The sequence below is a fragment of the Thermomicrobiales bacterium genome, from assembly GCA_041390825.1.
Lineage (GTDB): Bacteria > Chloroflexota > Chloroflexia > Thermomicrobiales > UBA6265 > JAMLHN01.
On the sequence record JAWKPF010000035.1, the window covers coordinates 1 to 43,523 of the forward strand.

Annotated in this window: 46 protein-coding genes; 24 read left to right on the forward strand and 22 right to left on the reverse strand. The window is 61.4% G+C overall.

Annotated elements, in window-relative coordinates:
- Nucleotides 1-30: 30 nt before the first annotated feature.
- Genes R2855_16360 through R2855_16370 form a run of 3 tightly spaced genes read right to left on the reverse strand, consistent with a single transcriptional unit; the run spans nucleotide 31 to nucleotide 1,695 of the window.
- Nucleotides 31-453 (reverse strand): RidA family protein, encoded by a 423-nt coding sequence (locus tag R2855_16360; GenBank protein ID MEZ4532567.1) that lies wholly within the window; start codon nucleotides 451-453, stop codon nucleotides 31-33.
- A 37-nt stretch (nucleotides 454-490) separates the two neighbouring features.
- Complete coding sequence (locus R2855_16365) at nucleotides 491-922, reverse strand: Rid family hydrolase (protein ID MEZ4532568.1); 432 nt, start codon at nucleotides 920-922, stop codon at nucleotides 491-493.
- Complete coding sequence (locus R2855_16370) at nucleotides 919-1,695, reverse strand: VOC family protein (GenBank protein MEZ4532569.1); 777 nt, start codon at nucleotides 1,693-1,695, stop codon at nucleotides 919-921. Before R2855_16370 ends, R2855_16365 begins: the two co-directional genes overlap by 4 nt.
- 631 nt (nucleotides 1,696-2,326) lie before the next feature.
- On the opposite strand from R2855_16370, the gene R2855_16375 reads away from it, so the two are divergent.
- Nucleotides 2,327-2,464, forward strand: coding sequence for a hypothetical protein (locus tag R2855_16375; protein MEZ4532570.1), 138 nt, complete (start codon nucleotides 2,327-2,329; stop codon nucleotides 2,462-2,464).
- Between the two features lie 383 nt (nucleotides 2,465-2,847).
- Here R2855_16375 and R2855_16380 read toward each other — a convergent pair whose 3' ends face one another.
- Nucleotides 2,848-3,189: a hypothetical protein gene (locus tag R2855_16380; protein ID MEZ4532571.1), complete on the reverse strand. Its 342-nt coding sequence runs from the start codon at nucleotides 3,187-3,189 to the stop codon at nucleotides 2,848-2,850.
- 1,360 nt (nucleotides 3,190-4,549) lie between these two features.
- On the opposite strand from R2855_16380, the gene R2855_16385 reads away from it, so the two are divergent.
- Both R2855_16385 and R2855_16390 read left to right on the forward strand, forming a co-directional pair.
- On the forward strand, nucleotides 4,550-4,705 hold the full coding sequence (locus tag R2855_16385; protein ID MEZ4532572.1) for a hypothetical protein: 156 nt from the start codon (nucleotides 4,550-4,552) through the stop codon (nucleotides 4,703-4,705).
- A gap of 394 nt (nucleotides 4,706-5,099) precedes the next feature.
- A complete protein-coding gene (locus R2855_16390; protein ID MEZ4532573.1) occupies nucleotides 5,100-5,357 on the forward strand; it encodes a hypothetical protein in 258 nt (85 codons plus the stop codon).
- A gap of 232 nt (nucleotides 5,358-5,589) precedes the next feature.
- On the opposite strand, the gene R2855_16395 is transcribed toward R2855_16390, so the two are convergent.
- The gene (locus R2855_16395; protein ID MEZ4532574.1) at nucleotides 5,590-5,802 is read right to left on the reverse strand and encodes a hypothetical protein; all 213 of its coding nucleotides are present in this window, start codon (nucleotides 5,800-5,802) and stop codon (nucleotides 5,590-5,592) included.
- A gap of 1,295 nt (nucleotides 5,803-7,097) precedes the next feature.
- On the opposite strand from R2855_16395, the gene R2855_16400 reads away from it, so the two are divergent.
- The 6 genes from R2855_16400 (at nucleotide 7,098) to R2855_16425 (ending at nucleotide 9,277) form a co-directional block, all read left to right on the forward strand.
- Nucleotides 7,098-7,238: a hypothetical protein gene (locus R2855_16400; GenBank protein MEZ4532575.1), complete on the forward strand. Its 141-nt coding sequence runs from the start codon at nucleotides 7,098-7,100 to the stop codon at nucleotides 7,236-7,238.
- A 48-nt stretch (nucleotides 7,239-7,286) separates the two neighbouring features.
- Nucleotides 7,287-7,481 carry a hypothetical protein gene (locus R2855_16405; protein MEZ4532576.1) on the forward strand — a complete coding sequence of 65 codons (195 nt, stop codon included), beginning with the start codon at nucleotides 7,287-7,289 and terminating at the stop codon, nucleotides 7,479-7,481.
- A 177-nt stretch (nucleotides 7,482-7,658) separates the two neighbouring features.
- Nucleotides 7,659-7,799: a hypothetical protein gene (locus tag R2855_16410; GenBank protein ID MEZ4532577.1), complete on the forward strand. Its 141-nt coding sequence runs from the start codon at nucleotides 7,659-7,661 to the stop codon at nucleotides 7,797-7,799.
- Nucleotides 7,800-8,027: 228 nt separating this feature from the next.
- Nucleotides 8,028-8,207, forward strand: a complete 180-nt coding sequence (locus tag R2855_16415) for a hypothetical protein (protein ID MEZ4532578.1) — start codon at nucleotides 8,028-8,030, stop codon at nucleotides 8,205-8,207.
- 73 nt (nucleotides 8,208-8,280) lie between these two features.
- A complete protein-coding gene (locus R2855_16420) occupies nucleotides 8,281-8,748 on the forward strand; it encodes a hypothetical protein (GenBank protein MEZ4532579.1) in 468 nt (155 codons plus the stop codon).
- 349 nt (nucleotides 8,749-9,097) lie between these two features.
- Entirely contained in the window at nucleotides 9,098-9,277 is a 180-nt protein-coding gene (locus R2855_16425; protein MEZ4532580.1) for a hypothetical protein, read from the forward strand.
- 61 nt (nucleotides 9,278-9,338) lie between these two features.
- Here R2855_16425 and R2855_16430 read toward each other — a convergent pair whose 3' ends face one another.
- A complete protein-coding gene (locus R2855_16430) occupies nucleotides 9,339-9,944 on the reverse strand; it encodes a thiamine pyrophosphate-dependent enzyme (protein MEZ4532581.1) in 606 nt (201 codons plus the stop codon).
- Between the two features lie 1,200 nt (nucleotides 9,945-11,144).
- On the opposite strand from R2855_16430, the gene R2855_16435 reads away from it, so the two are divergent.
- Nucleotides 11,145-11,561, forward strand: coding sequence for a hypothetical protein (locus R2855_16435; protein ID MEZ4532582.1), 417 nt, complete (start codon nucleotides 11,145-11,147; stop codon nucleotides 11,559-11,561).
- A 4-nt stretch (nucleotides 11,562-11,565) separates the two neighbouring features.
- On the opposite strand, the gene R2855_16440 is transcribed toward R2855_16435, so the two are convergent.
- Together R2855_16440 and R2855_16445 are read right to left on the reverse strand one after the other, a co-directional pair.
- Nucleotides 11,566-12,948, reverse strand: a complete 1,383-nt coding sequence (locus R2855_16440) for an MFS transporter (GenBank protein ID MEZ4532583.1) — start codon at nucleotides 12,946-12,948, stop codon at nucleotides 11,566-11,568.
- A gap of 831 nt (nucleotides 12,949-13,779) precedes the next feature.
- The gene (locus R2855_16445; GenBank protein ID MEZ4532584.1) at nucleotides 13,780-14,031 is read right to left on the reverse strand and encodes a hypothetical protein; all 252 of its coding nucleotides are present in this window, start codon (nucleotides 14,029-14,031) and stop codon (nucleotides 13,780-13,782) included.
- Between the two features lie 62 nt (nucleotides 14,032-14,093).
- Between R2855_16445 and R2855_16450 the strand changes: the two genes are divergently transcribed.
- From R2855_16450 to R2855_16460, 3 genes are all read left to right on the forward strand, one after another.
- Nucleotides 14,094-14,270: a 2Fe-2S iron-sulfur cluster-binding protein gene (locus R2855_16450; GenBank protein ID MEZ4532585.1), complete on the forward strand. Its 177-nt coding sequence runs from the start codon at nucleotides 14,094-14,096 to the stop codon at nucleotides 14,268-14,270.
- A gap of 460 nt (nucleotides 14,271-14,730) precedes the next feature.
- Nucleotides 14,731-16,743: a molybdopterin cofactor-binding domain-containing protein gene (locus R2855_16455; GenBank protein MEZ4532586.1), complete on the forward strand. Its 2,013-nt coding sequence runs from the start codon at nucleotides 14,731-14,733 to the stop codon at nucleotides 16,741-16,743.
- A gap of 61 nt (nucleotides 16,744-16,804) precedes the next feature.
- A complete protein-coding gene (locus R2855_16460; GenBank protein ID MEZ4532587.1) occupies nucleotides 16,805-17,656 on the forward strand; it encodes a xanthine dehydrogenase family protein subunit M in 852 nt (283 codons plus the stop codon).
- A 90-nt stretch (nucleotides 17,657-17,746) separates the two neighbouring features.
- On the opposite strand, the gene R2855_16465 is transcribed toward R2855_16460, so the two are convergent.
- From R2855_16465 to R2855_16475, 3 genes are all read right to left on the reverse strand, one after another.
- Entirely contained in the window at nucleotides 17,747-18,172 is a 426-nt protein-coding gene (locus R2855_16465; GenBank protein ID MEZ4532588.1) for a VOC family protein, read from the reverse strand.
- A gap of 119 nt (nucleotides 18,173-18,291) precedes the next feature.
- A complete protein-coding gene (locus tag R2855_16470) occupies nucleotides 18,292-18,984 on the reverse strand; it encodes a TetR/AcrR family transcriptional regulator (protein MEZ4532589.1) in 693 nt (230 codons plus the stop codon).
- Between the two features lie 116 nt (nucleotides 18,985-19,100).
- Nucleotides 19,101-19,763: a glycerophosphodiester phosphodiesterase family protein gene (locus tag R2855_16475; protein MEZ4532590.1), complete on the reverse strand. Its 663-nt coding sequence runs from the start codon at nucleotides 19,761-19,763 to the stop codon at nucleotides 19,101-19,103.
- Between the two features lie 88 nt (nucleotides 19,764-19,851).
- On the opposite strand from R2855_16475, the gene R2855_16480 reads away from it, so the two are divergent.
- The 8 genes from R2855_16480 to R2855_16515 all read left to right on the forward strand — a co-directional run bounded on the left by R2855_16480 (nucleotide 19,852) and on the right by R2855_16515 (nucleotide 30,510).
- Nucleotides 19,852-20,214: a MerR family transcriptional regulator gene (locus tag R2855_16480; GenBank protein ID MEZ4532591.1), complete on the forward strand. Its 363-nt coding sequence runs from the start codon at nucleotides 19,852-19,854 to the stop codon at nucleotides 20,212-20,214.
- A gap of 72 nt (nucleotides 20,215-20,286) precedes the next feature.
- Nucleotides 20,287-22,893 carry an ATP-dependent chaperone ClpB gene (gene clpB / locus R2855_16485; GenBank protein MEZ4532592.1) on the forward strand — a complete coding sequence of 869 codons (2,607 nt, stop codon included), beginning with the start codon at nucleotides 20,287-20,289 and terminating at the stop codon, nucleotides 22,891-22,893.
- Between the two features lie 125 nt (nucleotides 22,894-23,018).
- Nucleotides 23,019-23,153: a hypothetical protein gene (locus tag R2855_16490; GenBank protein ID MEZ4532593.1), complete on the forward strand. Its 135-nt coding sequence runs from the start codon at nucleotides 23,019-23,021 to the stop codon at nucleotides 23,151-23,153.
- 55 nt (nucleotides 23,154-23,208) lie between these two features.
- Nucleotides 23,209-25,113: a DUF3352 domain-containing protein gene (locus R2855_16495; GenBank protein MEZ4532594.1), complete on the forward strand. Its 1,905-nt coding sequence runs from the start codon at nucleotides 23,209-23,211 to the stop codon at nucleotides 25,111-25,113.
- A 45-nt stretch (nucleotides 25,114-25,158) separates the two neighbouring features.
- Entirely contained in the window at nucleotides 25,159-26,217 is a 1,059-nt protein-coding gene (locus R2855_16500; GenBank protein MEZ4532595.1) for a M20/M25/M40 family metallo-hydrolase, read from the forward strand.
- A 182-nt stretch (nucleotides 26,218-26,399) separates the two neighbouring features.
- On the forward strand, nucleotides 26,400-28,040 hold the full coding sequence (locus R2855_16505) for an ABC transporter substrate-binding protein (GenBank protein MEZ4532596.1): 1,641 nt from the start codon (nucleotides 26,400-26,402) through the stop codon (nucleotides 28,038-28,040).
- Nucleotides 28,041-28,394: 354 nt separating this feature from the next.
- A complete protein-coding gene (locus tag R2855_16510) occupies nucleotides 28,395-29,285 on the forward strand; it encodes a zinc ribbon domain-containing protein (protein ID MEZ4532597.1) in 891 nt (296 codons plus the stop codon).
- A gap of 10 nt (nucleotides 29,286-29,295) precedes the next feature.
- Nucleotides 29,296-30,510, forward strand: coding sequence for a M20 family metallopeptidase (locus R2855_16515; GenBank protein ID MEZ4532598.1), 1,215 nt, complete (start codon nucleotides 29,296-29,298; stop codon nucleotides 30,508-30,510).
- Between the two features lie 3 nt (nucleotides 30,511-30,513).
- On the opposite strand, the gene R2855_16520 is transcribed toward R2855_16515, so the two are convergent.
- The 6 genes from R2855_16520 to selD form a co-directional block, all read right to left on the reverse strand.
- A complete protein-coding gene (locus R2855_16520) occupies nucleotides 30,514-31,362 on the reverse strand; it encodes a hypothetical protein (protein MEZ4532599.1) in 849 nt (282 codons plus the stop codon).
- A gap of 48 nt (nucleotides 31,363-31,410) precedes the next feature.
- Nucleotides 31,411-32,448 carry a protein kinase gene (locus R2855_16525; protein ID MEZ4532600.1) on the reverse strand — a complete coding sequence of 346 codons (1,038 nt, stop codon included), beginning with the start codon at nucleotides 32,446-32,448 and terminating at the stop codon, nucleotides 31,411-31,413.
- Nucleotides 32,449-32,517: 69 nt separating this feature from the next.
- Nucleotides 32,518-33,408 carry a 4-(cytidine 5'-diphospho)-2-C-methyl-D-erythritol kinase gene (gene ispE, locus R2855_16530; protein ID MEZ4532601.1) on the reverse strand — a complete coding sequence of 297 codons (891 nt, stop codon included), beginning with the start codon at nucleotides 33,406-33,408 and terminating at the stop codon, nucleotides 32,518-32,520.
- Nucleotides 33,405-34,238 (reverse strand): 16S rRNA (adenine(1518)-N(6)/adenine(1519)-N(6))-dimethyltransferase RsmA, encoded by an 834-nt coding sequence (gene rsmA, locus R2855_16535; protein MEZ4532602.1) that lies wholly within the window; start codon nucleotides 34,236-34,238, stop codon nucleotides 33,405-33,407. Before rsmA ends, ispE begins: the two co-directional genes overlap by 4 nt.
- On the reverse strand, nucleotides 34,235-35,137 hold the full coding sequence (locus R2855_16540; GenBank protein ID MEZ4532603.1) for a diacylglycerol kinase family lipid kinase: 903 nt from the start codon (nucleotides 35,135-35,137) through the stop codon (nucleotides 34,235-34,237). Before R2855_16540 ends, rsmA begins: the two co-directional genes overlap by 4 nt.
- 19 nt (nucleotides 35,138-35,156) lie before the next feature.
- Complete coding sequence (gene selD / locus R2855_16545) at nucleotides 35,157-36,200, reverse strand: selenide, water dikinase SelD (GenBank protein MEZ4532604.1); 1,044 nt, start codon at nucleotides 36,198-36,200, stop codon at nucleotides 35,157-35,159.
- Between the two features lie 119 nt (nucleotides 36,201-36,319).
- Here selD and R2855_16550 point away from each other — a divergent pair, with 119 nt between their 5' ends.
- From R2855_16550 to mutM, 3 genes are all read left to right on the forward strand, one after another.
- Entirely contained in the window at nucleotides 36,320-36,703 is a 384-nt protein-coding gene (locus R2855_16550; protein ID MEZ4532605.1) for a DUF952 domain-containing protein, read from the forward strand.
- Nucleotides 36,704-36,974: 271 nt separating this feature from the next.
- Nucleotides 36,975-37,241 (forward strand): hypothetical protein, encoded by a 267-nt coding sequence (locus R2855_16555; protein ID MEZ4532606.1) that lies wholly within the window; start codon nucleotides 36,975-36,977, stop codon nucleotides 37,239-37,241.
- 13 nt (nucleotides 37,242-37,254) lie between these two features.
- Nucleotides 37,255-38,142, forward strand: a complete 888-nt coding sequence (gene mutM / locus R2855_16560; protein MEZ4532607.1) for a bifunctional DNA-formamidopyrimidine glycosylase/DNA-(apurinic or apyrimidinic site) lyase — start codon at nucleotides 37,255-37,257, stop codon at nucleotides 38,140-38,142.
- Here the strand turns inward: mutM and R2855_16565 are convergent.
- The 5 genes from R2855_16565 to R2855_16585 form a co-directional block, all read right to left on the reverse strand.
- The gene (locus tag R2855_16565; protein ID MEZ4532608.1) at nucleotides 38,132-39,190 is read right to left on the reverse strand and encodes a M42 family metallopeptidase; all 1,059 of its coding nucleotides are present in this window, start codon (nucleotides 39,188-39,190) and stop codon (nucleotides 38,132-38,134) included. The genes mutM and R2855_16565 overlap by 11 nt on opposite strands.
- Nucleotides 39,191-39,236: 46 nt before the next feature.
- Entirely contained in the window at nucleotides 39,237-40,007 is a 771-nt protein-coding gene (locus tag R2855_16570; GenBank protein MEZ4532609.1) for a class I SAM-dependent methyltransferase, read from the reverse strand.
- Between the two features lie 5 nt (nucleotides 40,008-40,012).
- Nucleotides 40,013-40,882, reverse strand: a complete 870-nt coding sequence (locus tag R2855_16575) for a hydroxymethylglutaryl-CoA lyase (GenBank protein MEZ4532610.1) — start codon at nucleotides 40,880-40,882, stop codon at nucleotides 40,013-40,015.
- Nucleotides 40,866-42,494, reverse strand: a complete 1,629-nt coding sequence (locus tag R2855_16580; protein ID MEZ4532611.1) for a hydantoinase B/oxoprolinase family protein — start codon at nucleotides 42,492-42,494, stop codon at nucleotides 40,866-40,868. Before R2855_16580 ends, R2855_16575 begins: the two co-directional genes overlap by 17 nt.
- Nucleotides 42,495-42,631: 137 nt before the next feature.
- The coding region (locus R2855_16585) for a hypothetical protein (protein MEZ4532612.1) at nucleotides 42,632-43,523 on the reverse strand (892 nt) is incomplete at its 5' end.

Sequence of the window (43,523 nt, forward strand, 5' to 3'; positions counted from 1 at the left end):
GCTCCGTTCCTGGAGCCGGCGTTTCTTCTGTCATGCGTGGTGATGAGGCTCGTCGTCCGGGTTGGAGGCGGTGCCGCAGATTGCGTCGACCTCGATCTCGATGAGCATGTCAGGTGAGATCAGCGCCGCCACCGCCACAAGTGTGCCGGCAGGGCGGACAGCACCAAAGTACTCACCCAGAAGTGGAACGACCTTCGCGCTGTCGTCGATGTTGGTCAGGTAGACGCGATAGCGGACGACATCGCCGATCGAGGCTCCCGCTTCGTGCAGGGCGTTCACGATCGTCGACATTGTTTGCCGAGTCTGCGCGATGACATCGCCCGGTCCGACCAACTTCCCATCCTTCATGGCGGTCGTTCCCGCCACGTAGAGATGCTCGCCGACGCGAACGGCGCGTGAATAACCGCCCTTTGCTTCCCAGGGTCCCCCGGACGAGATCAATTGGCGTTTCATGGTTTCTCCATTCCAGCTGCGACGTTTTGTATCGGGCTCATGCCGATCGAGACTGGCTCTCGGAAGGGATCCCGCTCCCGATGATTGCGTCGACATCGATTTCGATTCTCAGATCGGGATGAATCAGCCCCGCCACTGCCACCAGGGTGCCGGCTGGCCGTATGGCGCCAAAGGACGGCGCGAGTTCCTCACGCACCGCGGAGAGATCTGCCATGTCGGTGAGATAGATGCGATAGCGAACGATATCGTTCATCTTCGCCCCCGCGCGTTCGAGAGCGGCTTCGATGTTGGAGAGCACCTGTCGCGTCTGGGCGCGCACATCGTCCTTGCCGATCACCTGTCCGTCCAGCAGAGAAATCATGCCGGAGACAAAGACACTCGTCCCGACGCGAACCGCCGGGGAATAGTTTCCCGCGGGTGGCCCAAACGAAATCAACTGACGTGGAGCCTCGTTTCCGTCGTTTGTCATGATCGGTCGGTGCTTTCGCTTGTGGCGAGCTCGAGCTCCCACTGGACCCCGTAGGGCCGCTTGGCATAGTCGAAGAGATAGTCGGCATAGCGCGCTCGCTCCGGATCGGTGATGCCGCGATCGGCCTCCTTGACCTCGGAGAACTGGAACATGAACGTCACGTCGCCGTTGCGGTAGAAGAAGTAGAGGCTCCAACGCTCGTCCCGTTCCAGCATGGTGAAATCGCTGATGAGCCGGTCCCGGTTGCGTTGCAGGTGCGCGTACGCCGCGGCCAGGTCGTCGACGACAAAGCCGAGGTGGTGCCAGCGTGAGGCTCCGCCGGTCGAGAGTGGTCCGCCTTCACCTGTGTCGAAGAGCATGATGGTCGTGGGTCCAGTGGTGAGCACCGTCAGATGGGGATCGTCGCGCATGACCCGCATCTGAACGACATCGCGCAGGAAGTCGCGCGCGCCGGGCCGATCCTCGACAGAAATCGCCAGATGATCGAATCCAATGTTGCGCCAGGATCCGTCCGCCTCAGGGATCGGTTCGGCAAAGGTGACGATCCGGTCGATGTGAAGATGATCCGCCAAATCGCCGAGGAAGTTGTCGGGATAGAGCTCGCGTCCGTCTTCGCTGCGAAAAACGAGCCGGTGCCCTGCAGTGAACTGGGTCGGCAACGCTGCATGGAACGCCTCATGGATGATGGCGCCGCGTCGAGCGGTGAGTGGATACTCTGTCCCGTTCAAGAGAAAAACGATGTCGATCTGCTGATCCGGATTGATAGGGGGCATGTGCTCGCTCCGTAGAGGAAACGGTCCGGATTCGGAACCACCGGCTAGCTCCAAGCGTACACTCATGCGAAACGGAGCGGATGAGCCGTTCCGACGATGGGGCATGCCCAATTCAGGAACAACAACGCCATGAATCGATTGTCACCCAACTCTGAGCCAGCTCCTCGATTTCGAGGCGCCATGGCCGGCAGGGTGTTGCTTGCTTGCCTGGTGCTCGGTGCGTTTCTCGCGGCATTCTGACTGCCGAAGCCGTCGGGACGCGCGTGGCCACCGCTTCGACCTCGATCGCCGACCAGCCCGACTTTTCGACGCTGCAAACGGTCTGGGATCTCATTCACGAGGAGTTCGTCGATCGAAAAGATCGACGATCAAAGCTGCTCCTCTATGGCGCCATGCGCAGGATGGTCGACAGTCTCGGAAGGAGATGCCGGGCATTCGAGCTTCCTCGATCCAGCCGAAGCAGAAATTGTTTCGCGCCGCACTCGAGGAGAGCTCATCGGCCTGGGGATCAGCATCGAATACCGCAATCGGGAACCGGTGAATCGTCAGCGCCGATCAAAGATTCCCCGGCAGAAAAGGCCGGCATCCGCGGGCGACATCATCACGTCGAGATCGACGGTCAAAGCCGACCTTGGGCGCGGCCGATGCGGTATCGCTCCATCTGCGCGGAGAGGAGGGAACGCCAGTCACGCTGACGGTCGATCGGGCGACCTCCGCGGAGCTGATCGAGATTACGGTGATGCGTGGGCGGGTCGATCTCGATCGATGACCTGGGCGTATCTGCCAGACGGGCTCGCGATCGTGCAACTGCATGAGTTTTCAGCCGGCTCGGCCAGGCGGTCAAAGCGTTGCAAGAGATAACTGCCAGTGGCGAAGTCACGGGCATAGTGCTCGACCTGCGGAACATTAACCCGGGCGGATATCCTGCCCGAAGCCATCACTGTCGCGAGCGGTTCTGCCCGAGGGCAAGACGATCTATCTCCAACAGGAACGGGGTGGACAGGGATGAGCTATCGCCACCATTGGCAACGATGGTACCGCGCTGGATGTGCCGCTGGTGGTGCTCGTGAATCGGGCTTCCGCCTCCGCGGCCGAGATCGTTACCGGCGCGCTGCGAGACAATGGCCGCGCGCTTGTGATCGGCGAACGGACCTATGGAACCGGCACCGTCGTTTCGACGTTCGACTGCAGGGCGGATCGGCGCTGGCGCTCGGTACATCCTTCTGGAAGACGCCCGATGGCGATCTGGCCTGGAAGGTCGGACTGGAGCTGGATATCGAGGTTCGGCAAGCGGACGATCTGGGAATCATCGATATCATCGATGGTCAGGCGCTCCGACACCCAGCTCGTCGCCGCGCAGGACAGGCCCGCTCCAGGCCAGCGGTCGAGACGCTCCACGACGATATCGCCGCGGCGGCGCAGGTCACGGGGAGTGGCCTCCGGGAAAGATCGAAGAGGAGGTCGCCGCGCATCCCGCGTCTTTGGGTTCTGCATGGTATCGTTGCGCCGGTTCGCTCAGACGTCGCTGACCGTTCCCGAGCCTCAACGAGCCGCACGATGTTGCTTCAAGGGGGCAGCGACCACGATATTCTCTGTCGAAAGTTGGCCCGCAACCGGCGGCTCGCGCATGGATATCGTTGCGCGGCGCTTTCAGAATTCCTGGTCGTCGGCGCTGTCGGGCTGGGCGTGAATCAAGGGATGCTCTTTCTCCTGCACAGGGGATCGGCTCACATCTCGTCGTCTCCTCGACCATCGCCATCTTCATTTCGATGATCGTTACGTTCATGCTCAACGAGCATTGGACGTGGCACGACCGCGGCAGCGGGCCAACCTGTATCGGATGCTGAAGTACTTCCCCATCAATCTCGTTGGGCTGGTGATCAACGTGGTCATCCTCAAGACGTTGAGTGGCGGAGACCGGAATGAACTATCTGATCGCCAACTTGTTCGGCGGGCGCCGCGGTTTGGAACTTCATTCTCAACAATCACTTCCGTGGGGAGAAAACGGTGTAACACCGATACACCTCGAAGTGCAGATGCGTGCGAATGGCCCGTGGTGGTATACCCTTATGTGCTGCTCTTCGAACGAGACGATTGAGCGGCCTGCCAGTGCCGGCAGCGTTGAGCCGCACGAATGCGTCTCCCCATCGACGATTCAACCTGTACCCTTTCGGAGGAATGTGACCGAATGCAGTTTCGAGTAACGGGCACAGCGGCAGGGTGACCGAGCCGCGCGACACCAGAACCGGTCCCGGCGGACTCTGCTCGGCATACGTGCTTTCGAAAGCCGGCGTCAAGGCGACCATCGTCGGCGGGCGCCGTTCGTGGGCGAACAGCACGCCATCAAGCGGGACACCGAGTACGGCGAATTCAAGTTCGACATCGGTGGGCATCGCTGGTTTACCAGAACGACCGCCTGAACGATCTCTTCAAGGAAGTGATCGGCGAGGTACTCTGGGTCAACCGCATTGGCCAGGATCTATTTCGATGGCAAGTACGTCGACTATCCCCTCAAGATCAGCAACGCGCTCAAAGCCATCGGTCCGGTGACAGCTGCTCAGGCAATGGCCGATTACGGCCGCACCCGGGCGCAGAAGAAGGTGCACGTCCGACACCGGTCGAATCGATGGAAGACCTCTATCGGTAGTTCGGTCCGACGCTCTACAAACTCTTCTTCAAGAACTACTCGGAAAAAGGTCTGGGTCTACCGTGTGACCAGATGAGTGGCGACTGGGTGACGCACCGAAGGGGATGTCGATCGTCACGGCGGTCAAAGACCGTCGTCCGTCAAGGGCGCAGTCGTTCCTGATCGATGAGTTCATGTACGTATGGATTCGGACGCCTTTCCGAACGCATGACCGACAAGATCGAAGCCATGGGCAACCAGGTGCGGCTTGGTGCTGGCGTCACCAGGTGCATCGTGACCAAGCTCAACGTTACAGGAGTGACGGTCGAAACCGAGAATGGCGAGGAGCGCCTGGAAGCGACGGTATTTCGTCCATTCCGCTGACGGTGCTCGCCGAGATCGTCGATCCTCCCGCGCCGGCCGACGTGTTGGCTGCAGCCGATTCGCTCACGTTCACCAACATCATCACCCGTCAATGTGATGCTCAAGCGCAAACAGGTGACCCCTGATACCTGGCTCTATGTGCCACGACAAGCGCATCCTCTTTGGTCACTTCCATGAGCCGAAGAACTGGAGCCCCTACATGGTCCCCGGCGACGATTTCACGTCGCTGGTGATCGAATACTTCTGTTCCTTTGGCGACCATATCTGGGGAGACGACCGAAGAAAGGCTGGTCGAGAGCAGCGGTCGATCATCTGGTGAACGACCTCAAGTTCATCGACCGATCCGAAGTGATCAGCGGATTCCTATCCGCGCGCCCCGAGGCCTCCCTCGTACGTGATGGGCTACGAGAAGCCGCTGAACAAGATCAAGGCATTCATCGACAGTCTCGAGAATTTGCAGATCATCGGTCGTTACGGAACCTTCCGTTACAGCAACACCGATCACTCGATCGAAACCGGATTGCTGGCTGCCGAGAACATCCTTGGTGAACGGCACGATCTCGATCAGGTCAATGCCGACCAGGAATATCACGAGATCAAGCAAGTCGAAAAACTCCAGCGGCCGCCGGAAGCTAGCGGTGGATGCCGCTGAGCGGCCCTTCCAGCCCGAATCACGAGAACACCCCGACGGCGGTCGAAGCCACGTCGGGGCGCTATCCCGGAGCGAGCGCCACCAGTTCCCCAGCACCACGGTCGGGCGATTCCTGCTCATTCTTTTTCATTGTTTTCGTCGCCAAGCGAATCTGACGGTCCTCGTCTTTCCGCCGTTGAAGCGACGAGGTTGCGCATTCCAACTACCTGCAGACGGTCGTAACCGAGCAGCGTCACTTGAGCTCTTCCGCTGCCCGACGAACGACGGAAAAGACTGCCTCGACAGTTTCGAGCGCCTGACAGATACCGAGTTCGCTGCCTGGCAGGGAGATATCCCTGACTACTACTATCGTTACTGCCAGTTCATCCTCGACTGGAGTCCCTGCGAGCCAGACAATCCCCCGCTGGCTGAACGATCCGTTCCGGGCAGCAAGCTGGGGGTTCATTTGGCCAGTTTCCCGCCGGCACACAGTACGTCGCCAACCACCCTCCGCTCTACCTGCTGCTCGCGCCCGTGGCAAGGCGGGAGAATCGCTTTCACCCGAGTCTCTCCAGTATGTGCTCCGCGCCATGGCGATCCTGTTCGGTTTGGCGGTCATCTTGCCTGGCATTTCTGACGACGCGCCAGCTTTTTCCCGAACGACCGTTTTCCTGTTGATCACCGTGCCGGCGTTCGTTGCCCCTTCCAACCGCAGGTCTCGTATGAGAGCGCGATGGTGAACAACGATATCGCCGGGATCGCGTTCGTCAGCCTGGTGATCTACCTGCTCGCGTGGACTGCGGAGCGGGTTCGACTTCGTCACGTGTGCCTGGTTGGGGCTGCGCTTGGCCTGGCCATGTTGGCGAAGAGCGTTCGCTCTTCATCATTCCCGCGATCGCGATGGCGATCATCTTCGGGTGCGGTTGGCGCAACTGGCGTGGCTGGGTCCCAAGAGGAGTCGTAACGGCCGGTGTTGGCGGCGTGCTTTGTGCTGGTACGTGTGGTTCTACCGAACCTACGGCAACCTGGACGCGTTCGAGCAGATCCGCACGCTGCAATCGCCCTGGAACAAGCCGGGAGAACCTTTACCGAGCTCTTGTTCAACCGCGGATTTGTCTGGATGCGTTGGCGGAGACCTGGGGCGAGTTCGGTTGGCGCAGGATTCATCTCGACAGCAGTTTTCTCTGGTTGATCGCCGTTCCGATCGTCGCTGTGGCTGTCGGGCTCGGCATCTATGCTTTGCTTGCGACAATGCGGCATTACTCCCAGACGATGCGAGCGGACCGCTTGGTTTCGAACCACCCGACCGAGCGCAGGCAATCGGTTGGGGTTCTCTGCTTTCGGTCGTTACTGCCTATCTTGCGTCATTCAGTTCGGCACCCAGTTCCTCGCTGACGCAAGCCCGCTATTTCTTGATCGTGAATGCATTCGCACTTCTCGTGCTGCTCGGGCTTCGGACGCTGATTCCGCGATTCGGCCTATCAGGCGCGGACTGGTCGTTTTCGGACTGGTCTTCATGAATCTCATCATCTGCGCGGTACGTTATCCCGTACTGGCATATCAGATGAACTGACGTGCTGCCGATGGATCGACGGTCTGCCACTCGCCATGCTGTTGTCGCCAGAGTGCTCGTCTGGGGCGCCCTGAGCGCCGCGCTGCTCGGATATCTCCGATGGGGGGTGAGCCCACGGCTGTCACCAGCTACTACTTCATCGTGCGGTCGGTGCCCGGAGATCGCAGAGGTCCCGCTTCTACGAGGGTTTGCCGGAGATCGGCAATGCGCGCCTGCTCGATGCCGTCTACTGGATCTGCATTGGAGCGTCAATCGCCAGATTGCTGGCGCTGCTGTGGTTTGCTCTCGATCAGAGGATGGTGAACCCGAGCGAGGCGATCGAGCGATGAACTCCATTCCGAGTCCGAGGATTCGGTTTCGGCGTTCACGCGCGATCGATGCTTTTCTGGCTCGTTTTTCTTGCGATCCTTGCGCTCTGGGTTTTCCACCGGCTGGGCGCATTCGATCTCTGGAATCAGATTCCGCTTCCGGACGGCACGACCGAACGCTTTGTGCGTACCTTTGGGGCGGCGGATCACCCGTTTCACGCCACAAAGGGCCGAGCTGTTGCGCCGCTCCCTGGCAAGCGGTGAGGTGATGCGCTGAGTTTCAGCGCATCAAGGCAACTACCCGGTCGAGTTCTACCCGCTCGGAGCGCCCGCATTCGAAGTGCTGATCTGGGCGGCGATGCTCGGAACGCTCCCGATGATGGCAGCCCACAAGATCGCCGTTATCGTGATCTTTTTCTCCTGCCGGCCCTTGGATACCTGTTGCTGGCACGGGAGGACCGCATTCCGCTTGGTGTTGGCGTGCTCGCGCTGGTGTTCCACATTTCGGTGCGCGGCTATTGGTGGTCGGGCGGCTACTGGGGCTCGTCGATTGGGGGCTCGTCAGCAGCAGTCTGGCGATGACCGCGCTGCTTGCGTTCCTGCCAATCTCGTTTCACGCGGTACAGGTGCGCTCGATCCGCTGGGGCGCCTGCGCGTCGTTGTGGCGTTCGCGAGTCTTGTACGAGCGTTGCGCAGTCGTTCGACTCCTGGCCACGCGATCGCCGTGGGACGATCGCATCGCTCTGTTGGGAGTCAGATCGGCGCGAGCATCTTCGGGGAAAGGTCACGGCCGCGGCGGCAATCGTTGTCATGGCAGGGCTGCTGGCGGCGCCGCTCCTCGCATTGGCTCGGTACAACGATCTGTATTTCTTCGTCGTCTACGAGAGATACGACTCGCTGAGGGAGTACTGGGACGCATCGATGACGGCGGTCTCGCACTTGATCCTTTGGCTCGGGCTCTCGGACTGGCGCTTGCCTTCATACGCCTGAATTGCGAGCTGGGCGCTTCGTTGCGTTCACCACAATCACTTATTTCGCAGTAACCATTCTCCTCGCTGGACTCATGCCTGGTCCCCATTATCGAACAGCTCAAGCCACGCGGCTCATGCCGTTCCAGCGTGCCCTCACGTTCTTTCTTGCGGCGCTCGCGGTCTATGTGACGCTGGCCCTTCTGGCGGATCTGATCAAGCGGTACCGTCTGACGATCGTCAATCTGGGGCTCGTTGCGGGGACTCTGCTCACGCTCCTGCTGTATATCTTTGTCGACAGCTCTCCTGTTCCGGAAAGCGACCGAGCCCTCTATCCGGTTCTGAACACTGGCGACTCCTACATGGACCAACAGCACGCCGTCGAACTGGCCAACGAACGAGACAGGCAGGAACCGCCATTCTGGTGCTCGGCAGGCTCGGCAGCATTCTCTCCTGCTTTGCGATCAGTTCTGGTCGATCGAGTGGAGCGAGAACGTTTCCTTCTATTTCGACGATTGGCTCTGGTACTGGCGGAAGGACCTTGCCGGGGAGTACAACCCTGAACGTCGTGACACGTCTATCCCGATCCGGCAACCGCACTCGATCGAATTTCTCTCTGGCCAGGGGATTGGCGCCGTTGCTTCGTCTTTGGACGAGCGCTCGATGCGGCGCGCAGCTCGACGGCGCTGGAGTCGATTTCGGACTCCAGCACCTATAGCGTCTTTCTCTGTGCGCGAACCGACCCCGTCATTACGGCCGACGGCGCCGAGAAGGCGACCGAGATCGACCTGAAGATCAGCGCTACTCCGCGACGGTGCAGCAAATCGACGACGTTCGAGATTCGACCCAACTGGTTCCCTCGCTGGACCGCAACGGTCGACGGCCAGCCGGCCGACATCCACAAACGGATTCATGACGGTCACCGCGTCACAGGCCAGGCACAGAGTCGAGCTGGTCTATGGTGTGGACGGTTGGGATTGGCTTGGCCGCATCCTGCTGCTGGCTGGAATGGCGAGCGCCGCGGTCGCAATCATTGCAGCCGCCGCGGCGCGTCGAGGGCGTTTCCTGAAGATCGAATCGTCCGGGAACTAGACCCAGGGCGCGATCGGAACATCGATGATGGTCGGCAATTCCTGTCGAAGGCACGCGAGCTTCACCTCGCGCTCGGAAAGCTCTGCGGGGAGTTGCCCGCACCCCTGGGACACCGCCATATCCGCGAAGGTTCACGTAGTCGGATTGGCGGATCGACTGCCATGTAGCGGCCGTCGCGCTCATCACTTCTGCCTGGCTGCTGGTAGGTCGAATCGTTGAAGATCACGATTGGCAGACCCAGGCGTTCCTGTACCGCGCAACCGAGGTCGCCCATGGTGTACTGGAACCCGCCGTCGCCAACCACCGCGACCACTGCTGCATCGGGGCGACCCGATTTTTCGCGCCAATGGCGGCTGGCACCGCAAACAGCGTGCCAAATCCACTCGGGAAGAGAACGTGCGTGGCTCGTAGACCGGACCGCACGCGACATAACTCTCATCGTCATGTCAATGCTGAAACCACTCACGTCAGAGATCGCGCGGCACAGCACATCGATGCCCAATCCCTCCGCTCCGCGAACCACGCTGGCGGCCGCTTTGCGGACCGCCTGAACCTCGCGTATCTGGTCACACCAGCCAACTCGACCGTGTCCGAAAGTGCTGTCACCAGCCGTTCGCTGATCAGCGCGGCGTCCCCGAGGAGGGAGTGGATGAGCGTTGAGATGCATCTCGCGTGGATCGTGTCGATGCGAATCCCAGCGTTTCCGGCAATGACATCTGGAACATCTGGGTCGCCTGAGCGCCCAGTTTCGAGCCGATCACGATCACTGCGTCGGCCTGCTTGAAGTGAGTCATCGACGACGTTGCCGGCCACGGCGCCGAGCGGGAGGATGATCCTCGGGATCGCGCCCTTCCCCATGATCGGAAGTCAGCACCGGCGCTTTGAGCCGTTCCGCCAACTGGAGAACGTGCGCCGCCGGCAGCTCCGCCTCCGGCATAGATCAGCGGGCGCCTGGCATCCGCCAGCAACGCGGCTTCACCACTTCGATCTTTTCATCTTTCCTCGTCCGGTTCAGACACGATGATGAACAGTTCGCGCGGCGCAGTTGCTCCAGGTCGCCCTCCGATCCAGCACGTCGAGCGGTATTTCGACATGCACCGGCAGCGGGCGACCTGTCTCGAGCCGGTCGAAGTGCTTCCTCCATGACGGACGGCATCGTCGACGTTGGTGATGCGCGCATTCCATTTGGTGACCGCCTTCATCACGGCCATCTGATCGATCGTGCAGATTGCCGCGCATGTCATCGAGGTACGGGCTTTCGACTGCATTCGACGAGATGACCAGCAGCGGGCTCGAGTCCGTGTACGCCTCCCCAACCGCCGTGGCGATGTTCGTGACGCCTGGTCCCGTAATGACATTTTGGCGGCGGCGACGCCCGGCTGCCCGTCGCCCGAAGCATGGCCATCGGCCATGAACCCGACACCTTGCTCGTGCCGAGCCAACTGCAGTAACGAAGTGAGGTCGCCAAGCGCATCGTAGAGCGCGAGTGTGCACCCCGGGGATACCAAAAACCGTATCCGATGCCGTGCGCTTCGAGGCGCGGCAACCACCATTGCGCCCGTGGCGGCCGCAGGTGAATAAGGGGTTCTGCTGAACCGCTACCATGAATGCTTTCTCTCGGTCCCATGGATGAGCCAAAACCCCGGATGCGGGACCGACCGACCGGAATCACTCCAGCTAGCCGCCAATTTTACGGGAAGCGCAGCAATTGGTTTGCTATGCTTTCCGACAAGAGTGATCGCTTGTCTGATTCGAGTCGAGCGACATCGTTGACGTTTGCCACCTAAACCCAAATCCGGACGGAGACTTTCGTTCCCCTGCGGTTTCCCGGCGGGTCGCTGATCCGGCGCTGCCTGATCGGCGGCTCATGGGTCTCGCCGATTCCGGCGGCTCCAGCGCGCTGATCGGGTCCAGCTGGAGCGACATCGTTTCTGACCATATCGGATCGCTGATTGGCGCCGAGGTTGGCATTCCCGGTGATGAGCCGTATCGGGTGGAGCAGGTCATTCTGACCGGACGCGATGCCGCATGTCGCATACGCAGCGTCAAAGCGCTCAGTTGCAAAAACCTGATTTTGTGCTGCTCGGTCGTCGCGGCGACGACCTCATCATGCAGGCCGCCGACGCGCGAAGTTCTCGATCGAGACAGCGCGCAGCAAGCAGGTGAGTGTCGAGATGCTGACGCCCTGGCCAGCGTTGGTCCTGCGTATACCGATCACCTGGGTGAATGGCGCGCCAACGGAGTCATCGTGCCGGGCTTGTTCTTGCGCCGCAGAGCGCGATGACCACCTACGTCCTGTCCGGTGGGCGCGGCATCACGCGCGCCACTGTCAAGCCGCAGGAGGTGATCTTGCCGAGGCAACGGCAGACGAGCTGACCGGACGGATACCAGGCGGTGCGGCGCGCGCACGTATGGCAGCAATCGATGGACTCGAGGATCGTGCCGCCAGCGACCTTCTCGTCGGCCCATGCCTCGCCCTCGAGTGCTGCCGGTGCGAGCTGGTTCGATATGCACCGACCACTTTTTGGTCCAACCACCCGCTCCGGGACCGGATTTCTCCGCAGTCGACCAGGAGATCGCGCGTGGCGCGCATCAGCAAGCCGGACAGCCGTCGACCTGGTCACGCGCTGGTCTGCGGATGCCGAACAGGTGCGCGCCGATCGAGGGCGTGCTTCATCAAGCGGCCAGCCTGCCACTGCCAAACCGCGTTTTGCGTGAATGGGTACTCGCGGATGCCGCCGCTGCTGGAATCTCCGCCCTCGTTGAACCGGGTGCGCAAGTCGCTGCAGCACTGGGTACAGGAGGTGATTTCGACATTGGCCCGATTCAGCCTGGCAACGGCAACATCGACCGGCAAGCCGCACAGATTCGCGCCATCGTTGCTGATTCAGCATCGCTGGCTCGAACGGAGACTGCGCTGACCGTTCTCCAGCTTGGCAGCGCCTCAGATCTCCCGACCTGTTTGTCGAACAGGTAGAGGGCGACCAGTAGCGCGTTCCCGAGCATCGCGGCCCTGCGATGGTCGTCGAGATCCCGAGTACTGAGGCGATTGCGCCGATCGCGATCGAACCAATGGGCGTAAAACCCCAGGTCAACATGTAGATCGACATCACTCGACCGCGCACATCGTCCGAAATGCGGCTTTGCAACGCTGCATTCACGGAGCTCACATAGGCGGAACCGAGGAAACCTGCCGCGACGAGCAAGACAACGGCTACCAGCAGGTTGGGCGAGAACGCGAACGCGGCAATGATGAAGCCATAGGCGATGGCGGCGACGACGAATCCCCGTCCGGTCGGCTGTTGCTTGCGTGAGGCGACGTAGATCGATCCGATCACCGCGCCGCCGCCAGATGATGCCATCAACACCCCCAGTCCTTCAGGACCGATATCGAGCACGTCCCGCGCGAAGACCGACAGAACGACAACAGGGAAGACCAACAGGATCGTGATCGAAATGAGGGTCATGATCGCGCGAAGATCGCGCCGGCCCCAGACGATGCGGCTGCCGTCGAACACCGACCCCAACGAGGTGACCGCGTTCCTGGCCGCCATCTCCGGGAATCGGGTGGTGAGCAAATACGACCAGCGCAACGACCAATGCATTCGGCAGAAGAAGGCGGCTCCCGTGCCAGCGAACCCGATGATCGCGCCCGCCACTGACGGACCCACTACACGTCATGTTCTGCCCGGCGCCTACGAGGGCGATGCCGTTCGTGAGCTGCTCCCCGAGAAACGAGCGATGGAACGATTGCTTGCTGCGCGGGATTCATGATTGCCTGCAGTGAGCCATTGATGAACGCGAACAACAGCAGGCAAGCAGGCCACGACGTAGCCAGTCACGACATCGATCGAGGAGCACCGCGCAGATCGATGCAGCCGCCTGGCAGGCGATGAGCACCTTGCGCCGATCGAACCGGTCGAGCAGCAATCCGCTTACCGAAACGAAGAGAAAGTGGACCCGGGCTGCGAACGCAACCAAACCGACGAACGAAGAACGATTGGAGAGGTCGAGCGCCAGCCAGCCGATGGCGGTCGACTGCATCCACTGCCGAGCGTTGTCGACACCAAGGTCGACATCCACAGCCGGCGAAACGCCGGATTGGAGACGGCAGGACAGTGAACGTGCCTTCGCCTGGCGACGGAGCGGAACCGGTCGGTCTCTACCTGATCGGTCGATGCCACCTCGCCTTCGTCGCCGTAGGATGCCATTGCGGCGCGCTCCTTAAGCCGCGGATTGGGCGGCTTTCCAGTACAGGGCACGATCATGAACTCAGGCGATCCGCCCGGATACCGCGCGGCAACTGGGCGGGATATACCGCCATCACTTCACGATGCCGCTGCCACGCGCGAAGTTCGCTTCGCAGGTGGCGTACGCGGGACGAATCCGCGGCACGCGCGACGACGATCGGTCGAGTCGAGCAGTGGCACCGGCGATGACCGTACAGGGAACACCGACGATGACGGAGTCTCGGTGATTTCGAAAGGAGCAGTTCACCAATGTCAACGGCGGTAGCGCAAAGCGTCGTTCCGGTTGATATCACCGTCAACGGCGTCGAACACCACGCCGAGGTCGAGCCGCGGCAGCTGCTCGTGCATTTCCTTCTGCGAGAACCTGGCGCTGACCGGCGCAACCCACGTCGTAGTGTGCGTGACACCAGTTCCTGCGGTGCGTGCACCATACTCCGTCGATGGCAAGGCGGTCAAGAGCTGCACGGTCCTCACCGTCCAGGCCGACGGCGCATCGATTACCACGATCGAAGGTCTCGGCACTGAGGACAACCTGCATCCGGTGCAGGAAGGCTTCGGGAGGAGGCATGGCTCTGCAGTGCGGCTACTGCACACCGGGCATGATCATGGCCGCCTCCGCCTTTCTGGAGACCGATCCGATCCGACCGAAGAAGAGATTCGGCACGCGCTCGAGGGAAACCTCTGCCGCTGCACCGTACCAGAACATCGTCAAAGCCATCCAGTACGCTGCCAAGAAGGGCTAGGTTGCCCGCATCGACCGAACGGGTGCGCGGAGCCGCCGGCGTAGGTGGCAGACCGTGCATGGTCACGTGACAAGGAGGTTCAGCGATGGCTGTTTCCATCGACGCGCCCGAGCGGATGGTCGGGAAAGGCGATCAAGCGGCGCGAGGATCCACGTTCCTATCACCGGGCAGCGGCAGTTCATCGAATGATCTGCGCATGCCGGGTTTGTTGCATATCGGCCTGGTGCGTTCACCTCGCGCACGCGAAGATCAGGAGCATCGATCTCGCCCCCGGCATTGGCGATGCCCGGCGTTGTGGCGGCGTTCACTGGCGAAGATTTCATGGATCTCAATCCGCTTCCGGCAGCCTGGCAAGCGGGTGGAGTGACAAATCATGCGGTAATTCCCCGCGTCCTGGCGGTCAACGAAGTCCATCTCGCGGCGATCCGGTGGCTGTGGCCGTCGCGGAGAGCCAATATCTGTGCGCGACGCCGCGCAAGCGGTCGTGGTCGAGTACGAAGAGCTGCCCGTGGTCGTCGATGCCAAGAAAGCGACGGAAGCGGGCGCGCCACAGCTGCATGAGGAAGCCCCCAACAACATCGTGCTGGAGTGGTCCTGCGGCAAGGACGCTGATGTCGTCGATGCGGCGCTGGCGGATTCGGATGTCACAGCCAGCTTGCACATCGTCAATCAGCGTCTGATCCCGAACCCGATGGAGCCGCGTGGTTCCATCGCCCGGTACGATCCGGGGACGGGCGACTATACCCTCTGGATTACGTCCCAGGCGCCGCATGTCATGCGGTTGCTCATCGCGGCCTTTGTGCTGGGCATCCCCGAGCAGAAAATCCGCACGATCTCGCCCGACATTGGCGGCGGATTTGGCGCGAAGATCTTTTGCTACTACGACATGCCGCTCACCATGGCGATCTCGAAGAAACTGGGCGGACGGCCGGTCAAGTTCTTCGAAGACCGGATGGAGAACTATGTCTCGACCACCCATGGCCGCGACCACATTTCCGATGTGGAGGTTGGCGCAAGCAAGGATGGCTCGATCAAGGCGCTGAAGGTGAAGACGTGGGCGAATATCGGCGCCTACTTCTCCACGATCGCCGCGGGAATCCCGACCACCCTCTACGGACGGATGATCGCGGGGTGCTACAAGATTCCGAACATTCGGGTCGATGTCGTTGCCGCGTACACCAACACCGCGCTGGTGGACGCCTACCGAGGCGCCGGCCGCCCGGAAGCGGCTTACCTGATCGAACGTGTCTGTGATGCTGTTGCCGCCGCAACCGGAGTCGATCCGGCCGAAGTGCGACGCAAGAACTTCATCCAGCCGGAAGACTTCCCCTATGACACCGGCGTCGGCATGTTGCCGTACGACTCGGGCAACTATGAGCGCGCACTCGACAAAGCGCTCGAACTCGTAGGGTACAAGGACCTGCGCGCGGAGCAGAAACGGCGCATCGAGGCAGGCGAGAAGAAGGTGCTTGGCATCGGCCTCTCGTCCTACGTCGAGGTCTGCGGAGTCGCTCCCTCGAAATGGATTGGTCTGGGCGGTGAAGGTTGGGGCGCTGGCTTGTGGGAGAGCGCCAACATCCGCGTTCAGCTGACGGGGAAGACGGTGGTCACCACCGGCTCACTGCCGCATGGGCAAGGCCACGAGACAACGTTTGCTCAGCTCGTTTCCGACAAGCTGGGGATCCCCTATGACGATGTCCAGATCAAGCACTCCGACTCGCTCGGCACGCCGTTCGGCTTCGGGACGTACGGCAGCCGGTCGCTCACGGTCGGCGGAACGGCGATCTACAAGTCGACCGACAAGGTGATCAACAAGGTCAAGAAGCTCGGCGCTCACATGCTGGAAGCATCCGAAGCCGATGTCGAGTTCGAGAACGGAAAGGTCTTCGTCAAGGGTTCTCCGGAAGCGGCGAAATCGATCCAGGAAGTCGCCGCCGCGGCGCACCTTGGGTATGACCTTCCCGAGGGGATGGAACCGTTCCTCGATGAAACGACCTATTACGATCCGCCCAACTGCACATTCCCATTCGGCACGCATGTGTGCGTGGTCGAGGTCGATACCGAGTCCGGCGAACTGGACGTCCTTCGATACCTGGCGGTGGACGATGTCGGAAATGTCATCAATCCGCTGATCGTCGGCGGTCAGATTCATGGCGGTATCGCCCAGGGTCTGGCGCAGGCGTTGTACGAGGGCGCGTACTACAACGAGGACGGACAGTTGCTGACCGGCTCGCTCTCCGATTACGCGGTCCCCAAGGCGAGCCAGGTTCCCTGGTACGACCTCGACAGCACCGTGACGCCCAGTCCGGTTAACCCAATGGGCTCCAAGGGCGCCGGCGAGGCCGGTACCATCGCATCGACACCGGCAGTTGGAAACGCCGTGGTCGACGCGGTGCGCCATCTTGGTGTCGACAACATTCAGATGCCGATGACCCCGGAACGGATCTGGGAGTCGATCAACGCGGCTCGTTAGGAACGCACTGAACGCGGCGGCAGGACCCGCGGTCTCTGAAGTAGGAAAGGTGAGCGCAAAGGTGTACCCACAGCAATTCGAGTACGTTCGTCCGACGAGCGTCGATGAAGCGATCAGCATTTTGGCGTCGAACCCGGACGCCAAGGTGTTGGCTGGCGGTCATTCGTTGATTCCGGCGATGAAGCTCCGCCTGGCGGCGCCCGGCACGATCGTCGATATCGGCCGGATCAAGGGTCTCTCTGGTATCAAAGATGGGAAGGGCGTCAAGATCGGCGCGACCACCACGTATGCGAGCGTGGTCGATTCCGACAAGTTCGGCGATTTCCCGGTTGTCGTGGATGCCACCAAGCAGGTCGGCGACCCGTCGGTGCGAAATCGGGGCACAGTTGGCGGCTCGATGGCGCACAACGACCCTGCGGCCGACCTTACTGCCGTGATGCTCGCCCTGAATGCATCCGTCACGGTCAAGGGAACCGGTGGTGAGCGAGACATCGCGCTCGACGACCTTTTCGTCGGGCTGTTGACCACCTCGCTGACCGAGGACGAGATCTTGACCAGCGTCAACATCCCGAGTGACTTCGCGGGCGCCAGGCAGGCTTACGTGAAGCACGCGCACCCGGCCTCGGGTTACGCCGTTGTTGGCGTGGCTGTAGCGGTCAAGGAAAAGGACGGAAAGGTCGAGTCCGCGCGGATCGCGGTGACCGGCGCTCCCGAACACGCCAAGCGCGCTACTTCGGCTGAAGCCGCTCTGGTCGGCAAGAAACTGGATGCCGACAGCATCGCCGCTGCCGCAGCGCTTGCCGCCGACGATCTCGGCGAGCTGAACAGCGATGTCTACGCCTCGGCCGAGTATCGCGCCCATCTGGTGCGCGTCCTGACCAAGCGCGCGCTGACCAAGGCTGCAGGTCTGTAGAAGCAATTCTGAACAACGAAAAGCGGGCAGATGGCGTTTTCCATCTGCCCGTTTTCTGTTTCGACGAACTGACCGATCAGCTCGTTGTGCCTACTGCTGATGGTTGCCCGCTGCCACATCGAGCACCCACGTTACGCCAAACCGGTCGGTCAGCATGCCGTAGAGGGGCGCCCACCCGGAGGGTGCAAGGTGCTGAACCACCGTCGCGCCCGGGAGCAGGCCGTTCCAGGCTGCCGTAATCTCCTCCATGCTCGCGCCACGCAGCGAAACGAAGAACGACCGCTCACCCTGGTCGTAAGAGAGTGCTCCCGGAACGTCGTACGCCATAACGTGCACGCCGTTCGAGGCGCGTACCTCGCCCCACAGAACGAGATCGGCTTCGGCCGTGTTTTGCGTGCTCGATGCCTGTTCGTACGTCACGGCAACTGCCTGACCATCGAATGCGGTGGCATAAAAGTCGAGCGCTTCGCGTGCGTTTCCACGGAAGTTGAGATGAACGGTAGTTTCGATTCCCATGGATGTCTCCTTTTTGGGCGCAACCAATCAGAACCCTGGTTCTGATCGGCCAACGTGGATCAAGCGATTTGGACTCGAAGGTGAACTCGATGAAGTGAGCGAAAAAGCTCGACGGCCCCCTACCCCTCCTTGCGCGCGTGGCCGTCATCAGAAGGTGTCTGCCGCACATCGAGCGCCGGCAAGAGCACGCTATCGACGATAGACGTAAGGAACTCGAAGTCGAACGGGAGGCGTTGCACAAGCGACCGATATGCAGCCAACGACGGAGTGACGAGCGAAAGCGTTTCGATGTCCGCGTCCGGACGAATCTCTCCACGCTCGATACCGCGTTGCATGATGATGCGATGGGCGTTCGCCCAGGGACCGACAACTGCGGCATGGACTTCGCTTGCCACCGATGCGTCGCTGGCGAGTAAACCAGCAAGCCCGGCCATGATCGAAAGCGTTCGCTCGGTTTCTTCCATCGACTGCGGTCGGTACAACGCGAGCAAGTCGCCGCGCAGAGAACCTGTCTGAGGAGGGTGCGCGAGATCGACCCGCATGACCTTCATCCTGCCGACGGCATCGATGATGAGCTCGTCCTTCGAACGCCACCGGCGGTACAAAGTCCCTTTGCCCGCATGCGCCCGCGCGGCCACCATATTCATGGTCAGGTTGCCATAGCCCACTTCGCTCAGTACATCGAGCGCTGCATCCAGAATCGCCGCATCGCGGCTCCGATCGCGTTTGCGCCCAGGTCGCGCCGATACGGCCGAATTGGAGCCGTCTATCGGTGTCGAACTGTCGATTGCTGAGGTCGCATTCAGTTCCATGCGGATTACGATACCGCATAGTATCGGAACTGGCAAGTTCCGTATCCGGATGAGACTGCCAGGTGGCCCCGTGACGATCGCTGTAGAACCGGCACGACTCTGGTTCGGGCGACGGACTAGTGGACCTCGAGCGGATCGTCGGTGCAGATTGCCACGACGCCAAGCTCACGAAGCCGGTCGGCCTCTTGCTGGCTATTGACCGTCCACGCCATGACGTCGAGACCCGCGTCCGATGCAAGCTCCATGGCCGATTTCGACACCGCAGAGTGGTGAACCGCCAGGACGGTGGCCCCTAGCTCCTGGGCCACGGCGATGGCGTCTGCTGACACCGTGGGCGTCAGGACCCAAAGCTCAAACTTGGGCGCCAGAGCGCGCACGTTCGCCAGCACCTCCCAATCGAACGAAGAGATTGCCGCCCGGGTGTTCGGAGAGGCGGCCAGCACGTCCAGCACGCCCTGCTCGCAGTTCTTTCCCTTGATCTCGATGTCGAAGTGCAATCGCCCATCGGCCAAATCGACCACTTCTTCGAACGTTGGCACGTACTGTCCGTTCCCGGCATCGAGCTCGCGCAGTTCGGCCACAGACCGCTCCGTGACCGAACCAGTGCCATTTGTGGTGCGCTCCAGTCGATCGTCGTGAATAACCACTGGCGCACCATCTGCGGAACGGTGAATATCGAGCTCGACCCCGTAGACACCGGCGTCGATCGCCGCCTGAAACGCTTCGATCGTGTTCTCCGGATGCCGTGCGGAAACTCCCCGGTGAGCATAGATTTTCATGTCAGCAGTCCCTTCCAAATCGACGCAACATTGACATGAACTGTATCAACCTTTATCATTCCTTCTGGTAAATAGGAATGGAGGAGCGATGCCAGCCCGCGTCAATGAACCTGTCTTTGTGATCAGCGTGGCGGCGCGTCTCGTAGAGATGCATCCGCAAACGTTGCGCAAGTATGAGCGCGAGGGGCTGGTGGCACCATCGCGCACGGTGACGAACCTGCGGCTGTATTCCGACCAGGACATCGAACGGTTGCGACAGGTCAAGCATCTCGTCGAGGATCGGGGGCTGAATCTGGCCGGTGTGCAGTTGGCGCTCGAGGTGACGCGAGACCTGCGGGCAGTGCGCGATCGGGTCGATCGGCTCTCCGAACGAGATGTTGGCGGTCAGTTGGGTGAGGTCAGTGACCTGCTCACCGACCTTCTTGGCCGACTTGGTTACCAGGGCGACTAATCCAGAAGACATGATCGAGAACGTCGCCGAGAGGCGGCGTTCTCTTGACAAGGAAGTGGGAAGAACAACGATATGAGTATCAATCAGGGATTCACCGAGAAAGCACAGCAAGCGCTGGGCTCCGCGCAACAGCGGACCCGCGAGCTTCGGATCGCGCAGCTGGAGCCTGTGACCGTGCTCCAGGCGTTGCTGAACCAATCGGACGGCGTCGTACCGCAGGTCATTCTGAAAATGGGGCTCGATCCCCGCGCGCTGGCGATGGCGGTCGACCAGGCGGTCGATGCGCTTCCAAAATTGCAGCACAGCGCCGAGGCCCGGCTCTCCAACGCAACGGCGAAGCTGCTCGAGGATGCCAATCGAATCGCTGGCCAGTTTGGTGATGAATACACGAGCACCGAGCATTTCCTGCTCGCCATGCTCGACAACAAGAGTTCCGATGTTGCCCGTCTGCTCGAGCGAAACGGCGTCACCGAGGACAAAGTTCGAGAAGCACTCAAAGAGGTCCGCGGCGGACAACGGGTGACCGATGCCAACCCGGAAGGCAAGTATCAGTCACTCGAGAAGTACGGTCAGGACCTGACCAAGCTGGCCGAGCAAGGCAAGCTCGACCCGGTCATTGGCCGCGACGAAGAGATTCGCCGTGTGATTCAGGTGCTCTCCCGCCGCACCAAGAACAATCCGGTGTTGATTGGCGAACCGGGCGTTGGCAAGACGGCCATCGTCGAAGGTCTGGCGCAGCGCATTGTGCGTGGCGATGTTCCGGAGGGACTCAAGGATAAGCGGGTCATTGCGCTCGACATGGGCGCGTTGGTCGCCGGGGCGAAGTATCGCGGCGAGTTCGAGGAGCGCCTGAAGGCAGTCCTCAAGGAGGTCAGCCAGGCAGAAGGGCAGATCATCCTCTTCATCGACGAGCTGCACACGGTCATCGGTGCAGGCGCATCGGAAGGCTCGATGGATGCCGCCAATCTCCTCAAACCGATGCTGGCGCGCGGCGAGCTGAGCGCCATCGGCGCGACCACGCTCGACGAGTACCGCAAGTACATCGAGAAAGACGCTGCGCTGGAACGGCGCTTCCAGCCGGTCTATGTCGGCGAGCCGTCGGTGGAGGACACCATTTCGATTCTGCGCGGTCTGCGGGAACGCTATGAGGTCCATCACCAGGTGAAGATTCTCGACTCGGCGCTGGTGTCGGCTGCGGTGTTGTCGAACCGCTTCATCTCCGACCGGTTCCTGCCCGACAAGGCGATCGATCTTGTCGACGAAGCTGCCTCTCGCTTGCGGATGGAGATCACGTCCATGCCGGTAGAGCTGGATGAGATCGAACGCCGGATCATGCAACTCGAGATCGAGCGCGAAGCGCTGAAGAAGGAGAAGGACGATGCGACCAAACAGCGCCTGACGGCGCTGGAGGGCGAGCTCGCCAGTCTGCAAGAAGAGCGCGATGCGTTGCGGTCGAAGTGGGATCAGGAGCGCGAGGCACTTGCCAGCATTTCTGACCTGCGAAACCAGCTCGACCAGACACGGGTCGAGATCGAGCAAGCGCAGCGTGAATACGATCTCAATCGGGCCGCGCAACTGCAATACGGCAAGATGGTCGAGATCCAGGAGCAGATTCGGAAAGCCGAGGCCGATCTCGAGCGACTTCAGTCGAGCGGTAAGCTGCTCAAGGAAGAAGTGGACGCAGAGGACATCGCCGATGTCGTCAGCCGCTGGACTGGCATCCCCGCGAACCGCCTGATGGAAGGCGAAATCGAGAAGTTGCTCCATTTGGAGGATCGTCTGCACGAACGGGTAGTCGGGCAAGATGAAGCGGTCGATGCGGTGGCGTCAGCCATCCGGCGATCCCGGGCGGGGCTTTCCGATCCAAACAAGCCGATCGGCAGCTTTCTCTTTCTGGGACCCACGGGCGTCGGCAAGACCGAGCTGGCGCGCGCCCTGGCCGAGGTGCTTTTCGACGATGAGCAGGCGCTCACCCGGATCGACATGTCGGAGTACATGGAGAAACACTCCGTCAGCCGGCTGATCGGCGCCCCTCCGGGCTACGTGGGTTACGACGAGGGTGGTCAGCTCACCGAGGCGGTGCGTCGTCGACCGTTCAGCGTGATCCTGCTCGACGAGATCGAGAAAGCGCACCCGGATGTCTTCAATGTGCTCCTGCAGCTTCTGGATGATGGCCGCCTGACGGATGGTCAAGGGCGGACTGTCGATTTCAAGAACACGATCATCATCATGACGTCGAACCTGGGTTCGCAGTACATCACCTCGCTCGTCGGCAACGAAGACGAGATGCGCGCCAAGATCATGGAAGTGCTGCAAGCGTCATTCCGCCCCGAGCTGCTGAACCGCATCGATGAGATCGTGATCTTCAAGCCGCTGAGCCGCAAGCAGTTGGCCGAGGTGGTCGAGATTCAGCTCCGAAGCGTGGCCAATCGGCTCGCCGAACGGCAGATCGAGCTCAAGATGACCGACAGCGCGCGTGAGCTGCTGGCGAACAAGGGCTATGACCCGGTGTATGGGGCACGTCCCCTGAAACGGGTGATCCAAAAAGAGGTCCTCGACCCGCTCTCGATCAAGGTCATCAAAGGCGAGGTCCGCGACGGAGAGACCGTGACCGTCGATAACGATGGCGGTCATCTCACCTTCAAAGCGAGCCTCAGCGAAGCGCCGGTTCTGGCGTAATCAACGAGCACGTCGAGACGGCCCAGGCAGAATCACGCCTGGGCCGTTTTCTCTTGCCGCCGTCGTGAGCGCCGGCCGCCCTATACTTGCGGCAGAAGTACCGTCGTAGCGATGGATAGGGAACGATGGATATCCTCAAGGGCATTCTCACGTTTGTCATCATGATCGGGGCGATCCTCGTGATCATCGGTTTGCTCGCGGCCATGTTCATGATCATTTTCAGCATCGCCACCGGTGTCGACGAGAAGATGCAAGACTGAGCTCGCTGTTCGCCTACCTCAGGACACTGACCAGACCACCTTCCAGGGAGATTCAATGATTCGACCACGTTTTCGCGTGTTCTTCCTGCTCGCTGCAGTGCTGCTCGTTGCCCCAATGATGGCCACCGTCGGCTCCAGCCAGGTTCGTGCCCAGGAGGCTACGCCCGTCGCCGGAGAGGCGCCTGGCGCCATGCCGCTTGCCGAGTCGATGCCGGTCGAGACGGCGGCTTATGTGGCTACCGCATTCGACCCCACGAGCGACCAATATCTCGAGCTCAACGCGCTTGCCGCACGGCTCGTGTTCCCCGGCGCAGGCGACACCATCTCGTCGATCGTGGAACAGCTGACCAAGCTGCTGGCGATGATCCCATCCGATCTGAAAACAGTTCTGGAGGGCGACGTCGGAGCCGGACTGACTGGCTTTGGAGGAGTCGGCGACACAACGGAAGGTTCCTCGCCGAGCCCCGGAAGCATCATCGGCTCGTTCCTTCCTGACTATGCCATCGTGCTCCACCCGATCGAAGCTGGAGAGGCGCGCGAACTGGTGGAGGACTGGTATGCCGAGCAGGTCGCGAATGACGGCGGCGAAGTGCGGCGCATGCAGGCAGGATCAGTTGTTGTCTTGCAGAATCCAACCGAGGACGCTTCCGAAAGCGCTGCTCCTACGGTCGTTGCCTTCTCGGGCGACTACATCTTCTTCGGGGCGGACTATGAATCGCTTCGCCCCTTCATCGAAACTACACAGGGCACCGCGCCGTCTCTGGCGGAGTCGGAAGAGCTCCAGGATCTCAACGCGGCGCTTCCTGTCGAACGGCTTGTGTTTGGATACCTCGATCCGGCGAAGTTCCTCGATTCGGCTGGCAGCCTGACGATCGCTTCGGTGGATGTTTCGTCGATCGACACGCCGATCGGCGAGACAGCGTTCACCATCGCGGCGTCCGATGCCGGTCTGAGATTCGAATCGGTTTCTATGCCAACGTCACTTGCAGACGGTTTGATCGACACGAGAGGACCGAATCCTGCGTTTGCCGATTCCGTGCCCGATACGACGCTCGCCGTCTATGCCGGACAAGATCTCGGACAGAGTTGGGCCATCGACCAGCTGCAAAGGATTCTGTTGACCACGTTGGTGGGAGCCATGGGTGGTGGAGACGTCGATCTTTCTGATTTCGACGTCGAGGAGCAGTTCGGGTTTCTCTCGATGCTGACTGGCATCAACTTCAAGACCGACATGTTCGACCAGCTGACTGGCGATTATGGCGCGGCGTTGTTTTCCATCGACACCGACGATCCGTTCGGCAGCTCTGCGGTCATTGCGTCCGAACTCGACAACCCCGATATCGTGTCGGTGGCGGTCACGAGTCTTGGCCCGCTGATCCAATCGTCTGGCGCGGGTATGGCGAGCGTGACTTCGGCGTCGATCGACGGACAGACCGTCAATAACGTGGCGCTCGATCTGGACGGGGTGAGCGCAACCATTCAGTATGGCGTGGTCGACGATCAGCTCATGATCGGGCTCGGCGATGGCATCGAGACCGTTGCGGTCGAGCCAGCGGCTCCGCTCTCCGCGTCAGCGGACTACCAGGCCGCGCTGGCGGAACTGCCAGCGTCCTACGACAGCGTCACCTACGTTGATGTGCAAGCGATTGCAGATCAGCTTGCCCCGGCGTTGCTCGAACTCCTCGCCGAAAACTCGGAAAGCGCGATTGTTCGGTGTCTGGCTGGTGCGAGTGAATCTGACGTGGCGACCCCCACCGTGTTCGAAGGCGACGAAAGCAATGCCGGGAACTGGCTACTGGACACTGGTTGCTCGGTGGTGAATTCACTTCTTGGCGGCGATCAGGCGTTGCTCGATCTTGTCGTGTCCCGCATGCCAGGTCCGTTTGCTTCGGTCTCCTACCAGCAGGACGGTTTGCAGCACACGTCCGGCATCCTCTTGATTGGTTCGAGCGACTCCTAGGCCGGACAGAGTGCCGGATTTGCATCAGGGAAGGTGGGAAACTTCGTGTCCGATCTGAATATCGACCTGCTCAAGCGGCTCTGTGAAACACCTGGAGTCTCGGGACGCGAGGGGAAGATTGCCGCATTGGTGCGTGACGAGTTGCGGCCCATCTGCGATGAGGTGACGGTCGATCCCTTTGGAAATGTCGCCGGCATCCGCAAGGGCACAGGTGGTCCAAGGTTGATGCTCGCGGCGCACACCGACGAGATCGGTTTCCTCGTTTCGCATATCGACGAACAGGGATTCTTGCGCGTTCAGGCCATCGGCGGGTTCGACATGACCGTGCTGCCCGCGCAGAGGGTCATCGTCTGGGATCGATCCGGCAATCCGCATCGTGGCGTTTTCATGATTGCCACCAAGCCGGCGCATCTGCTGGATGGGTCGGAGAGCAACAAGTTCAAGACCACGGATCTCTTCATCGACCTCGGCATGACGGCTGACCAGGTCAGGGCTGCTATCAATCTGGGCGATCAGGTAACCATGGATCGCACGCTGGAGGTGGTCGGCGATTCGGTCATTTCGAAGTCGCTCGACGACCGGGTCGGCGTTTTCATCATGATCGAAGCGCTGCGGAAGGTGGACGGCGCCAACGCCGAGATCCATGCGGTTGCCACTGCCCAGGAGGAAGTGGGACTGCGCGGCGCGCGCGTGGCGGGCTACACCGCAGATCCCGACATTTCTATTGCAATCGATATCACATTGTCGCTCGACATCCCGGGCATGAAACCATCGGACTATGTGACCCAGCTCGGCAAGGGCGCCGCGCTCAAGTACTTCGATTCCTCCGTCATCCCGAACTACAAGCTCGTCGATCATTTCCGCGATCTGGCAGAGGCGAACGGCATACCGTATCAGTTCGAGTTCCTCCCGCGTGGGGGTACAGATGCCGGCGCAACCGCGCAGGCACGCGGTGGAAATGCGGCGTTCACACTCTCGATCCCGACCCGTTACGCGCACACGGTGAACGAGATGGCGCGCCTCGCCGATATTCAAGCCTGTATCGATCTCCTGGCCGCGTTTTTGACCGATGCTGGCTCGCGGTCCTACGATATCGTCGACTGACGCGCTCGCCGCTTTGCGCGAAACCAAGCGGGCGCGCCGCTCGTTTCATCGACAACGGCGGACCGCTCCTGGCCGAATGGCGTAGGATTCGGGGTCGCATGGTCGTGCGTGCTGCATTCGGCCATGTCGGATGAAAGATACGCTGCGGCATTCATGAATCTACCCTCGAAGGGAGTACGCACGTGCCGATCGACGATCGAACCACAGAGCCCACCACGACTCAACCCGAGATCGCTCGGTTGATGGAGACCTTCCGGAAGACCTGCCCGAACCCAACCCGGCGTGACCTGATGCGCTGGTCAGCGATTGCCACGGCTGCGGTAGCGGCAAATCGAATGGGCGTCGGATCGAGCTCAGCCGCTCCAACCAACCCGAATCGATCTCTCGCGCGATACCAGGACAACATCGTCACAGACGCCAAGCTCACGATCCCCTACGACCCATGGGGGCAAACGGTGACGCTGGATCCCCACCACACCGTCAACTGGGGACCGTTTTGGGTCATGTTCCCCAACGTTTGGGGCGGTCTCTTGCGGTACAACGAGAACGGCGGCGTCGAAAACGATCTGTGCGAGAGCTACGAGGTCAGCGACGATGGCGAGACGTACACCTTCAAGATCAAACCGGACCTGAAGTTCGCATCGGGCAACCCGGTCAATGCAGACGCGTTCATCTCGAGCTGGTTACGCGCGCTCGATCCGGCCAACCCTTCCCCGATGGCCGACTTCATGGCCTTGGTCGAGGGATATGACGACTACGTTGCCGGCAACTCGACCGAGATTGGCTTCCAGAAGATCGACGACTTGACGGTCGCGATCTCGCTGAACGACGCATACAGCTTTTTCCCCTCGTTGCTGGCGGCGTATGTCTGGGCGGTGGTCGATCCGGCTGTTGTTGCCGAACTCGGCGACGAGGAGTTCGCCCTGGGCGGCGCGGGAACCGGGCCGTGGCAGTTCTCTGAGTTCGATCCGGCGAACAGCGTGGTGATGACCCCAAATCCCAACTACTGGGATGGAAACTCTCCCTCGCTCACTGAACTGACATGGCTCTTCCTGACCGGTCCTGACGCGGCCAGCGCCGCGCTCGATATGTACAAGAGCGGCAACGCAATCTCGGCCGACGTGCCCCTCTCGTTGCTGGAGACCGTGACCGGCGACGAAACCCTGAACGCGCAGCTTGTGCGCATCGCGCCCCAGGGTTCTGTGCGCGCGATTGGCATGGACTTCAATCAGGAACCGTTCAACGATGTGCGCGTGCGGCGTGCTGTGGCAATGTCGATCGACCGCGATGTCTGGGCCAATGAGATCTGGCAGGGAACCTGGGCTCCTGGCAGCGCCATGATGCCGCCTGTGCTGGAAACGATTGCGAACTACACTAGCCCAGACGGTATTGGTTTCGATGCCGCGGGCGCCAAGGCGTTGCTGGAGGAAGCGGGCTATCCCAATGCCGAGGGACTGCCGACCATCACGTACTATCAGGCGTCGGAAGACTCAGATTCGGACAAGGGACGTGACGCCGCGCTGCTGGCGATGATCAAGGAAAACAGCGGCATCGACATCGTGCATGACACGTCGCTCTCGATGCAGCAGATCGTCGTACGACCAGACCGCAGACAACGGCGGCAGCCAGTTCAACATTGTCTGGTGGTGGAACATCTACAACACACCGCATCTGCTCTATGTCGTCGGTGCGCCGACCGCCGCGGCGATGGCCGGGGTCTTCAACTGGAATCCGGATCTCGAGCCGATTGGCGACGCGGATCCGGGCGCGGCGGCAGCCAACTTCCAGGATCTCGTCGATCAGGCGGACGAAGAACAAGATGAAGCGACCCGCAACGACCAGTACAACCAGGCCGAGCAGCTCCTCCTGGACAACGCGGTCTATGTGCCGCTTGGATACTGGGTGCAGATGTATGTTCAGAGTCCCGCCTTGCAAGGGACTCGTCAGGGGCCATGGACCGGGCGCTTGCCCGTTCTCTTCGACAAGAACGTGGTGCTCACGCAATCCTAGACAATCTCGTTCACACTACTGCTCATGGCAACGCGTCCGCACGTGCGGGCGCGTTGTTTGCATTTTTTGCGAAGTTGCGATGGAAATCGGCCAGCGAGAACGAATCGATCCTCACCAGCGCGTAGAATTCGGTTGACGATGCGAACTGAAGCAGGGAAACGCTGGGAGTGACTGAGTCGATCGTATTGAGCCTGGTCTTTGCAGGCATCATCGCGCTGATTGGGTATATCGGCGCCAATGTGGGTGTCGCGCGTGGATTCGTGCTGAGCACCGCCATTCTGGCCGGAGCGGAAGCTGCGCTTTGGTGGAGCGATCGCATCGGCGAGCGATTGAGCGACTGGTTCTCGATGAGTGTTGCGACCGGGCGTTTTCTCGCAGCCATGGTTCTGCTCCTGGTGGTGGTCCTGCTGATGGGGTTCGCCGGCTCGCTTGTACTGAGATGGGGTACGCCCACCCGGTGGGGGGCGCTGCTCGGCGCGTTGCTCGGCGCGGCCAACGGCGCGCTGCTGATCGCCATGGCGTTGCGCTTGTATTACCTCGCCTATGCCGGACAACTCACGAGTGATCCGCTCGACGACTCGATCGTCACACGTGTGCTCTGGCGGAATTTCGACTGGTTCATACTTGGCTTTTCCTTGGTTGCTTCGCTGCTCCTGCTCTATACCCGTTTCAGCCGCTTGTCGCTTGCTATTCCCGATCCGTCGACGCGAGTCAGCTATGCTCGGCCGGTTCCCCCGCCAGTGGCGCGACCGGATCCTCGCGCGCGCCGCATCGAGGAGTCGCGTGCGCTCTCCCCGAATCCCCAGGCCGGCTCCGCCAACACGAATGGGGCGGCAGTCAAGTCATCCGCAACTCCGGTCGATGACACCATCTACGCTCCACCGAGACTGTCTCCCACATCGAGCGAGAGAGTGGTGGAACGGACGATGGTGGTCGAGGTGCAGGAAACCAGAACTGAGCTTCCCTCGGCGCGCAACACGGTGCGGTTTTGTCCGAACTGCGGCATGACGCTCGATGCGTCCGATCGTTTCTGTCCCGACTGTGGCTTTACACTCTGAGGAAATCTCGATGACAAGTGGAATCCAGCGTCAGCGTGCGCTCGATGCAATCGACTCGAATGCGGCTGTGTTGCGGGATGTCTCGCAGTTTATTCATGACCATCCGGAGATTGCGCTGGAAGAAGTGCGTTCGAGCGCTGCGGCTGCCGACCTGCTGGAACGATTCGGATTCGATGTCGAGCGGGGGATCGCTGGACTCCCGACCGCCTTTCGCGCCACGACCGGATCGAATGGCGGACCCCACGTCGCGTTTCTCGCCGAGTACGATGCCCTCCCAGGCGTTGGCCACGGTTGTGGACACAATCTCATTTGCCTGAGCGCGCTGGCGGCTGGCATTGGAGCAAAGGCGGCGCTGGACGGAATGCCCGGGCGAATCACGGTATTTGGCACGCCCGCCGAAGAAGCCGTTGGCGGCAAGATCATCATGAAGAACGCCGGTGTCTTCGACGATGTCGATGCGGCGCTGGGCGCGCACCCGGGGGATGTGGAAGCTGTCTGCCCCACGGTGCCGGGTAGCGGCGAAGCGTTGGCCTGCCAAGGGGTGACGATTGCGTTTCGGGGCAAAGCGGCCCATGCCGCGGCCGACCCGTTCAACGGCATCAACGCGCTCGATGCGCTCATTCTGACCTACAACGGCATCAATGCTTTGCGGCAGCACGTAAAGTCGGACGCGCGCATGCACGGAATCATCGTCAAGGGTGGCGACGCTGCCAATGTGATTCCCGACTATGCCGAGGGCTTCTTCTTCATCCGTGCGGGAACTCAGACCTACATGTATGAGCTGGTCGAAAAGGTTCGCGCGATCGCTGAAGGCGCTGCCCAGATGACGGGCGCCACGCTCGACTTCTCGTTCCCGGAAGAAGCGTCCTGGGACATGATCACGAACTACAACCTGGCGCGGGCGCTCAAGGCGAACATCGATCGCGTTGGGCTGGAACTTCCGGAAGCGCGAGCCGAGGAAGGCACGGGCTCGACCGATTGGGGCAATGTGAGCTATGTGGTGCCGTCTGTCGAAACCGCGTATCCCATCGTCTCGGGTCGCTGCACATGGCATTCGCAAGAGGTCGTCGATGCCGCCGAGTCGGAACTCGGTTATGGCAATACATTCCTGGTGGCCAAGGCCATGGCGCTCACCGCGCTCGACCTGATCGAGCAGCCAGAGACACTCGCGGCGATCAAGGCCGAGTTCGCAGCGTCGCTGGCGCAACGCCAGGCGGCACGGTAGTCGCTAAGCGGGAGTCGGTGATCCGGCCGGGACAGCACCGGAGACGGAGCGTATTCCTGTTGGATCGAGGTCGATGCGCAGGGACTCTCCGGCAAATACCCGCTTTGTCGTCACATCTGGCCCCAGTGAGCCGGAAGCAATGTCGCGCAACTCCGGTCCGGAGATCGACTCGCCGGCAACGATGATTGCGTTGGTGATCGGAAACGGCGTGTCGTCCGCCGGGGCGCCACGGCCGATGACGGTGACATCGAGGCGCTCCGGCATTGATTCTTGCATCAAGTCTTCTCGGTCGGAAACCAGGTAAACCGATGCGCCGCCGCGAGAAATTCGGGCGGACCACGTTGCGTCGTCGTTTTCTCCGTCCGCGGCCGGCCAAATATCTACAGTAATCATCACGCCATGCGGAAGCTCGATCTCGGTCGATCGCTCGATGACTTTGATGGGAACGATATCGGTTCCATTCAAACTCGCTGTGCTGCCCACGGTCATCACGCCCCGCGGGTTCAGCAACTCGATTGCTTTGGGGACCAACCCGGAGGCGGCAGTGTTGCCCGACACGATCATCAGATCCAACCGGTCGAGGCCGGGATGGCGTGACCGGGTTATCGCGTTTCCGAGCGTCGTCGAGTCGGTGCCATTGAGGATCAGAACTCGTGCGGATCCCGAGGTTACCAGCGCCGAAATGCCACGATCGGCGCCGAGCAACGTCACACGAGGTTTCGCATAGTCACGTGCCCACCCAACCGAAACGATCGTCGTGGCGCCAATCGCGACCAGCAGACAGAAGACCGCCAGTTCGAGCGTGCGACCCCAGGACCGACCGTTCGAGCTCTTCGAGTTTCCACTCGTCACAGGCTGTGACCTCGCAACGATCGACGTGTTCGCTTGCGTAGAAGAGAATCAGAAACCCGCGAGTTCTGCAAGCGACTCCATCTGGACGGATGAGCCGGGTGGAATGCCGGCGGTGGCCTTGTCCCCTTGCCAAACGATAATTCCTGCGACCAGCGCGAGCAGCAGCGCCGCAAGGAGCGCCAATCGCACGCCACGTTTCGATTGCTCGGGCGCCGGGTCCCGTGTGACGGGAAGGTCGACCGATTCGAACCAGGGATCGAGCTCGAAATCGGATTGCCCCAGGACCGGTGGCGCAGACCTGAAATCCAGAGCGGGCGGCGTCACCTCCGAGAGTGAGGGAACGAAGTGCGCGCCCGGGTCGAACTCCCGCCAGGCGCTCAAGGTGCGCGCGAACGTTTCAGCAGACGAGAACCGAAACGCACCTGCTCCCAGACCTATCGCAACGATGTCGCTCGCATTCCGAGGAACGTCGGGGGCGATCAGATAGGCATCTCCAGCAGAGTGCCGCTCGACCGAATTCTGTGCTTCGCCGGTCAACATCTCAAAGGCGATTGCTGCGAGGGCCTGAACATCTTCATCGAACGTAACCGAAATGCCGTCGACAACGCTTCCGCTCGGAAGTCCCAGGCCGAACAGCTTGGCCGCTCCTTGACTGTCGACCACCACATCTGCGGTTGACAACTGACCGTGAACGAATCCCCGCTGGTGCGCATATTCGAGCGCGCCCGCAACTTGCTCGACCAGAATCGCGACATCGTCGACGTCGAACGGAGCTTCCAGGCGGATGATATCGGTGAGCTGTTCTCCACCCGTGTATTCGGTGATGAGATAGGGCGTCTCGCCATCTTCGCCGCTATCGAATGCCGCAACGATCCCGCGATGGTGCAGTGCAGTGGCAATTCGGCTGCGCTGCAGAAAGTCGGCGAGAAAGGGGGCGCTCCGCATGAGCTCCTGTCGTGGCACGGTCACCGCAACTGCCCGGTGGAGCACATTGTCGAAACCGAGCCATGTCTCGGTTGTTTCGCCGAGCGTCATGCGTCGCTCGAGGCGATAGCGTCGGTTGATCAGTTTGGTGCGAATGGTCACGCGCGGGTCGTTTCCTCGGTGGAGTTGGAATGAGTTGTGTCGGACGAACGATCGTTTCGTTCGTCGAACCTATAACGCTTCGTTCGGCAGGCTGGTTTTCTCACGCATCAGCATCCCGGCAGCGGTGGGTCGGGCAAGGAGCACGCGAAGCGGCAGCGGAGGCCTCCCTGCAAGCCGCCGGGCAATCTCCATCGCAGCGCTCAATTCGGGGACGATCGTGTAGTGTGTTGGACCGGCTCCGGTCAAGGCAACGAATGGCGCCCCAGCCTCCCTCATCGCCGGTACGAGCGAATCGATCTCCGGCAGAAGGCGAGCGAGTGGTCGACTGAAAGCATTCGCCAGATCATCGGGATGGGGGACGGCGCCCGCGCGAAGAGCGCACGCAGTTCGAGCGATGCGCGCGCCGTCGGAGAAATCACCAGCTTCCAGGGAACCGTAAAGCCGGGCGGTTTTTCGTTCGAGCTCGACGAGGGGCGATACGAGGACGAACCAACACGACGGAAGCCGTGGCAACGGTTCCAATATTTCTCCTCGTCCGCTGGCGAGCGCAGCGCCACCCACGAGAAAGAAGGGCACGTCGCTGCCCAACGTCAAGGCGATGTCGGCCAGGTCAGAAGTGTCAGCACCCGCGATGCCACGCAGCGTTGCCGCCGCGTCAGAACTTGCCCCTCCGAGTCCCGCTGCAAGGGGGATGCGTTTGTCAATCTCGATATGCCAGGCATCGGTGGCGACACCCGCCGAGCGTGCGCGCTCGACCGCCAGTGAAACCAGGTTTTCCTCGATCTGCTCGATCCGGTTCGTAACCACGACCGCATCGTTCTCGGCGCGCTCGATTCGGAGCCGATCGAACAGGCTGATCGTCTGGAACACGGTCGCGATCTCGTGAAAACCATCGTCACGTTTCCGGATGACTTCCAGGCCAAGGTTCACCTTGGCGGGCGCAAGAAACTCGACGGTCATGGCGTGCTGTCGCCGCGCAAGAGCGCGATCCATTCCTCGACCGAGAGCGTCTCCGCTCGGCGCACAGGATCGATACCGGCCTGCTCCAGTCTGGCGCGAATCGTTTCGCGATCGGCAGGCAGTGCCGCGGACAACGAGTTCAATACTGTTTTTCGCTTCTGCGCGAACCCGGCGGTCACCAGGCGAAAGAACTCAGGACGTTCGGCGACGTCGATCATTGGCTCGGGATGCCGCTCGATCAGCACGACTGAAGAAACGACTTTCGGTTTGGGAACGAACGCCTCAGGCGGCACATCGAAGAGCACCTGCGCGGTCGCGTAGACCTGCACGGCCACGCCCAGGATCGACATGTCGGGCGGCTCCGCTGCAATGCGCAAGGCTACCTCTCGTTGCACCATGCAGATCGACCGTTCAGGCGGCCGTTCTGACTCGAGGAAATGACGCAGAATGACCGGAGCGGACGAATAGGGGAGATTGGCCGCGAAGTCGTATTTCCGCCCCTCTGGGACGATCTCATCGATCGAGACGGTGCGCGCGTCGGCTTGCACCAGGGAAAACCGCTCTGAGTCGAGCTCCCCGCGCAGGTAGGCTGCCAGTTGTTCGTCGACCTCGACCGCCCGAACGGTGGCGCCGGTGTCGAGCAGCGCCCCAGTCAGCGCGCCCAGGCCGGGTCCGACTTCCACGACCAGATCTCCGGGACCGACGGCCAGTTCGGCGGCCATTCGCTCGACAACCCACGCTTCCTTGAGGAAGTTCTGCCCTCGCCCCTTGGACGGCTGAACGCCGATCTCCTCCAGGAACTTCCGCGTCGGAATCGGCAGCTCGGTCACGACAACCTGGCCACGATATCGAGCGCGCCTGGCACGATCGAGAACTCCGCCGGAGAAGTGCCTGCGATCTCGCCATCGAGTTGCACCAGCGCTGGGGTGCTTGCCGTCACGCGCACGTGTGTCGTCGTGTAATGCCGCCAGTGCGGGTTGGTCACATGATTGCCCCGAACCACACTCGGCACCGCCTTGATGAATCCCGGCAGGCTGATGTCGTCGATGATCGCCAGATCGAGCAGTCCGTCGTTCACCTTCGCCATTGGCGCAAAGTGAAACCCGCCAGCCAGATACTGCGCGTTCGCGATGCTGACGAAGACGGCTTTGGTGGCAATCTCTTGGCCGTTGACCTCGATCTGGACGTCGATATAGCCAAAGTCGGTCAAGTTCTGAGCCAACGCAACCATGTACGCCTTCTTGCCGGTGAGCCGTTTCTTTCGCTGCGCGCGGTCGGCCACCTTGGCATCGAAGCCCATACCGGCAACGTTGAGGAAATGGCGCTCCGTGGTCGACGTCCGGGCGAGGCCAACATCCATCGCCAGGGATTCGCCGGTGAGCGCGAACGACATGGCCTCCTTGATCGAGCCCGGGATCCCAAGAGAGCGGGGAAGATCGCATCCTGTTCCAGCCGGCACGATGCCCAATGCGGAACGATGCCCTGACTCCAGAATGCCGTTGGCAACCTCATTGAAGGTGCCGTCTCCACCGACAGCAACGATACGATCGATTCCCAACTTCGCGAACTCCCGGGCGCGGAGCCGGGCATCCTCGATCGAGCTCGTCACATGCAAGTGGTACTCAGGCGAAACCGACGAGGCAACCTCCGAAATCTCGGGCAGCTTTTTCAGCGCCTTGCCTCCGGCAGCCTTTGGATTGACGATCACCGCGAACCGCTCGTTGGCCAAAGTCGTAGCTCCCGTTCTATCAGACAATCGAAACGCCGTTGTGATCGGTGACTGCTCCGACGAGCCAATAGGGAACGCCCAGTGCTTCGAACCGGGCCTGCGCTTCCCCAATCGCGTCCGGCGCAATCGCAAGCAACAGTCCCCCCGAAGTTTGCGGATCGAAACAAAGGAGGCGACGCTCGGCGGAAACCGAGGAAGCGACCTGCACCCGATCGCCCTCGAAGTGGGCCAGGTTTCGCTGCAGACCGCCCGATACCTGGTTGCTGCCGGCGTATTCGAGCGCGCCTGGAATCACCGGCAGCGCCGCAGCGTCCATTTCGATGCCAACGCCGCTCTTCGCAGCGATTTCCGACGAATGCCCGGCAAGCGAGAACCCTGTGACGTCGGTACACGCGTGGACCGCGAGATCGGTGACAGCCTCCTGGGCAGCGCGGTTCAGCGTGGTCATCCAACGGACTGCGTCGGACACGTGCTCGCCAGTTGCCACGCCGTTCTTGAGCGCGGTTGTGATGAGTCCGGTTCCGAGCGGTTTGGTCAACATCAACAGGTCACCCGGTCTCGCGCCGGCCTTCGTCCACACCCGATCTGGATGCGCGGCGCCGGTGACTGAAAGTCCATACTTCGGCTCATCGTCGATGACCGTGTGGCCGCCGGCGATGATCCCACCTGCCTCACGCACCTTCGTGGCGGCGCCTTCGAAGATCTGCGTGATCGCCTCGATCGGCATATCCGCGGGGAAGGCGGCGATGCTGAGCGCCAGCAGCACCGAACCGTTCATGGCGAAGACATCGCTCATCGAATTCGTCGCGGCAATAGCCCCGTAGTTCCACGGATCGTCGACAATTGGCGGAAAGAAGTCGACCGTTTGCACGATCGCTCGATCGGGACTCATTCGGAAGACCGCTGCATCGTCACTGGTTTGCAATCCGACCAGAAGATCTGGATGCGAATCGACGGTCAACGGCAAGAGTGCCTGGGCAAGCCGGTCTGGACCCATCTTGGCGGCGCAACCGGCGCATGAGGCCAGTTGAGTCAGGCGAACTCGTTCGAGACTCGATACCATGGGTTTCCTGTCTGCATCGTGTGTTCAGGTGACGACTTCGACACGCGATGATAGGTCTGCTGGTCGGATACGGTCAATCAATGTGGTTGCGCGGGGCAACCAGGGAAGGATACGCAGCGATGAGCGATATCGATACTCTCCCCTCGGAAGAGGTGTCGATCCACCGGGCGGAGCATGTCACCTATCATCTCGTGCCCGCGGAGGTTTGGGAAGCCCAGAAGTTCGGACGTTTCTATGTTCCTGAGAACTTCGCGGAGGAAGGGTTCATTCACTGCACCGATACCCTCGAGGAGCTGGTGGCAGTGGGCAATCGCTACTACCGTGACGATCCGCGCACGTTCCTGGTGTTGGCAATCGACTGCGAGCTGGTCACCGCCGAGATTCGCTACGAGGACGAGCGCAGAATCTTCCCGCACATCTACGGGCCGCTCGATGCCGAAGCGGTTCTTTCGATGCAGCCGGTTGTGCGCGCAGCCGATGGGTCCTTTCTGAGCATGGGATAGATTCTGGTGTGGATTTCCGCGCCGTCAAGCGTGCTAGTTCAGGATCCTGGGAATGGTATTCCGGAAGTTTGCTGAGAATACTTGACTTGGAGGAACAGTTCGTGTGAATCTCCCCTCTCAGAGAGTGGGTAGTTTTCTCGGTCCATCATCGCGCACCCCCGCATTCGGCTGTCAGGCTCGGTCCTGCGATGGCCGTTCTGTTGGTTGCGTGTGGATCGCATGGGGGAAGATTCTTGTGGGCGACGATCCCGGATCGGCAGACGAGCGATTCGTGTGGAGTACGGAACGGTACCGGCTGACCCTATGGTTCGAGGAAGACCAGTGGGCGATTCAACACACCGCGCCCAATCCATTGCTCGGCCCACTCGTTGTGTCTGAGGCACGGCACCGGCAAGCGAAGCAGGCGGTCTGGGAGGTCATGAAGCGCGTCGCCAGGGCTACCAGGGACGACGAAGAAGGAGTGCGCGTGGCATCGTCGGCAGCGCGCTGGATGCGTCAGCTCGGAGAATCGCGCTCGCTCAGCCTGCGGTGCGATTGATGCGCTGAGTCCGGTGCCTGAGCTGCCAGAAGTCGAAACCGCGCGTCGAATTGTCGAACGCGAGCTCGTTGGACGTCGCATCACGGCCGTCGAGTTGCGGCTGCCTAAGCTCTTCCGTGATACGGAGATTCCCGACCCACAGGTCATGCTGGGGCACCGCGTCGTCGGGGCGCGACGGAGAGCCAAAGTGCTCACGATCGATCTCGATGGCGATCTTTCGCTGATGGTCCATTTCAAACTGGCGGGTCAGCTGGCCATCATCCGGCCAGATGGTCGCCGCGCGATTGCCGGGCACCCGGTTCCCAAACCCGACGGCGACTATCCCCACAAGGCGACGCATTTCGATCTGCGATTCGACGATGGCACGATCGCCTGGTTCAGCGATATCCGGCAATTCGGCTGGTACCGCCTGATGCCCTCGGACCATGTCGCAAACGCGATCGAGGCGTTTTCGTTTGGTCCGGAGGGCACAGGAGAATCATCGATCACGACCGAGCAGCTGTATGCGGCCCTGCAACGGCGGAGCATCCCGATCAAGCAGGCGATCCTGGACCAGTCCGTTGTGGCCGGAGTGGGCAATATCTATGCCGATGAAGCGCTCTTCCGGGCGCGGATCCACCCGCAACAACCGGCCAACAGCTTGAGCAAACAGGCGGTCGACCGGTTGCGCGAAGCGATCGGATGGGCGCTGGAGATGGGTATCGCCCAGGGTGGCGCCAAGATCATCCACCAGCGCGCCTATCCGGTGGACGGTTTCCCAGCCGTTCACGGACGGGAAGGCGAACCGTGTGTCGGGTGCGGGGGGACCGTGAAAAAGATCACGGTCGCCACCCGCGGCACCTATTTCTGTCCCAGTTGCCAGCGGCTCCGCAAGCCGAAGCCGAAACCAGCTACGGCCTGAACTCGAAATCGGCCGGCAGCGACTTGATGAATCCAGCGATCAGTTTCGCCGCGCTGTCGAGGTCGGTGAGGCTGACCGTTTCGTTCGGCGAGTGCATATAGCGATTGGGAATCGAGACGAGTCCGGCCGCGGTGCCCGCTCCCGTGAGATACATCGCGTCCGCATCAGTTCCGCTGCTGCGCGGGTTGCCCTGTCGCTGCACCGGCAGGTCGTTCGCGGCGGCGTAGTCGTTCAGCGCCCGGTAGACCACCTCGTTCGTTGCCGAACCGCGCCCAAGCACCGGTCCCTTCGCCATTTTGATATCGCCGTTGCGCCACTTGTCTGCACCGGGATAGTCGGTGGCGTGGGTGACGTCGATCACGATCGCTGCAGTGGGACTCAGTCGGAATGTGGCCGCATGTGCCCCGGCGAAAGCGATTTCTTCTTGCGTGGCGACGAGTGCGTAGGTATCGAACGCGGGGCGATCGTCAGCCAGCAGCCGCAGCGCTTCCAGGGCGACGAACGATCCCACCCGGTTGTCCAGACTGCGCGCGACGACGAGATCATCTGTCAGCTGCCTGAACGGAGCATCGATGACGATAGGATCGCCGATCTCGACCCGAGACTCTGCGTCTTCCTTGCCGGAGGCGCCAATGTCGATCCACAGGTCGCGCAGTTCCGGCACGCGGTTCTTGTCTTCGGCGGACATGCCGTGTGGCGCCTTGCGGCCCACCACGCCGGTGATGTCTCCATTGCGGCCCATGACGATCATCCGTTGCCCGATGATGACCTGCGTGTCCCATCCGCCGATCGCATCGAAGAGGAGGTAGCCGTTCTCATCGATGAGTGTGACCATGAGGCCGATCTCGTCGATGTGCCCTTCGATGACCATTACCGGGGCGCCCTCTTTCTTCAGGCGCGCCCAGGAGCTTCCCAGCACATCCCGGTCGACCTCATCGGCAAAGGTTGCCGCTTCTTCCCGCCAAACGCGCGATGGGCGAGATTCGAAACCGGATGGTCCGGGCGCATCCAGCAAACGGCGAAGAAACTCAAATGCACGTTGCTCCACGAGTGGGTGCTCCTGTCGTATAGATCGTTCTGTCTCTGGGCGAATTCTATCGGGAAGCCACGAAGACGACCCGGCCATGGTCTTCACAAGCCGGACGTTTCACCTCGCCGGTGGCGTCGACGTATCCCAGAATCTCATCGAGGTGGAACCCCGCGTCGCGGAGCCAACCAACAACCACATCGATCGGCCACGCCCGTTCGACATGCTCTTCGTCGAAGCGCTCCCAATGTCCTGATTCGTCCCGGATGAAGGCGGTCATCACCAGCGGAGAAGCATCGAGGGCCGGATCGAACCAACTCCGGTAGGTGACATAAAGATCATCGTCATCGCAGGCGAGGACCAATCCATGCTCCCATGAGCGTTCGAGCCGAGAGCGTGTGTTCATGTCAAATACGAAGTGGCCGCCAGGAACCAGCCGGCGGCGGACATTGCGAAAGAGCGTTCGAGCCGAGGCGTCGTCGTCGAGATAGTTGAACGCGTCGTAGATGCACGTGACGAGATCGAACGGGCCAGTCACCGGCGGATCGACCATATCACCCTCGAAAAAGTCGACACGCATGCTCGCTTGTTCGGCTGCAGCGCGGGCATGTTCGAGCATCTGAGTCGAGCGATCGACCCCGATCGCCCGCAAACCAGCGCGCGCGAACACGAGCGTTGCCGATCCGGTGCCGCACCCAAGATCGAGCACTGATGCAGGAACACGACCGCGCGTTTCGAGCAAGGTGAGGATCACGCGCGCCATGCGCTCGCCGAAGGATCGCTGGCCGATCCGATCGTAGATGCGTGCGTAGGCCGAATAGGGTGGTGATCGATGCACGCGGGTCACGCGGCCGGACTTGCGAGCAAGGCTTCGACTGCCTCATGCACCACTGCGGAATCGACGCCATGCGGGATACCGCGTTCGTCCAGGTATGCGATCAATCGCTCGGTTGCCAGGTTGCCCGCGGCGCCCGGAGCGAATGGACAGCCACCCAATCCGCCTGCCGCCGAATCGAAGACGCGAACACCATGATCGTAGGCGACGCCGATGTTGTGGACCGCCAACCCGTAGGTGTCGTGCATGTGCAATGCCAACCGTTCTGCCGGGATCGACCGCAACGTTGTTTCCAGCACGGCGATTGTCTGCTCGATGGTTGCTGCTCCGATCGTATCGGCCAGGCAGATCTCATCGCTGCCCATTTCGAGCAGTTCCTGTGCCAGATTGGCCGTCGCAGTTGGGGCAATATCGCCTTCGAACGGACAAGCGAACGCCATCGAGATATAGCCGCGTACCCAGATTCCATCCGCTTTGGCGCGCGCATAAATCGGCGCGAACCGCGCGAGCGACTCCGCGATCGTGCAATTGATATTGCGTTGGCTGAAGGTTTCGCTTGCCGATGCAAACACGGCCACACTGTCGACGCCGGCCGAAATGGCGCGATCGAACCCCTTTTCGTTCGGCGTCAGCACGAGATACCGCACGCCCGGAACCCGGTCGATTCCCTGCATGACCTCGAGCGCATCGGCCATCAGGGGGACTGCCTTGGGGTTGACGAAGCTGGTTGCCTCGATCGCTGTCAAACCGGATTGGGAGAGGGCATCGATGAATGCGATCTTCACTTCTGTTGCGAACGGCCGCTCGTAGTTCTGTAGCCCATCACGAGGCGCGACCTCGACGATGCGCACTGCATTCGGGTCAACCTGGGTAGCCATAGTCGCGTGCCGCGTGTTCAGCGTCGATGATGCCGGAGCGCAGGTCTTGCTCGATCAACGACCGGTCACGCTCGGACGCCGGAAAGTACCCGCCGCCGCCGGGCAAGTCGAGCGTGATGCGCACCTCGGGATCGAGGCGGAGCGTGCCCTTTCCCTCGATCGAGCGACCGTCCGAGAGCTCGATGTTGCCCGGTTTCCCTGAGGAGCCGCCTGCAAATCCTTGCGCGGGATGGTGCAAGCGGTCGAAGAGTCCCGAGAACGAGTAGGTCTGATTGGTTCGAACACCGAGTCGAAGCCGTTGACCGCACCCACCGCGAAACTTGCCCGCTCCGCCTGAGTTCTCCCTGATCGATCGCTCATGAACGATCACCGGCGAAAGCTGCTCGATCACCTCGGCCGGGACGCCAGAAATGCCGCTCGGGAAGGCGGTGGCGTGCAGACCGTCCTTGATCGCCCGCGCGCCGGTGCCACCACACGAGAACCAGACATAGGCAAACGGATCGCCATCCATGTCGTATCCCAGGAATTGCAGATTCCAGATATTGGCCGCTCCCTCGGCCATGACGCGGTCGGGAATCGCCTGCGCCAGGGCGCCAAAGACCGCCCCCGGAAGGAAGTGCCCCAGGATATGCCGGGCCGAGACCGGAGCAGGCGGCAGTGCGTTCAGAATGCTGCGCGGTGGCGCATCGACCGTCACCGGGCGGAAGCTGCCTTCGTTGTTGGGCACCTCCGGCGCGAGCGCGCACTTGAGCGCGTAGGTCGTGTAGGCGTGGGTGTAGTTCAGCACCACGTTGATGCCGCGCTCGCTCTCCATCGAGCTCCCAGCCCAGTCGACGTGCATCCGGTCGCCTGTTTTCTCGATGGCCACGGCGAGTTTCACTGGATGCTCGTACCCGTCCGACCAGACCTCGTTGCGATAGATACCGTCCGGGAGTTCGCTGATCGCGCGGCGCATCGCCTGTTCTGACCGGTCGATGATCTCGTCAGCCAGCGGCTCGAGCGACTCCAGTCCGAACTCGCGCATGAACTCGATCAGCCGCTCCGCGCCAACATCGTTGCCGGCAGCTTGCGCGTAGATGTCGCCCAGCACGGGGTCCGGGGTGCGCACGTTGTGCGTAAGGATCTTGATGAGCTCCTCATTCAGATTCCCCTGCGCGAACAGCTTGGTGATCGGGATGAAGAGTCCCTCTTCGAAGATCGATCGCGCATCGGTCGAAAGCCCGATTCCGCCGATATCGAGCACATGACAGGTGTTGCCGAAGAACCCCACCAGCCGGTCGTCCAGAAAAACCGGCGTAATGACGGTGAAGTCGTGCAAGTGCCCTGATGTCTTCTGAGGATCGTTGGTGATCAGAACATCGCCAGGACGCAGCGTCTCCGCCGGATAGACGGCCAGAAAATGGTGAATACAGGTCGCCATGGCGTTGATGTGTCCAGGAGTGCCTGTGACCGCCTGGGCGATCATGTTTCCGCGCGCATCGAATACACCCGCCGAGAGATCGCCCGCTTCGCGCACGATCGAAGTGAAGCTGGTGCGCATCAGTGCGGCAGCCTGCTCGTTCACTACCGACACGAGCCGGTTCCACATGACTTCCAGACGAATGGCGTCCATCGATTTCATCCTGTGCGTGCTATCTGTGCCGGTCTTGTGGGGTTCGGCACTTCAGAAGCCGAGCATACCCGAAAGCCAACTGGGCCGGTCCCATACGAGACCGGCCCAGCATGCTCACATTGACTTGGCGGCCGAAGCTAGACGCATTCGACGACGGTTTCCACTTCCGGGGTGGCGGGAGATCCGAAGAGACCGGAAACCGGTGTCCCTGATCCCGTCGCCACTGGCGAGCCAGCGTGCGGGCTCGCATCAGGGCTCGCCTCGACGGTCGGGACGCACGTCGGCAATGCCGCGGGTGTCTCCGCCGGCTTGGTTCCCGACGCCTCCACTGTGCCCTCGGGCGCGCCGAACAAGTCGCTCGCGGATGGCGACGCCTCGGTTACGACCGGTGACGCGGTTGCGGTCGCCGCGACCGGGCTTGCCGCCTCCGTTGCCACCACCTCAGGCGACGCAACCTCCGTTGGCTCTTCGGTCGGCATCGCGGTTTCGGTTGGTTCCTCGGTGGGAACAGGAGTCTCGGTCGGAGCCTCAGTCGGTTCTTCCGTGGGAACGGCGGTTTCGGACGGCGCCTCAGTCGGTTCCTCCGTGGGAACGGCGGTTTCGGACGGCGCCTCAGTCGGTTCCTCCGTGGGAACGGCGGTCTCGGTCGGCTCCTCTGTGGGAACAGAGGTCTGGGTCGGGGCTTCAGTCGGTTCTTCCGTTGGAGCAGTGGTCTCCGTGGGCGCTTCGGTTGGCTCTTCAGTTGCAGCCGCTTCGACGATCGCTGGCGATGCCGCTTCGGTCGCGACGACTTCTGGGGAGGCTGCTTCGGTCGCAGCCGGTTGCGCGGTCTCCGTGGCAGGATGGAGGTGGGCCTCGACGGATCCAACCGCCTCGGAAACCTTCGTTTCCGCTGCCTCGACTCGGCCGCCGACTTCGGTCTTGACTGTTGTGACCGCGCCGCTCACAGAGGTGCCCGCTGATTCCACATGTGAAGTCACGGTCCCGCTGATACTCGTCGCCGCGGCTTGAACCGTGCCTTCGGCTGCG

Bases quoted from the DNA above. Each gene is read 5' to 3' on its own strand.
- R2855_16450 (MEZ4532585.1), top strand. From the start codon at position 14,094: ATGGCTCTGCAGTGCGGCTACTGCACACCGGGCATGATCATGGCCGCC.
- R2855_16580 (MEZ4532611.1), bottom strand. From the start codon at position 42,494: ATGGACGCCATTCGTCTGGAAGTCATGTGGAACCGGCTCGTGTCGGTA.
- ispE (MEZ4532601.1), bottom strand. From the start codon at position 33,408: ATGACCGTCGAGTTTCTTGCGCCCGCCAAGGTGAACCTTGGCCTGGAA.
- selD (MEZ4532604.1), bottom strand. From the start codon at position 36,200: ATGGTATCGAGTCTCGAACGAGTTCGCCTGACTCAACTGGCCTCATGC.
- R2855_16385 (MEZ4532572.1), top strand. From the start codon at position 4,550: ATGACCGACAAGATCGAAGCCATGGGCAACCAGGTGCGGCTTGGTGCT.
- R2855_16465 (MEZ4532588.1), bottom strand. From the start codon at position 18,172: ATGGGAATCGAAACTACCGTTCATCTCAACTTCCGTGGAAACGCACGC.
- R2855_16550 (MEZ4532605.1), top strand. From the start codon at position 36,320: ATGAGCGATATCGATACTCTCCCCTCGGAAGAGGTGTCGATCCACCGG.
- R2855_16370 (MEZ4532569.1), bottom strand. From the start codon at position 1,695: ATGCCCCCTATCAATCCGGATCAGCAGATCGACATCGTTTTTCTCTTG.
- R2855_16405 (MEZ4532576.1), top strand. From the start codon at position 7,287: ATGCTTTTCTGGCTCGTTTTTCTTGCGATCCTTGCGCTCTGGGTTTTC.
- R2855_16380 (MEZ4532571.1), bottom strand. From the start codon at position 3,189: ATGCAGAACCCAAAGACGCGGGATGCGCGGCGACCTCCTCTTCGATCT.
- R2855_16430 (MEZ4532581.1), bottom strand. From the start codon at position 9,944: ATGCATCTCAACGCTCATCCACTCCCTCCTCGGGGACGCCGCGCTGAT.
- R2855_16395 (MEZ4532574.1), bottom strand. From the start codon at position 5,802: ATGAACCCCCAGCTTGCTGCCCGGAACGGATCGTTCAGCCAGCGGGGG.
- R2855_16480 (MEZ4532591.1), top strand. From the start codon at position 19,852: ATGCCAGCCCGCGTCAATGAACCTGTCTTTGTGATCAGCGTGGCGGCG.
- R2855_16515 (MEZ4532598.1), top strand. From the start codon at position 29,296: ATGACAAGTGGAATCCAGCGTCAGCGTGCGCTCGATGCAATCGACTCG.
- R2855_16435 (MEZ4532582.1), top strand. From the start codon at position 11,145: ATGGGTCTCGCCGATTCCGGCGGCTCCAGCGCGCTGATCGGGTCCAGC.
- R2855_16490 (MEZ4532593.1), top strand. From the start codon at position 23,019: ATGGATATCCTCAAGGGCATTCTCACGTTTGTCATCATGATCGGGGCG.
- R2855_16360 (MEZ4532567.1), bottom strand. From the start codon at position 453: ATGAAACGCCAATTGATCTCGTCCGGGGGACCCTGGGAAGCAAAGGGC.
- R2855_16495 (MEZ4532594.1), top strand. From the start codon at position 23,209: ATGATTCGACCACGTTTTCGCGTGTTCTTCCTGCTCGCTGCAGTGCTG.
- R2855_16475 (MEZ4532590.1), bottom strand. From the start codon at position 19,763: ATGAAAATCTATGCTCACCGGGGAGTTTCCGCACGGCATCCGGAGAAC.
- R2855_16415 (MEZ4532578.1), top strand. From the start codon at position 8,028: ATGGCAGGGCTGCTGGCGGCGCCGCTCCTCGCATTGGCTCGGTACAAC.
- R2855_16420 (MEZ4532579.1), top strand. From the start codon at position 8,281: ATGCCTGGTCCCCATTATCGAACAGCTCAAGCCACGCGGCTCATGCCG.
- R2855_16470 (MEZ4532589.1), bottom strand. From the start codon at position 18,984: ATGGAACTGAATGCGACCTCAGCAATCGACAGTTCGACACCGATAGAC.
- R2855_16425 (MEZ4532580.1), top strand. From the start codon at position 9,098: ATGACGGTCACCGCGTCACAGGCCAGGCACAGAGTCGAGCTGGTCTAT.
- clpB (MEZ4532592.1), top strand. From the start codon at position 20,287: ATGAGTATCAATCAGGGATTCACCGAGAAAGCACAGCAAGCGCTGGGC.
- R2855_16575 (MEZ4532610.1), bottom strand. From the start codon at position 40,882: ATGGCTACCCAGGTTGACCCGAATGCAGTGCGCATCGTCGAGGTCGCG.
- R2855_16365 (MEZ4532568.1), bottom strand. From the start codon at position 922: ATGACAAACGACGGAAACGAGGCTCCACGTCAGTTGATTTCGTTTGGG.